Source organism: Streptomyces sp. NPDC032745, assembly GCF_055579465.1.
The window spans coordinates 177709-232776 of the sequence record NZ_JBVING010000003.1 but is presented as its reverse complement, the minus strand read 5'-3'; the positions used below and the strand labels follow the sequence as shown (position 1 = coordinate 232776).

At 72.1% G+C, this 55068-nt stretch carries 55 protein-coding genes (1 of these 55 only partly in view); 33 read left to right on the top strand and 22 right to left on the bottom strand.

What is annotated here, in order from left to right; genetic code table 11:
* A protein-coding gene (locus tag ACZ5WG_RS08880; RefSeq protein WP_468721735.1) for a mannosyltransferase family protein crosses the window boundary here: on the bottom strand, positions 1-3 show its 5' end (the start). The gene continues 1146 nt to the left of window position 1, outside the view; 3 of the gene's 1149 nt are visible here — the first part of the coding sequence; the start codon lies at positions 1-3; the stop codon falls past the left edge of the window.
* 156 nt (positions 4-159) lie between these two features.
* Positions 160-1350, bottom strand: coding sequence for a pyridoxal phosphate-dependent aminotransferase (locus ACZ5WG_RS08875; RefSeq protein ID WP_468721733.1), 1191 nt, complete (start codon positions 1348-1350; stop codon positions 160-162).
* A gap of 689 nt (positions 1351-2039) precedes the next feature.
* Here ACZ5WG_RS08875 and ACZ5WG_RS08870 point away from each other — a divergent pair.
* From ACZ5WG_RS08870 to fbaA, 6 genes are all read left to right on the top strand, one after another.
* Positions 2040-2582, top strand: coding sequence for a DUF2617 family protein (locus ACZ5WG_RS08870; RefSeq protein WP_468721732.1), 543 nt, complete (start codon positions 2040-2042; stop codon positions 2580-2582).
* A 139-nt stretch (positions 2583-2721) separates the two neighbouring features.
* Positions 2722-4362: a polyamine aminopropyltransferase gene (locus tag ACZ5WG_RS08865; RefSeq protein WP_468721731.1), complete on the top strand. Its 1641-nt coding sequence runs from the start codon at positions 2722-2724 to the stop codon at positions 4360-4362.
* Positions 4363-4409: 47 nt separating this feature from the next.
* Complete coding sequence (locus ACZ5WG_RS08860; protein ID WP_468721730.1) at positions 4410-5303, top strand: SRPBCC family protein; 894 nt, start codon at positions 4410-4412, stop codon at positions 5301-5303.
* 21 nt (positions 5304-5324) lie between these two features.
* The gene (locus ACZ5WG_RS08855; protein WP_468721729.1) at positions 5325-6113 is read left to right on the top strand and encodes an aldose epimerase family protein; all 789 of its coding nucleotides are present in this window, start codon (positions 5325-5327) and stop codon (positions 6111-6113) included.
* Positions 6114-6139: 26 nt separating this feature from the next.
* On the top strand, positions 6140-6679 hold the full coding sequence (pyrE, locus tag ACZ5WG_RS08850) for an orotate phosphoribosyltransferase (protein ID WP_468721727.1): 540 nt from the start codon (positions 6140-6142) through the stop codon (positions 6677-6679).
* 245 nt (positions 6680-6924) lie between these two features.
* Complete coding sequence (fbaA, locus tag ACZ5WG_RS08845) at positions 6925-7947, top strand: class II fructose-bisphosphate aldolase (RefSeq protein WP_389414333.1); 1023 nt, start codon at positions 6925-6927, stop codon at positions 7945-7947.
* A gap of 85 nt (positions 7948-8032) precedes the next feature.
* On the opposite strand, the gene ACZ5WG_RS08840 is transcribed toward fbaA, so the two are convergent.
* The gene (locus tag ACZ5WG_RS08840) at positions 8033-9265 is read right to left on the bottom strand and encodes an IS701 family transposase (RefSeq protein WP_468721725.1); all 1233 of its coding nucleotides are present in this window, start codon (positions 9263-9265) and stop codon (positions 8033-8035) included.
* Positions 9266-9464: 199 nt separating this feature from the next.
* Between ACZ5WG_RS08840 and ACZ5WG_RS08835 the strand changes: the two genes are divergently transcribed.
* The 4 genes from ACZ5WG_RS08835 (at position 9465) to ACZ5WG_RS08820 (ending at position 13284) form a co-directional block, all read left to right on the top strand.
* A complete protein-coding gene (locus ACZ5WG_RS08835) occupies positions 9465-9878 on the top strand; it encodes a DUF3151 domain-containing protein (RefSeq protein ID WP_468721724.1) in 414 nt (137 codons plus the stop codon).
* A gap of 202 nt (positions 9879-10080) precedes the next feature.
* On the top strand, positions 10081-10926 hold the full coding sequence (locus tag ACZ5WG_RS08830) for a tryptophan 2,3-dioxygenase family protein (RefSeq protein ID WP_468721722.1): 846 nt from the start codon (positions 10081-10083) through the stop codon (positions 10924-10926).
* Positions 10919-12232 carry a kynureninase gene (gene kynU / locus ACZ5WG_RS08825; RefSeq protein ID WP_468721720.1) on the top strand — a complete coding sequence of 438 codons (1314 nt, stop codon included), beginning with the start codon at positions 10919-10921 and terminating at the stop codon, positions 12230-12232. Before ACZ5WG_RS08830 ends, kynU begins: the two co-directional genes overlap by 8 nt.
* Positions 12233-12399: 167 nt before the next feature.
* Complete coding sequence (locus ACZ5WG_RS08820; protein WP_468721719.1) at positions 12400-13284, top strand: alpha/beta hydrolase family protein; 885 nt, start codon at positions 12400-12402, stop codon at positions 13282-13284.
* On the opposite strand, the gene ACZ5WG_RS08815 is transcribed toward ACZ5WG_RS08820, so the two are convergent.
* Positions 13209-13685 carry a hypothetical protein gene (locus ACZ5WG_RS08815; RefSeq protein WP_468721717.1) on the bottom strand — a complete coding sequence of 159 codons (477 nt, stop codon included), beginning with the start codon at positions 13683-13685 and terminating at the stop codon, positions 13209-13211. The two genes, ACZ5WG_RS08820 and ACZ5WG_RS08815, sit on opposite strands and share 76 nt — an antisense overlap.
* A 125-nt stretch (positions 13686-13810) precedes the next feature.
* Between ACZ5WG_RS08815 and ACZ5WG_RS08810 the strand changes: the two genes are divergently transcribed.
* The 3 genes from ACZ5WG_RS08810 to ACZ5WG_RS08800 all read left to right on the top strand — a co-directional run bounded on the left by ACZ5WG_RS08810 (position 13811) and on the right by ACZ5WG_RS08800 (position 16703).
* A complete protein-coding gene (locus ACZ5WG_RS08810; protein WP_468722269.1) occupies positions 13811-14662 on the top strand; it encodes a helix-turn-helix domain-containing protein in 852 nt (283 codons plus the stop codon).
* Entirely contained in the window at positions 14659-14901 is a 243-nt protein-coding gene (locus ACZ5WG_RS08805) for a DUF397 domain-containing protein (protein ID WP_468721715.1), read from the top strand. The genes ACZ5WG_RS08810 and ACZ5WG_RS08805 overlap by 4 nt, the downstream gene beginning before the upstream one ends.
* 149 nt (positions 14902-15050) lie before the next feature.
* On the top strand, positions 15051-16703 hold the full coding sequence (locus ACZ5WG_RS08800) for a PKD domain-containing protein (protein ID WP_468721713.1): 1653 nt from the start codon (positions 15051-15053) through the stop codon (positions 16701-16703).
* A gap of 109 nt (positions 16704-16812) precedes the next feature.
* Here ACZ5WG_RS08800 and wrbA read toward each other — a convergent pair whose 3' ends face one another.
* Positions 16813-17424 carry an NAD(P)H:quinone oxidoreductase gene (gene wrbA, locus ACZ5WG_RS08795; protein ID WP_468721712.1) on the bottom strand — a complete coding sequence of 204 codons (612 nt, stop codon included), beginning with the start codon at positions 17422-17424 and terminating at the stop codon, positions 16813-16815.
* Positions 17425-17525: 101 nt separating this feature from the next.
* Between wrbA and ACZ5WG_RS08790 the strand changes: the two genes are divergently transcribed.
* The 3 genes from ACZ5WG_RS08790 (at position 17526) to ACZ5WG_RS08780 (ending at position 21643) form a co-directional block, all read left to right on the top strand.
* The gene (locus tag ACZ5WG_RS08790; protein ID WP_468721711.1) at positions 17526-18140 is read left to right on the top strand and encodes a TetR/AcrR family transcriptional regulator; all 615 of its coding nucleotides are present in this window, start codon (positions 17526-17528) and stop codon (positions 18138-18140) included.
* 101 nt (positions 18141-18241) lie between these two features.
* A complete protein-coding gene (locus tag ACZ5WG_RS08785; RefSeq protein ID WP_468721710.1) occupies positions 18242-19891 on the top strand; it encodes a PKD domain-containing protein in 1650 nt (549 codons plus the stop codon).
* A gap of 84 nt (positions 19892-19975) precedes the next feature.
* The gene (locus tag ACZ5WG_RS08780) at positions 19976-21643 is read left to right on the top strand and encodes a PKD domain-containing protein (protein ID WP_468721708.1); all 1668 of its coding nucleotides are present in this window, start codon (positions 19976-19978) and stop codon (positions 21641-21643) included.
* Positions 21644-21704: 61 nt separating this feature from the next.
* Here the strand turns inward: ACZ5WG_RS08780 and ACZ5WG_RS08775 are convergent, their stop codons facing one another.
* Both ACZ5WG_RS08775 and ACZ5WG_RS08770 read right to left on the bottom strand, forming a co-directional pair.
* A complete protein-coding gene (locus ACZ5WG_RS08775; protein WP_468721707.1) occupies positions 21705-22205 on the bottom strand; it encodes a DUF4232 domain-containing protein in 501 nt (166 codons plus the stop codon).
* A gap of 251 nt (positions 22206-22456) precedes the next feature.
* Complete coding sequence (locus ACZ5WG_RS08770; protein WP_385181876.1) at positions 22457-23740, bottom strand: adenylosuccinate synthase; 1284 nt, start codon at positions 23738-23740, stop codon at positions 22457-22459.
* 184 nt (positions 23741-23924) lie between these two features.
* Here ACZ5WG_RS08770 and ACZ5WG_RS08765 point away from each other — a divergent pair, with 184 nt between their 5' ends.
* Positions 23925-24719 (top strand): diacylglycerol kinase family protein, encoded by a 795-nt coding sequence (locus ACZ5WG_RS08765; RefSeq protein ID WP_468722267.1) that lies wholly within the window; start codon positions 23925-23927, stop codon positions 24717-24719.
* 112 nt (positions 24720-24831) lie between these two features.
* On the opposite strand, the gene ACZ5WG_RS08760 is transcribed toward ACZ5WG_RS08765, so the two are convergent.
* Positions 24832-25338, bottom strand: a complete 507-nt coding sequence (locus tag ACZ5WG_RS08760; RefSeq protein WP_468721705.1) for a GbsR/MarR family transcriptional regulator — start codon at positions 25336-25338, stop codon at positions 24832-24834.
* 75 nt (positions 25339-25413) lie between these two features.
* On the opposite strand from ACZ5WG_RS08760, the gene ACZ5WG_RS08755 reads away from it, so the two are divergent.
* Positions 25414-26370: an ABC transporter ATP-binding protein gene (locus tag ACZ5WG_RS08755; RefSeq protein ID WP_468721703.1), complete on the top strand. Its 957-nt coding sequence runs from the start codon at positions 25414-25416 to the stop codon at positions 26368-26370.
* Positions 26367-27941 (top strand): ABC transporter permease, encoded by a 1575-nt coding sequence (locus ACZ5WG_RS08750; protein ID WP_468721702.1) that lies wholly within the window; start codon positions 26367-26369, stop codon positions 27939-27941. Before ACZ5WG_RS08755 ends, ACZ5WG_RS08750 begins: the two co-directional genes overlap by 4 nt.
* 6 nt (positions 27942-27947) lie before the next feature.
* On the opposite strand, the gene ACZ5WG_RS08745 is transcribed toward ACZ5WG_RS08750, so the two are convergent.
* From ACZ5WG_RS08745 to ACZ5WG_RS08715, 7 genes are all read right to left on the bottom strand, one after another.
* A complete protein-coding gene (locus ACZ5WG_RS08745) occupies positions 27948-29144 on the bottom strand; it encodes a cytochrome P450 (RefSeq protein ID WP_468721701.1) in 1197 nt (398 codons plus the stop codon).
* Positions 29145-29197: 53 nt separating this feature from the next.
* Positions 29198-29857: a response regulator gene (locus ACZ5WG_RS08740; RefSeq protein WP_468721699.1), complete on the bottom strand. Its 660-nt coding sequence runs from the start codon at positions 29855-29857 to the stop codon at positions 29198-29200.
* On the bottom strand, positions 29854-31203 hold the full coding sequence (locus tag ACZ5WG_RS08735) for a sensor histidine kinase (protein ID WP_468721697.1): 1350 nt from the start codon (positions 31201-31203) through the stop codon (positions 29854-29856). The genes ACZ5WG_RS08740 and ACZ5WG_RS08735 overlap by 4 nt, the downstream gene beginning before the upstream one ends.
* Positions 31204-31290: 87 nt before the next feature.
* A complete protein-coding gene (locus ACZ5WG_RS08730) occupies positions 31291-31971 on the bottom strand; it encodes a response regulator (RefSeq protein WP_468721696.1) in 681 nt (226 codons plus the stop codon).
* Positions 31968-33305: a sensor histidine kinase gene (locus tag ACZ5WG_RS08725; protein WP_468721695.1), complete on the bottom strand. Its 1338-nt coding sequence runs from the start codon at positions 33303-33305 to the stop codon at positions 31968-31970. The genes ACZ5WG_RS08730 and ACZ5WG_RS08725 overlap by 4 nt, the downstream gene beginning before the upstream one ends.
* A gap of 10 nt (positions 33306-33315) precedes the next feature.
* A complete protein-coding gene (locus ACZ5WG_RS08720) occupies positions 33316-34539 on the bottom strand; it encodes an acyltransferase family protein (RefSeq protein WP_468721694.1) in 1224 nt (407 codons plus the stop codon).
* Positions 34532-35560, bottom strand: coding sequence for an alpha/beta hydrolase (locus tag ACZ5WG_RS08715; RefSeq protein ID WP_468721693.1), 1029 nt, complete (start codon positions 35558-35560; stop codon positions 34532-34534). The genes ACZ5WG_RS08720 and ACZ5WG_RS08715 overlap by 8 nt, the downstream gene beginning before the upstream one ends.
* Before the next feature lie 231 nt (positions 35561-35791).
* Here ACZ5WG_RS08715 and ACZ5WG_RS08710 point away from each other — a divergent pair, with 231 nt between their 5' ends.
* A complete protein-coding gene (locus ACZ5WG_RS08710) occupies positions 35792-36307 on the top strand; it encodes an HIT family protein (protein ID WP_468721691.1) in 516 nt (171 codons plus the stop codon).
* A 46-nt stretch (positions 36308-36353) separates the two neighbouring features.
* Here ACZ5WG_RS08710 and ACZ5WG_RS08705 read toward each other — a convergent pair whose 3' ends face one another.
* The 4 genes from ACZ5WG_RS08705 to ACZ5WG_RS08690 all read right to left on the bottom strand — a co-directional run bounded on the left by ACZ5WG_RS08705 (position 36354) and on the right by ACZ5WG_RS08690 (position 38680).
* A complete protein-coding gene (locus tag ACZ5WG_RS08705; RefSeq protein ID WP_468721690.1) occupies positions 36354-36959 on the bottom strand; it encodes a LysE family translocator in 606 nt (201 codons plus the stop codon).
* 5 nt (positions 36960-36964) lie between these two features.
* Positions 36965-37366, bottom strand: coding sequence for a nuclear transport factor 2 family protein (locus tag ACZ5WG_RS08700; RefSeq protein WP_468721689.1), 402 nt, complete (start codon positions 37364-37366; stop codon positions 36965-36967).
* 137 nt (positions 37367-37503) lie between these two features.
* Entirely contained in the window at positions 37504-38046 is a 543-nt protein-coding gene (locus tag ACZ5WG_RS08695; protein WP_468721687.1) for a MarR family winged helix-turn-helix transcriptional regulator, read from the bottom strand.
* Positions 38039-38680, bottom strand: a complete 642-nt coding sequence (locus ACZ5WG_RS08690; RefSeq protein WP_468721685.1) for a DJ-1/PfpI family protein — start codon at positions 38678-38680, stop codon at positions 38039-38041. The genes ACZ5WG_RS08695 and ACZ5WG_RS08690 overlap by 8 nt, the downstream gene beginning before the upstream one ends.
* Before the next feature lie 188 nt (positions 38681-38868).
* Between ACZ5WG_RS08690 and ACZ5WG_RS08685 the strand changes: the two genes are divergently transcribed.
* The 4 genes from ACZ5WG_RS08685 to ACZ5WG_RS08670 all read left to right on the top strand — a co-directional run bounded on the left by ACZ5WG_RS08685 (position 38869) and on the right by ACZ5WG_RS08670 (position 44385).
* Entirely contained in the window at positions 38869-40251 is a 1383-nt protein-coding gene (locus ACZ5WG_RS08685; protein ID WP_468721684.1) for an aminotransferase class III-fold pyridoxal phosphate-dependent enzyme, read from the top strand.
* 163 nt (positions 40252-40414) lie between these two features.
* The gene (locus tag ACZ5WG_RS08680; RefSeq protein WP_266665442.1) at positions 40415-41095 is read left to right on the top strand and encodes a GntR family transcriptional regulator; all 681 of its coding nucleotides are present in this window, start codon (positions 40415-40417) and stop codon (positions 41093-41095) included.
* The gene (locus ACZ5WG_RS08675) at positions 41092-43581 is read left to right on the top strand and encodes a glycosyltransferase (RefSeq protein WP_468721683.1); all 2490 of its coding nucleotides are present in this window, start codon (positions 41092-41094) and stop codon (positions 43579-43581) included. Before ACZ5WG_RS08680 ends, ACZ5WG_RS08675 begins: the two co-directional genes overlap by 4 nt.
* Before the next feature lie 153 nt (positions 43582-43734).
* A complete protein-coding gene (locus ACZ5WG_RS08670) occupies positions 43735-44385 on the top strand; it encodes a hypothetical protein (RefSeq protein ID WP_468721682.1) in 651 nt (216 codons plus the stop codon).
* A gap of 132 nt (positions 44386-44517) precedes the next feature.
* On the opposite strand, the gene ACZ5WG_RS08665 is transcribed toward ACZ5WG_RS08670, so the two are convergent.
* On the bottom strand, positions 44518-45282 hold the full coding sequence (locus tag ACZ5WG_RS08665; protein WP_468721680.1) for an SLATT domain-containing protein: 765 nt from the start codon (positions 45280-45282) through the stop codon (positions 44518-44520).
* A 266-nt stretch (positions 45283-45548) separates the two neighbouring features.
* On the opposite strand from ACZ5WG_RS08665, the gene ACZ5WG_RS08660 reads away from it, so the two are divergent.
* The 7 genes from ACZ5WG_RS08660 to ACZ5WG_RS08630 all read left to right on the top strand — a co-directional run bounded on the left by ACZ5WG_RS08660 (position 45549) and on the right by ACZ5WG_RS08630 (position 51752).
* On the top strand, positions 45549-45914 hold the full coding sequence (locus tag ACZ5WG_RS08660) for a YbaB/EbfC family nucleoid-associated protein (RefSeq protein WP_468721679.1): 366 nt from the start codon (positions 45549-45551) through the stop codon (positions 45912-45914).
* A gap of 37 nt (positions 45915-45951) precedes the next feature.
* On the top strand, positions 45952-46551 hold the full coding sequence (gene recR, locus ACZ5WG_RS08655) for a recombination mediator RecR (RefSeq protein ID WP_030152816.1): 600 nt from the start codon (positions 45952-45954) through the stop codon (positions 46549-46551).
* Positions 46544-47200 carry a DUF5063 domain-containing protein gene (locus ACZ5WG_RS08650; RefSeq protein WP_468721678.1) on the top strand — a complete coding sequence of 219 codons (657 nt, stop codon included), beginning with the start codon at positions 46544-46546 and terminating at the stop codon, positions 47198-47200. Before recR ends, ACZ5WG_RS08650 begins: the two co-directional genes overlap by 8 nt.
* Positions 47201-47341: 141 nt before the next feature.
* Positions 47342-48616 carry an aspartate kinase gene (locus ACZ5WG_RS08645; protein WP_468721677.1) on the top strand — a complete coding sequence of 425 codons (1275 nt, stop codon included), beginning with the start codon at positions 47342-47344 and terminating at the stop codon, positions 48614-48616.
* On the top strand, positions 48613-49689 hold the full coding sequence (locus tag ACZ5WG_RS08640) for an aspartate-semialdehyde dehydrogenase (RefSeq protein ID WP_468721675.1): 1077 nt from the start codon (positions 48613-48615) through the stop codon (positions 49687-49689). Before ACZ5WG_RS08645 ends, ACZ5WG_RS08640 begins: the two co-directional genes overlap by 4 nt.
* Before the next feature lie 171 nt (positions 49690-49860).
* Complete coding sequence (locus ACZ5WG_RS08635) at positions 49861-50655, top strand: SigE family RNA polymerase sigma factor (RefSeq protein ID WP_468721674.1); 795 nt, start codon at positions 49861-49863, stop codon at positions 50653-50655.
* Positions 50652-51752: a hypothetical protein gene (locus ACZ5WG_RS08630; protein ID WP_468721673.1), complete on the top strand. Its 1101-nt coding sequence runs from the start codon at positions 50652-50654 to the stop codon at positions 51750-51752. The genes ACZ5WG_RS08635 and ACZ5WG_RS08630 overlap by 4 nt, the downstream gene beginning before the upstream one ends.
* Here ACZ5WG_RS08630 and ACZ5WG_RS08625 read toward each other — a convergent pair.
* Complete coding sequence (locus ACZ5WG_RS08625) at positions 51718-52536, bottom strand: SURF1 family protein (RefSeq protein ID WP_468721672.1); 819 nt, start codon at positions 52534-52536, stop codon at positions 51718-51720. The two genes, ACZ5WG_RS08630 and ACZ5WG_RS08625, sit on opposite strands and share 35 nt — an antisense overlap.
* Before the next feature lie 55 nt (positions 52537-52591).
* Entirely contained in the window at positions 52592-54385 is a 1794-nt protein-coding gene (locus ACZ5WG_RS08620; RefSeq protein ID WP_468721670.1) for a S9 family peptidase, read from the bottom strand.
* A 102-nt stretch (positions 54386-54487) separates the two neighbouring features.
* Here ACZ5WG_RS08620 and ACZ5WG_RS08615 point away from each other — a divergent pair, with 102 nt between their 5' ends.
* Together ACZ5WG_RS08615 and ACZ5WG_RS08610 are read left to right on the top strand one after the other, a co-directional pair.
* On the top strand, positions 54488-54652 hold the full coding sequence (locus ACZ5WG_RS08615; protein WP_159047224.1) for a hypothetical protein: 165 nt from the start codon (positions 54488-54490) through the stop codon (positions 54650-54652).
* A 90-nt stretch (positions 54653-54742) separates the two neighbouring features.
* On the top strand, positions 54743-54910 hold the full coding sequence (locus ACZ5WG_RS08610) for a hypothetical protein (RefSeq protein WP_468721668.1): 168 nt from the start codon (positions 54743-54745) through the stop codon (positions 54908-54910).
* The last annotated feature ends 158 nt before the right edge of the window (positions 54911-55068 follow it).

The window sequence follows — 55068 nt, the reverse complement described above, 5'->3', positions numbered from 1 at the left end:
CATGAACCCCGTCTTTCCCGCGCTGCGTGCGTACGCCCATCCCGACGAGGAGAGCCTCGGGCACCCTAAAGCTCACCACCTTCCCGGGGGCGTGAATGCCCCCGGAATCTCCGGTGAAATCAGCCCGCCCCGGAGGCGTCCGCCCGATGAGCGCCCGGGTCAGAGCCGGCGCAGGCGCGCGGCGGCCTCTTCGAGGACCTCGGTCTTCTTGCAGAAGGCCCAGCGGACCTGGGTGGCTCCTGCGGACCGGTGGTCGTAGAAGACCTGGTTGGGGATGGCGACGACGCCGCAGCGTTCCGGGAGGGCGCGGCAGAAGGCGAGGCCGTCCTTTTCGCCGAGCGGGGTGATGTCCGTGGTGATGAAGTACGTGCCCCGGGGGCGGAAGACCTCGAAGCCGGCCGCCGCGAGGCCGTCGGCGAGGATGTCGCGCTTGGCGGCCAGGTCGGCGCGGAAGTCCTCGTAATAGCCGTCGGGGAGGTCCAGGGCCTCGGCGATGGCGTACTGGAAGGGGCCCGAGGAGACGTACGTCAGGAACTGCTTCGCCGAGCGGACCGCCGAGACGAGCTCCGGCGGGGCGGTGATCCAGCCGACCTTCCAGCCCGTGAAGGAGAACGTCTTGCCGGCCGAGCTGATGGTGACCGTGCGCTCGCGCATGCCGGGCAGCGAGGCCAGCGGGACGTGGGCGCCCTCGAAGACCAGGTGTTCGTAGACCTCGTCCGTGACGACGAGGAGGTTGCGCTCCACCGCCAGTTCCGCGATCGCCGCGAGCTCGGCCGGGGCCAGGACGGTGCCCGTCGGGTTGTGCGGGGTGTTCAGCAGGAGCAGCCGGGTGCGCGGGGTGACCGCGGCGCGCAGTTCGTCGAGGTCGAGCGTGAAGGTACCGGCGTCCGGGCGCAGGGTCACCGGTACGCGGGTGGCGCCGGCCATCGCGATGCAGGCCGCGTACGAGTCGTAGTACGGCTCCAGGGCGATGACCTCGTCGCCCGGTTCGAGCAGGGCGAGCAGCGAGGCGGCGATGGCCTCCGTCGCGCCGGCGGTGACCAGGACCTCCGTGTCCGGGTCGTGGGCCAGGCCGTAGAACCGCTGCTGGTGCCGGGCGATCGCGGTGCGCAGCTCCGGGATGCCGGGGCCCGGCGGGTACTGGTTGCCCAGGCCCGAGAGCACGGCGCGGGAGGCGGCCTCGGCGATCTCGGCCGGGCCGTCCGTGTCGGGGAAGCCCTGGCCGAGGTTGATCGACCCGGTACGGGCGGCCAGGGCCGACATCTCCGCGAAGATCGTCGTACCGAAGGACGCCAGGCGGCGGTTCAGGAGGGGGCGGCTGCCGCCCACGGGTGCGCTCATGGGCGCCATCCTGCGGGGAACCTCTGGACTTGCTCAAGTGTGCTTTGGCCCGGGTGGCGTGCGGGCATCCCCCCTTCACACCCCGGGAGACCGGGGCGATGAACGGTGAACGGGGGTTGGGTTTCATGTCTGTCTTCGGTTTGGTGTTCGTGGCGCTGGTCGTCCTGGGCTTCGTGCTCCTGGTGCGGAAGGTGGTTCGCGCCTTCACCGGTGCCGATTCCGGCTCGGGCTCCCGCTCGTCGTGGTGGGCGAACGGTGGCGGCGGGTCTTCGGGCTCGTGCGGGAGCGGCTCCTCCTGCGGTTCCTCCTCGTCGTGCGGTGGAGGATCGTCCTCCTGCGGCGGCGGAGGTTGCGGTTCCAGCTGACACGGGGCAGCTGGCGCCGCGTGCGTCGGGGCGCCCGACGGTGCTAACTGCCGTCGGGCGCCCTCATGTTCCGGCTCCTCGGCCCGTCGCGGAGCGACGCGCGGGACGCCTGTGGTTGAACACGTGAACTGTGTAGCCCCCGGGGGGATGTAAACCCAATCAAGTTGGGTAAAAACGCTGTGAGTGCCGTGCCTTTCATGATTCCCTCGGTTGAGTAGACCAGTCCTCGGACCTCCCTGGACTTCCTGTGGACCCGTGCCGGTGTCCCCCCACCCGTTGACTACCGCTGGCGGGCCCCGGCCCATCTCCCTCGCGCGTTTGCGGAGCCGACTCATGCTCACGACCCTCCAGACCACCTATACCGACACGCGTGCCGCCGATCTCGCCTGGGCCCTGGGTCGGGACCGACTGCCCGCCCTGGCCGTACTGAACCTCGAACTGGCGGGAGCGAAGGTGGAGTTGCGCCTGCTCGGAGCCTCGCACCAGGTGCTCCTGGAGGAGGGCCGGGTGCTCTGCTCGGAGACGGTCGCCTGCATGCCCGGCAGCAGTACGCCGCTGCCGCTCGGCGTGGCCAAGCGGATGGGGGGCTGGGAGTACGAGTTCGCCGCGCGGGTCGAGACCCTGTCGCAGGGCTCCTTCGCGGGGCGTGCGCAGGAACTGCTGGCGCTGGTCGCGGATCACCCGAACGGATTGGCCGGAACCTTTCCCGGCAGCCCGCACGCCTTCACCGCCATGCTCGCGCAGCGCCACGAGGGTCAGGTGCGCTGGCGGACCTGGCACGCGTATCCGCAGGAAGGCCAGTTGGTGGCCACTCGTACGAGGGTCGGTGTGCGCACCGGCGCACCCGCGGGCGCCCTGGAGTCCGTCACGCGGTAGTGCGGGACTGGGCTGGGCGTTCCGGGGCGCAGACGTCGCGGGCGTCCCCATTCGGTTACGCCAACTGGCTGGAACCGTACGTCACTTGCACCCATGTGGGTGACGGGATGCGAGTGGGCGGTGACGTACCGTTCGCTTCATGATCGACCGTTCCGTCCCGCGCCGGGTGCTCCCGGCTCCGGAGCCGCGGGGCGTGGCGACCCTCCCGGCCGCCCTGCCTGTACGGCCCCGGACCGGCCGACTCCTCGTCCTGGCCACCGTGTTCGTCTGCGCCGCCTGCGGGCTCGTGTACGAACTGGAGCTGCTCGCCCTCGGCTCCTACCTCATCGGCGATTCCGTCACCCAGGCGTCCGTCGTGCTGTCCGTCATGGTCTTCGCGATGGGGGTCGGCTCCCTGCTGGCCAAACGGCTGCGCAGACGGCCCGCGTTCGGTTTCGCCGTGATCGAGGCGGGCCTCGCCCTGCTCGGCGGGCTCTCGGCGATGGCGCTGTATGCGAGCTTCGCGTGGCTGGGCGAGTCCCGGCCCGCCCTCGTGGCCTTCTCCTTCGCGATCGGCGTGCTCATCGGCGCCGAGATCCCGCTGCTGATGGTCCTCATCCAGCGGATCCGCAGGCAGGACGCGGGCGGCGCCGTCGCCGACCTGTTCGCCGCCGACTACGTGGGCGCCCTGGTCGGAGGGCTGGCGTTCCCGTTCCTGCTGCTGCCGGTGCTCGGCCAGCTCACCGGCGCCATGCTGACCGGCACCGTCAACGCGGTCGTCGGCGTGGGCCTCGTCCTGTGGCTGTTCCGCCGCGACCTGAGCCGGCGCTCCCGCTGGCTGCTCATCGCCGCGAACGTCACCGTGCTGGCCGTCCTCGCCTGCGCGACCGTCCTCGCCGACGACTTCGAGCGGGTCGCCCGGCGTGCCGTCTACGGCGGCGAGGTCCGGGTCGCGCAGCAGACCGACGTCCAGGAGCTCGTGCTGACCGGCCCCGCCACCGGCTCCCCGCGCTCCCTCGACCTGTTCCTCGACGGCCGGCTGCGGGTCAGCGGCTACGACGAGTACCGCTACCACGAGGCCCTCGTGCACCCCGCGATGACCGGCCCGCACGCCCGGGTGCTGGTCCTCGGCGGTGGCGACGGGCTCGCCGCGCGCGAGGTGCTGCGCTACCGCGACGTCGCCTCCGTCACCGTCGTCGAGCTCGACCCCGGCGTGGTCCGGCTCGCCCGCACCGACCCGATGCTGTCCGCGCTCAACGGCCGGGTGTACGAGGACCCGCGCCTCGGGGTCGTCACGCAGGACGCGTTCCGCTGGCTGCGTGGGCCGGCCGCGCGGGACCGGTACGACGTCATCCTCTCCGACCTCCCCGACCCGGGCATCACGCCCAGCACGAAGCTGTACTCGCAGGAGTTCTACGGGCTCGCCGCCCGGGCCCTGCGCCCCGGCGGGCGGCTCGCCGTGCACGCCGGACCGCTGGCCACGCGCCCGCGCACGTACTGGACGGTCGAGGCCACCCTGCGCGCGGCCGGCCTGCACACCGCTCCCTACAGCGCGGGCGGCCGGCTCTCGGGCTTCGCCGCCGGCCCCGACCGCAGCCTCGGCACGACCGACGCGCCGCCGCAGGACTGGGGCTTCGTACTGGCCGGCCGGGACCAGGTCCCCGAGCTGCGCGTGGGCCGCGACACGCCGGGGCTGCGCTCGCTGTCCACGCAGTCCCTGCGGGACGCCGCGCGCGACGCCGAGCGCACCCGGCTGGCGGGCCTGCCGCCCTCGACGCTCCCGCACCCGCGGTATTCATAAGCGCCGGACCGGGTGCGGGAGGGTCTCTCGTCGGTAGGCTCGACCACATGGAGCATCAGGTGTTCGTTCCGGTACCGGCAGACAGCCTCCGCGCCGTGCTGCGCGACCCCGCCCGGGTGGCCCGCTGCGTACCCGGGCTCCAGCAGGACGCCGACGCCGCGTCCGGGCCCGTCTCGGGGCGCCTCAAACTACGGGTCGGCGGGAACACCGTCACCTACCGCGGGGCCCTGTCCGTCACCGAACGGGATCCGTACGTGTTCACCGTGGCCGGTGAGGGCACGGAGATCCGCGGCAGCGGGACCGTCAAGCTGTCGCTGGCGTTGCTGCTGACCCCGGTGGACGACGGGACCCGGCTGGGGTTCACCGCCGAGGCCGCCGCCGACGGGCGGGCCGCCGCCTTCCCGCCGGAGGCCACCGCGACCGCCGTCCAGCGGCTCCTGGACCGGGCCGCCGAGCAGCTCGCGGCGCTGGCGGCCGAAGCGGCGGAGCCGGTGACCGACGTCATCGCCGAGGCCGAGGAGGCGGAGGGCGATGCACCCGACGGGGAGGACGGCGGCGTCACGGAGGTCACGGCCTCCGTCTTCGACACCGACGTGCCGCCCCCGTCCCTGGACCCCTTCATGGACGGCGACTTCGAGGGCCTCCCGGACTTCGGCCGGATCGGGGAGAGCGGCGAGACCGGGCAGACCGGGGAGACCGGGGAGATCGACGGGTTCGGCGCCGCCGTGCAGCCCCCCGCCGAGGCCGCCCACGCCCGCCGCACCATGATCGGGCGCAGCGCCGAGGAAGTGGACCACGCACCCCCGCGCGGCCGTTACGCCCCGGTACCGGCCCCCGCGACCTCCAGCGCCGGCGCGAACCTGCGCTGGATCGCCCCGGCCGCCGCCCTGGCGCTGGCCTCGGCGGTCGTGGTCGGCAGAGCCCTGCGCCGCCGCCGCTGACCCCTCGTTAGAGTCGGCTGCATGAGTACGCAACTGAGCGCAGGCGGCGCCGAGGTGACCGTCGACCAGGAGAACGGCTGCCGGATCAGCAGCCTGCGCATCGACGGCACGGAGCTGCTGCGCCAGGGCTCCCACTACGGATGCTTCCCGATGGTGCCGTGGTGCGGGCGCACGGCGAACGGACAGTTCCGGGACGGGGCCGCCGTCCACCAGCTGCCGGTCAACCATCCGCCGCACGCCATCCACGGCTTCGGCCGCGACGCGCCCTGGCGCCCGGCCCGCGTCACCGCCGCCGAGGCGGCGTTCACGTACGACCTCGCCGAGCCCTGGCCGTACCCGGGCCGGGTCACGCAGATCGTGGAGCTGGGCCCCGATTCGCTGACCCTCAGCCTGGGCGTGGAGACGTACGGGGACTCCTTCCCGGCCCAGGCGGGCTGGCACCCCTGGTTCCACCGCAACCTCGGCGCCGGCGGCGAGGACGTACGCCTCGACTTCGCACCCGCCTGGCAGGAGGAGCGCGGCGCCGATCACCTGCCCACCGGCAAGCGCATCGAGCCCCTGCCCGGCCCCTGGGACGACTGCTTCGGCATGCCGTACGGCGTCGAGGCCACCCTGACCTGGCCCGGCGCGCTCGAACTGAAGATCACCAGCCCGGCGGAATGGGTGGTCGTGTACGACGAGCAGCGCGAGGCCGTCTGCGTGGAGCCGCAGTCCGGCCCGCCGAACGGGCTGAACACCCTGCCGCGCCTGGTCAGCCCCGTGGACCCGCTGGAGATCTCCACGACGTGGACCTGGCGGCGGCTCTCGTAGCACCGGCACCCAATAAGCTCGGGGTCATGAGTGACGTACGCGATGCGCTTCTGCAGCAGATCAAGGACAAGGCCGTCGTGCACGGCAAGGTGACCCTCTCCTCCGGCAAGGAGGCCGACTACTACATCGACCTCCGCCGGATCACCCTGGACGGCGAGGCCGCCCCGATGGTCGGCCAGGTCATGCTCGACCTCACCGCCGACCTGGACTTCGACTGCGTCGGCGGTCTGACCCTGGGCGCCGACCCGGTCGCGACCTCGATGCTCCACGCCTCCGCCGCGCGCGGGGGACGCCTCGACGCCTTCGTCGTCCGCAAGGCACAGAAGGCCCACGGCATGCAGCGCCGTATCGAGGGCACCGACGTGAAGGGCAAGCGCTGCCTGGTCGTCGAGGACACCTCGACCACCGGCGGGTCCCCGCTGACCGCCGTCGAGGCCGTGCGCGAGGCCGGCGGCGAGGTCGTCGCCGTCGCCACGATCGTGGACCGCGGGGCCGCGGACGCCATCGCCGAGGCGGGCCTGCCGTACCTCACCGGCTACCTGCTCGCCGACCTCGATCTGGCGTGATCTCGCCTAATCTCGCCTGATCTCGCATTCTGGCCCCCCGGAGAACTGATGACTCAGGTCCCCGGGGCTCCAGGCACAGGTCCTGACCTGCTCTTTCCCGGCCGGGCCGAATGTTTCACGTGAAACGGTCCAGCCTGCACGGGTGGAGTGTCGCGCGGAGTCTGGAAAGATGAGCCCGACGGTTACGTCGCCCCCAGGTCAGGGCCAGCAATCGCACACTCCCCGCACATCCAAGGAGCGGACAGATGCCCATCGCAACCCCCGAGGTCTACAACGAGATGCTCGACCGGGCGAAGGCAGGCAAGTTTGCCTACCCGGCGATCAACGTGACCTCGACCCAGACCCTGCACGCTGCACTGCGCGGCTTCGCGGAGGCCGAGAGCGACGGCATCATCCAGATCTCCACCGGTGGTGCGGAGTTCCTGGGTGGCCAGTACAAGAAGGACATGGTCACGGGCGCGGTCGCCCTGGCCGAGTTCGCGCACATCGTGGCGGCGAAGTACGACGTCACCGTCGCGCTGCACACCGACCACTGCCCCAAGGACAAGCTGGACGGCTACGTCCGCCCGCTGCTCGAGGTGTCCGCCGAGCGCGTGGCCAAGGGTCTGAACCCGCTCTTCCAGTCGCACATGTGGGACGGCTCCGCCGAGACCCTGGCCGACAACCTGGCCATCGGCCAGGAGCTGCTCGCCAAGGCCGCCGCCGCGAAGATCATCCTCGAGGTCGAGATCACCCCGACCGGTGGCGAGGAGGACGGCGTCACCCACGAGATCAACGACGAGCTGTACACCACCGTCGACGACGCGATCCGCACCGCCGAGGCCCTGGGCCTGGGTGAGAAGGGCCGCTACCTGCTGGCAGCCTCCTTCGGCAACGTGCACGGCGTCTACAAGCCGGGCAACGTCGTCCTGCGTCCCGAGCTGCTGAAGGACCTGCAGCAGGGCGTCGGCGAGAAGTACGGCAAGACCAGCCCGTTCGACTTCGTCTTCCACGGCGGCTCCGGCTCCTCCGAGCAGGAGATCGCCACCGCGCTGGAGAACGGCGTCGTGAAGATGAACCTCGACACCGACACCCAGTACGCCTTCACCCGCCCGGTGGCGGACCACATGTTCCGCAACTACGACGGTGTCCTGAAGGTCGACGGCGAGGTCGGCAAGAAGTCCACCTACGACCCGCGCACCTGGGGCAAGCTCGCCGAGGCGAGCATGGCCAAGCGCGTCACCGAGGCGTGCGCGAACCTGCGCTCGACGGGCACGAAGCTGAAGTAGCACCCGCTCCACCCGCTGCACCCGTTCCACCTGCTGTGCCGAAGGGCCCGGCCCACCGTCCTGCGACGGAGGGCCGGGCCCTTCGTCAGCGCGTGGCCAGGGTCGGGTGGTGGGGGCGCGGGCGGCGGACCAGGCTGTGCCGCGCGGGAACCGGGGGCGCCGCCGGCTCCAGGCTGCGGGCCGCGTGGGCCACCGAAGCGAGGGTCACGTGCCGGTGCCAGCCCGGCAGGGAGCGGCCGGAGAAGTCCCGGAGCCCGATCTCCTGCACGCTGAGGCCGGCCGCCGCCGAGACCCGGTGCGCCGTCTTCGTCATCCGCACCAGCGCCCCCGGATCCGTCCGCACCATGTCCGTGACCCACAACTGCGTCGGCAGCCGCCGGGCCGACTCCCACTCGCCGAACAGCAGTACCTCGCGCCGCCGCCCCGGAGCCGGATCCGGCACCATCACCCGGACCGCCGCCACCAGCGAGGTCCGCCGCGCATTCGGGGCGTCGGGAGCCGCCCACTCCACCGGCATCCGCAGCCCCCTGACGTTCTGCAGGATGTCCCGTGCGGCGAGCGTCCCCGCGCCGAAGCCCGGCAGCCGCGGGTCCGTCACCAGCAGCCGCGCCTCGGGGCTGATCCGCCCCACCACCGGCACCCGCGCCTCGGCGAACCGGTTCAGGGTGGCCCGCGTCGCGATGTCCCGGATGTCCAGCACCACCGGCCGCGGCGCCAGGCCCGACTCCCGCAGGGTGTCGAGCACGCCCGTCACCGCGCACTCCTCGTAGCCCTCGTACGACTCGGTCTGCGCGGCCTCCGGCTCCTCGCCGAGGAACAGCCGCCATCCCACCGGCGTCACCACCCCCGGCGACGTGAACCACATCCCGAACGCCTGCTGCCCGCGGAACATCTGCCCCCGGTGCGGGTCGAAGCGGTGCCCCGCACCCACCGAGTGCTCCCCGCCCTTCGGGATCGCCATCGGCTGCGCGACCCACACGTTGAGCGGAGCCGCCTGCCCCAGGTACTGCGCCAGCGCCGCGCGGATCGGCTGCCAGTCCCACGTCGACGCGGCGATGAAGTGGTGCAGGCTCTGTTCCGCCGCCGTGGCGCCGGCCCCCGCCCCCAGCTGCTGCGCGATGTTGCGGATCGACTTGCGGCCCTCCGCGGCGAGCAGTCCGCGTACGTACTGGCGTCCCCGCTCCCGCTGGTCCTTGCGCCGCAAGGACGTGAACACCGCTGCGCACAGCTCCTCGACGGCCTCGTCCGCGAGCTTCCGTCGTCCCGCCCGGACACCCTGGTACGTACTGCTGCTCGCGCTGCTGATGGTGGTGTTCACGACTCCCCCTTCGTCGATGGCCCTCCTACCGTCCGCCCGCGGCCCCCTCGCCGGGGAGGTGTGCCGGGCACACGACTGGGCCGACTGGTGGTGGGGCGCCCACCACCCCTCACCCCCGGGAGCCGCAGCGGTGGTTGGACCACCGTCCGTACGCACCACCGCCGCACCGCGGAGGGGCCCGATACCCCAGACTTGGACCATGTCCATTCACCAGAACCTGCTCGGGGGCCCCGCCCCCACCCACCTCCCCGACGAGCCGGGCCGCGAGGCCCTGGCCGCGGGCACGCCCGCCGTCGAGGTGGCCGCCGCTCACCCGACCTCGTCCCTCGCCTGGGCGACCCTCGCCGACGAGGCGTTCGCCGCCGGCCGCACCGTCGAGTCGTACGCGTACGCCCGTACGGGCTACCACCGCGGCCTCGACGCGCTGCGTCGCGCGGGCTGGAAGGGCCACGGCCCGGTGCCGTGGGAGCACGAGCCGAACCGCGGCTTCCTGCGGGCCCTGTACGCCCTGTCGCGTGCGGCCGAGTCGATCGGCGAGAAGGAGGAGTACGAGCGCTGCTCGACCTTCCTGCGCGACTCGTCCGAGACTGCGGCGGACACCCTCGGCGCCTGAGCCGCGCGCGTACGCATGTGGTCGGGGCCCCGCACCGGGGCCCCGACCGGCCATAGTGTCCGAAAAGTGACCGTGACCCCGGTCACACCGCGCTGGAGGGAGTCCGGCAACCGGTCCTATGATGCGGGCAGGGGACCGGGGCTCCACTCACCCATCGGAAGGAGCGGACCGCTACCCGGAAGCACGTGTCGAGGAGACAGCGATGTCGAACACCCTTGATGCCTCCGGAGCCGGTTCGGACACCCCGAACCTCGACTTCGCCGGCACGACCCCGTACGAGGACTACGTCCAGGCGGACGTCCTCACCCACCTCCAGCACCTGCGCTCGGATGACCCGGGCGAGATGGTCTTCCTGGTGACGACCCAGGTCATGGAGCTGTGGTTCACGGTCATCGTCCACGAATGGGAGACGGCCGCGAAGGCCCTCCGCGAGGACCGCATCCCCGTCGCGATGGATGCGCTGAAACGATCCCTCCGAGAGCTCGAAGCCCTCAACGCCTCCTGGCGCCCGCTCGCCCAGCTCACCCCGGGCCAGTTCAACGCCTACCGCGCCGCCCTCGGCGAGGGCTCCGGTTTCCAGTCGGCGATGTACCGCAGGATGGAGTTCCTGCTCGGCGAGAAGTCGGCCTCCATGCTCGTCCCGCACCGCGGCGCCCCGCGCGTCCACGCGGAGCTGGAGAAGGCCCTCCAGGAGCCCAGCCTCTACGACGAGGTGCTGCGCCTGCTGGCCCGCCGCGGCCTGCCGGTCCCGCAGACGGTCCTGGACCGCGACCTCTCCCAGCGGTACGAGCCCTCGCCCGAGGTCGAGGCCGTCTGGACCGCCCTGTACGCGGACCCCGACGCCCAGCTCGACCTCCACCGCCTCGGCGAGGTCCTCACGGACGTCGCGGAGCTCGTCTGGCGCTGGCGCAACGACCACCTGGTCGCCACCCGCCGCGCGATGGGCGCCAAGACCGGCACGGGCGGCTCGGCCGGCGTGACCTGGCTCGAGAAGCGCGCCACGAAGAACGTCTTCCCCGAGCTCTGGACGGCGCGAAGCCATGTCTGACGCGAACCCTTCCGTGGACCAGGTGCCGGCCGGCTCCGTCGGCCCGTCCCTTCCGCAGCAGCCGCAGGCCGATCCGGCCCCGCGGGGATCCGGGGGCGCAGCCGCCGGCAGCGGCGCCGCACGGGACCTGGCCGCCCGCGCCGCAGAGCTGGACACCGCCGACGAGCTCGGCAAGCTCCGCGACCGCTTCTCCCTCCCAGACGGCGTCGTCTACCTGGACGGAAACTCCCTCGGCGCCCTCCCGACCGGCGTCGCGCAGCGCATCGCCCAGGTCATCACGCACGAGTGGGGCACCGAGCTCATCCAGTCCTGGAGCACCGGCACCTGGTGGACCGCCCCCGAGCGGATCGGCGACAAGCTGTCCCCGCTCATCGGCGCCGCCCCCGGCCAGACGGTCGTCGGCGACTCCACCAGCGTCAACCTGTTCAAGGCCCTGGTCGGCGCCGCCCGCCTGGCCCGCCCCGGCCGTACGCAGCTGCTGGTCGACGCGTCCACCTTCCCCACCGACGGCTACATCGCCGAGTCGGCCGCCCGGATGACCGGCCTCACCGTCGTCCCGGTCGACCCGTCCCACGCGGCCGAGGCGATGGGGGAGGACACCGCCGTCGTCCTCCTCAACCACGTCGACTACCGCACCGGCCGCCTCCACGACCTGCCGGCCCTCACCGCGGCGGCCCGTGCCGCCGGGGCCGTCACCGTCTGGGACCTCTGCCACTCGGCCGGCGCCCTCCCCGTCAACCTCGACGAGCACGGCGTCGACCTCGCGGTCGGCTGTACGTACAAGTACCTGAACGGCGGCCCCGGTTCCCCGGCGTACCTCTACATCGCCGCACGTCACCAGGGTGCCTTCGACTCCCCGCTGCCCGGCTGGAACGGCCACGCGGAGCCCTTCGCGATGACCCCGGACTACGCCCCGGCGGCCGGCGCGATACGCGGCCGGGTCGGCACTCCGGACATTCTGTCCATGCTGGCCCTGGAAGCCGCGCTCGATGCCTGGGACGGGGTCCCGGTGGAAGCCGTACGGGCCAAGTCCCTTGCCCTGACGGACTTCTTCCTGGAGTGCGTGGCGGCGTACGTCCCGGCCGGCAAGGTCGAATCGGTCACCCCGGCCGAGCATGACCGGCGCGGCAGCCAGGTCTCGCTGCGCACCGAGAACGCCCGTGAGGTCATGGACGACCTGATCTCCCGCGGTGTGATCGGGGACTTCCGTGCCCCGGACGTCCTGCGCTTCGGTTTCACTCCGCTCTACGTCGGTTTCGCCGATGCGGAGCGCGCCGCCCGGACACTGGGTCACATTTTCGGGTGATGTAGCGGCGAAACGTCACGGCAACCGGGCGGGCGGGGCTTCGGCCCCGTCCGCCCCCGCACATCCCGTCCGTATCCGCCGCCCACCACGGAAGGTCCTGTTCCGGCCTGATACGGTCCCGCTCTGCCGGAACACCAGTCCCCACGCGTTACCGAGAGGTTGAGCCGATGACGGACCCCGCAGTCGAACGGGACGCCGCCGAGGCCGCCTCGGCCTTCTCCCACCCGCCGGTCGCCCCCGACGCGACCGGGTCGTACGGGGACCACCCCGACCAGCTGATCGACTTCTACGTCCCGCGCGGCGACACCGCGGCGGGCGCGGCCCCGCTGGTCGTGGTCCTGCACGGCGGTGCGTGGCGGGCTCCGTACGACCGGCACCACATCACCCCGCTCGCGGACTTCCTGGCCCGCCGGGGTTTCGCCGTCGCCAACGTCGAGTACCGGCGCGGCAGTTCCCTGCCCCGCCAGAACGCCGAGGGCCACGTGGCCGGCCGCTGGCCGGAGACCTTCGACGACGTCGCCGCCGCGATGGACGCCCTCCCGGGCCTGGCCTCGGCCCACCTCCCGCAGGCCGACCCCCGCCGCACGGTCATCACCGGCCACTCGGCGGGCGGCCACCTCGCACTGTGGGCGGCAGCCCGGCACGTCCTGCCGCCCGAGTCCCCGGCCGCCTGGAGGCTGCCTTCCCCGCCGCTGCTGCGCGGCGTGGTGGCACTGGCCCCCATCGCGGACTTCGTGGCCGCGGAGGAGTTGGGTGTGTGCGGCGGCGCGTCCGCGCAGCTGCTGGGCGGCGCCGACCAGTGGGCGGAGCGCCTGCCGTTCGCGGACCCGGCGGCCCTGCTGCCGACCGGGATCGCGACGGCCGTCGTCCACGGCCGCGAGGACATCGTGGTTCCGCCGGAGGTCGCCGAGTCGTACGTGGCCGCCGCGGCCAAGGCCGGGGAGACCGTGGGTCTGACCCTGCTGGACGGCGTCGGTCACTTCCCGCTGATCGACCCCGCCGCGGACGCCTGCGCGGTGGTGGCCGAGGAGATCTCGCAGCTGGCCTGGTAGAGGCCGGCGGCCCGGTACAGCAGCAGGGCGTGCACGAACCGGTCCTCCCGCACGGGCGGACACCGCCAGGCCAGCGGCCAGGCGCCGTCCAGGGCCGGGACGGGGATGTACGTGGTCCTGCGCGGCCCTGACGCGAGCCGCGTGAAGCCCGGTGGCCAGATCCGGTACGCGGCACTCCCGACCGGGATCAGGAAGTACACGGGCCGCCTCCCGTTGGCCTGCACGACGATCGGCCCGGGGTCACCGCCAGTGAGCGTGACGAGGAGATCGGCCAGGTCCCGTCCCATGTCACCGTCCACGCGTACGGCGTCAAACAGCACTCCTGCCTTGCGGATTCCGATACCGGCGGCCGGAATCCAGCTGGGTGTACGGGAGTTGGGCGCGTGACTTTCAGTGTTCATGGACCAAGCGTGAGGGCTCAGGTCTACCGTTTTCTACGTCTCGGACTTGATGGATAAGAAGTCTGGGGTGGGTGCGGTGTGTCGTGGAGACCGTTTGAGACCGTTTGATTTCGGGGGTGTTCGCAATGCCGAGGGCTGACGCCAACAACGACAGGGAAAGGGACGATGAGCGACCGACGACGTCGTACGTCGCCGAGATCGCCCGCATCCTCCGGCTGGAGAAGAAGCTGACGCAGGTGGCGGTGGGGGAGATGATCGGCTACACCGGCTCGGCGATCAGCGCCATGGAAACGGGCGCACAGCCGGTGAGCGACAACATGCTGGTGGGCCTGGAGGTGGCGATCGGTGACCGACGCGGCTTCTTCGAGAGCGCGCGGAAGTACGTCCTGATGGAGAAGTACCCGGTCCGCTTCCGGAAGTTCTCACAGGTGGAAGCCGAGGCCCTCATGCTCTCCTCGTACCAGACGATGGTGATGGACGGCCTCTTCCAGACGGAGTCGTACGCCCGGGCGGTATTCAAGGGCAGCTATCCGCCGGTGTCGGACGCCCGGGCGGAAGAGCTCGTCGAGGCCCGGATGGCGCGTAAGGCGCTGTTCGACCGCAACCCGATGGCGATGGTCGAACTGATCGTCGAAGAAGGGGTTCTCGAGCGTCCATACGGGAGCTGGGACGTCCAACGAGGGCAGCTTCGTTCGCTTGCGGAGGATGCCCAGCGCGACAACGTATCGGTGCAGGTCCTGTCCAAGCATCGAGGCTTGAAAGGCTCCCATGCGGGCGAGCGCGGCCCGATGAAAGTGGTGGAAACCGGGGATCACCATCACGTCGTCTACATGGAAATCAACGACGAGGGGCTCCTCATCAGCAACCCGGCAAAGGTGTCCCAACTGGCGCAGCGCTATGCGAAGATCCGCTCACAGGCGCTGAGCCCCGATGAATCTCTGGAACTCATCCAGCGGTTGGCAGGAGAACGCAAATGAGCACCAACACCCTGCAGTGGTTCAAGTCCAGTTACAGCGACGGTGGTGGCGGGGACTGCGTAGAGGTCGCCTACAACTGGCACAAGTCGAGCTACAGCGACGGCGGTGGCGGGGACTGCGTCGAGGTGGCCACGTGCCCGCACGCCGTGCACGTGCGGGACTCCAAGAACCCCGCCGGCCCGACCCTGGTCGTGGCCCCCACGGCCTGGGCCGACTTCGCCGGCTGGGCGGCTACGTAACCGGAGGTTCGCGGGCCTGGCCGGAACCCCCCCCAGGAGCGATGTCCGGATCGCTGTGTACGCTGATCGCGTTTCGCTCTGATCGCGTTCAAAAACGAAAAAATGGGGGGCCGGTGCGCAATCGCCGACTCGTAATGTCCGCTGCCCTGATGGCGGCGGGTCTTGGGCTCATCCCGGGCATGGCCTCGGCGGCGGACGGCCCGTCCGCGACCGCCGCGCCCGTCCGGGCGGAACCCGGGAAGACGGCACTGAAGACGTATCACAGCCCTGCCGACCGTACCGTCCGCACGACGCTGCCCGCAGGGGGGAACAAGGCTGCCGCCGCGCAGGCGCAGTCCGCTGCCGGCAACCCGCAGCTGGCCCTGGACATCTCCGGATCCACCCACACCGCGCTCGGCCTTGAGATCAAGTCCACGATCACGAGCGCGGACGTGCCGCTCGACGTGACCGTCGACTGGGGCGACGGCAAGACGGACAAGGTGACCACCAAGGGTTCCGGCGACCGGTGGGACGCGCACACGTACACCGAGGTCGGCGAGTACCGGGTGAAGGTGACGGTGATCGACGCCGCGAACGGGGTCCAGGCCGTCAACGAGCTCATGCACCTCACGCAGGGCACCGAGTTCAACCCGTACGCCCCGACCCGGCTGCTGGACACCCGCAACGGCACCGGCACGACGGCGGGCAAGGTCGCCGGTCGCGGCAAGACCCGCGTGAAGGTGACCGGCATCGGCGGTATTCCCGCCGGCGGTTCCGGCGTGCCCACCGGCGTGGAGGCGGTCGCCCTCAACGTCACGGTCACGAACACGGCAGAGCCAGGCCACATCACGGTGTGGGCGGGGGACGACACCGGGATCCCCAAGACGTCGAACCTCAACTACGCGGCCGGCCAGTCCGTCTCGAACCAGGTCATCGTGATGGTCGGCGCCGACGGCTACGTCGACCTCTTCAATGGCGGATGGGGCCCGGTGGACCTGGTCGTCGACATCACGGGCTACTTCACCCACACCCCGGCCAGCGGCTACACCACGATGGCCCCGACGCGGTTCGTCGACACCCGCGACGGGCTCGGTACGCCCAAGGGCCAGCTCGCCGGCCGCAAGTCCTTCGGCACGCAGATCGGCGGCGTGAAGGGGGTTCCCAAGGGGGTCACGGCGGTGGCGCTCAACGTGACGGCGACCAACCCCAAGGACGCCGGTCACCTCTCCCTGTACCCGGGCGGCGGCACGGTCCCGACCGCGTCCAGCCTGAACTTCGCGGCCGGTGAGACGGTGGCCAACTCGGTGATCGTGCCGGTCGGCCCGGACGGGTCGATCAACGTGTTCAACGGCTCGTGGTCCCCCGCCGACGTGGTGGTCGACGTCGTGGGCTACTACAGCAAGGACGGCAAGGCGGCCTATTCGCCGACGGGCAACTACCGGTACCTCGACACCCGTGTGCCCGGCGACTGGTACCCGGGCGGGAAGTTCCCGGCCCGCGGGTACATCGCGAAGGGGTTCGCGGTCATCGACGACCCGGCGGGCGACGAGGCCTACGTCATGAACACGACCGTCACCAACACGACGGACGCGGGGTTCCTCTCGGTGGCCCCGAGCCCGTTCCCGTGGTTGGTGAACGATCAGCCCGGCGCACCCGTCCCGCCGCGTCCGGTGTCCTCCAACCTGAACTGGACCGCGGGCAAGACCGTCGCGAACCTGGCACAGGCGAGCGACGGTGAGCACGGCGTGATCCACTTCTGGAACCAGGGCTGGCAGGACGCCGACCTCATCGTCGACGTCTACGGCGTCTATCAGACCAGGTGATCCCCCGGGCGCGCAGGCGCCCGGAACAGCACTGAGGGGCCCGTCCGATCGGCAGATCGGACGGGCCCCTCCCCGTTGCCGGGCGATGTCCTGCGTACCGCACTCGGTGTCAGGCGAGGTCGGCCGTGGCCGCCAGGCGGGTGGCGAACTTCGCCAGGCGCTCGCCCTGGTAGCGGGCCGCGGTCAGGGTCTCCTCGCTGACGGCGCCGCTGCTGGCCGGGTGCGAGGTGCCGTACGGGTTGCCGCCGGCGCTGAAGATCGCCGGGTTGGTGAAGCCGGGGGCGACGATGACCGAGCCCCAGTGGTGGAAGGTGTTGTAGAGGGCGAGCAGCGTGGACTCGTTGCCGCCGTGCGCATTGTGCGCGCTGGTGAAGCCGGTGGCCGGCTTGTCGGCGAGAGCACCCTGCTGCCAGAGGCCGCCCGTGGTGTCGAGGAACTGCTTCAGCTGGCCCGCGATGTTGCCGTACCGGGTCGGCGAGCCGATCGCGTACGCGTTGGCCCACACGAGGTCGTCCAGGGTGGCGACCTCGACGTCCTCGGTGTCCTCGACGTGCTTGCGCCAGGCCGGGTTGGAGTCGATGGCCGCGTCGGGGGCGAGCTCGGGCACCCGGCGCAGGCGGACCTCGGCGCCCGCCTTCTCGGCGCCTTCGGCCACGGCCTTCGCGAGCTCGTGGACGTTTCCGGTGGAGGAGTAGTAGACGACCGCGACCTTGGCGCTCATGGTGAGGACCCCATCTATAAGTGGATTGCTATCCGGTTCGATGGGTGAGAGTAAAGCGGATAGTCATCCGTTTGGCAAGGGGTGTCCGGTAGCCTCTGGGTATGAGCCGCATCGAACTCCCGGTCACGGGGCAGGCCCCGCCCGAGCGCGCGGACGCCGCCAGGAACAGGCGGAAGATCCTGGACGCGGCGGCGCGGCTGGTCGCCGAGCAGGGGCCGGACGCCGTGACCATGAACGCCGTCGCCCATGCCGCGGGCATGGGGGTCGGGACGGTCTACCGCCGCTTCGGCGACGTGAGCAGCCTGCTGTTCGCGCTGCTCGACGATGACGAGCGGCGCTTCCAGGAGGCCTTCATGAGCGGGCCGGCCCCGCTCGGCCCCGACGCGCCGCCCGCCGTCCGGCTGCGCGCCTTCCTGCACACCCTGGCCGAACGGCTCGTCGAACAGCGTGCGGTGATGGCCGTGGCGGAGGCCGCGTCGCCGGGCGCCCGGTACGGCAGCGGTGCGTACCTGACCATGCACACGCACGTCGCGATGCTGGTGCGCCAGACGCGCCCGCAGGTGGATGCGGCGGTGCTGGCGCACCTGCTGCTCGCCCCGTTCGTGCCGAGCCTGTTCGAGCACCTCACGGCGCGGGACGTACCGATCGGGCAGATCAAGGACGGCATCGACGCCCTGCTCGGCACGGGGCGGGAACCCGGTGGATCAAGCCACTGACGGGTCTGTACGCTGAGCAGGATTTCGAACCTGTTCAAGGTTCGCACCAGACCTAGGGGGGAACGGTGCTCCGTCGCCGTCTCATGTTTTCCGCTGCCCTCGTGGCGGCGGGTGTAGGCCTCGTATCCGGAACGGCCCACGCGGCCGACCCGGTCGCGCCCGCCGCCCGCGCGGCGTCCGCTCCGCAGTCGGACCTGGCCAAGGCCAAGGCGGCCAACGTCCAGACCTTCGACAGCCCGGCCGGCCGTACGGTCCGCAATGCGCTGCCCGCCGCCCAGGGGAAGGCGGCCGCGGCTCCGCAGACACAGGCTCCGGCGCAGGCCGCCGCGGGCAACCCGGACCTGAAGATCGGCCTCGGCGCCGTGAGCCACACCGCGCGCGGGCTCGAGCTCAAGACCACCATCACCAGCGCCGCCACCCCGCTCTCCGTCACCATCGCCTGGGGTGACGGGACCACGGACTCGGCGCAGGCCTCCGGCAGCACCGTTCTGACGAACTCCCACGTCTACAAGAAGACCGGCGACTACACGATCACGGTCACCGTGAGCGACGCCGCAAACAACGTCCAGGCGGAGAACCAGCTCTCGATCCGCACGCCGGGATCCGACTTCACCCCGCACGCCCCGACCCGGCTGCTGGACACCCGGGACGGCACCGGCACGGCGAAGGCCAAGGTCCCCGGGAAGGGCACTGTCCGCGTGAAGATCGCCGGCAACGCCCAGATCCCGGCCAACGTCACTGCCGTGGTCCTCAACGTCACCGTCACCGACACCACCGAAGCCGGTCACGTCACGGTGTTCCCCGGCAGCGGGTACAAGCAGCCGAACACCTCGAACCTCAACTACGAAGCCGGCCAGTCGGTTCCGAACCAGGTGATCGTGCAGGTCGGCAACGACGGGTACGTGGAGCTGGTCAACGGCGGCTGGGCGCCGGTGGACCTGATCGCGGACGTGACCGGGTACTTCACCCGTACGTCGTCCAGCGGTTACACCTCGCTGGCACCTTCCCGGTTCGTCGACACCCGTGAGGGTCTCGGCACCTCGAAGGGCCAGGTCCCGGGCTACGGGTCCTTCGGGGTCCAGATCGCCGAGCGCGGATCCGTCCCGAAGGGGGTCACCGCCGTCGCGCTGAACGTGACCGTGACCGACCCGCAGGCGGCCGGCCACCTGACCGTGTTCCCGAGCGGGCAGGCGGCTCCGGCCACGTCCAGCGTGAACTTCGGCGCCGGTCAGACCATCGCCAACTCGGTGATCGTGCCGGTCGGTGCGGACGGCAAGATCAGCATCCGCAACGGCAGCTGGAAGGGCGCCGACGTCGTCGTCGACGTCGTCGGCTACTACAGCCCCGACAGCAAGTCGGCGTTCCTGCCGATCAGCCCCTCCCGGTGGCTCGACACGCGCCAGAGCGGCTACGGCGGCCCGGCGCCCGCCCGCGGCTACCTGCACATGTTCATCAGCCCCGAGGAGCAGGGCGTCGAGGGCTACGTGCTGAACGCGACCGTCACCAACGCGATCAGCGCGGGCTTCCTGTCCGTTGCCCCGGACCCGAACACCTGGGACGACTACATCAAGGGCACCCAGGGCCGGCCGGAGCGCCCCGTGTCCTCCACGCTGAACTGGACGGCGTACAAGACGGTCCCCAACCTGGTTCAGGCGAGCGCCGGTGACCACGGCATCGTCGACTTCTGGAACCAGAGCGACCACAACGTGGACCTCATCGTGGACCTCTTCGGGTACTACGAGTCCAAGTAGCCCGCAGCCACTTCGACTCGACACTCTTCACAGAAAAATGGGGGGCCGGTGCGCAATCGCCGACTCGTAGCTTCCGCTGCCCTCGTGGCCGCCGGTGTTGTTCTCGTTCCCACGGCGGCGGCTCATGCGGCGGGTCCCGTCGCGCCCGCCGCCCACGGGGCGGCCGCGAGGCCCGGTGCGAACCCGGGCAAGGGCGGGACGCTGCCCGGGGGCAAGACCTTCTCCAGCCCTGCCGGCCGTACGGTCCGCACACCGCTGCCCGGATCCGGGGCCGGGTCGGGCACTGCGCGGGCCCAGGACGCGTCGCGTGACGCCTACCTCGCGATCGACCTGGAAGCCACCGCGCCCACCGCGCACTCGATCGACCTGCGGACCCTCGTCACGGGCGAGCCCGCCGAACTCGACATCACCATCGCCTGGGGCGACGGGACCACGGACCGGCTCACCGCCTCCAGCTCGGGCTCCGACTGGCGGAACACCGAGCACAAGTACGCCAAGGTCGGCGCGTACGCCGTCACGGTCACGGTGAAGGACACCACGAACGGCGTCCAGGCCGTGAACCGGCTCGACTTCGTCACCTCGGGCAGCGAGTACACCCCGCACGCGCCCACCCGGCTGCTGGACACCCGCGCGGGCCTCGGCGCCGCGCAGGCCAAGGTCGCGGGGCGGGGCTCGGTGGTCTTGAAGGTCGGGGGCGCCGCGAAGGTCCCCGCCGGGGTCCGCGCAGTGGTCCTCAACGTCACCGCCACCAACGCCACGGGATCCGGCTACGTCGTGGCCCAGCCCCGCGACTACGGCTTCGACGAGGGGTCGAACCTGAACTACGTCGCGGGGCAGACGGTTGCGAACCAGGTCATCGTGCCGGTCGGCGAGGACGGCTCCGTGCACCTGATCAACGGCGGCTGGGAGTCGGTCGACCTGCTCGCGGACGTCACCGGCTACTTCACGGCGTCGGCCGCCGGCGGCTACACCACGCTGGACCCGGTCCGCGCCGTCGACACCCGCGAGGGTCTCGGTACGGCGAAGGGCCAGGTCCCCGGCTACGGCACCTTCGGGGTCGACATCGCCGGGCGCGGGGGCGTACCGAAGGGCGCCACCGCCGTGGCGCTCAACCTGACGGCCACCAACCCCCGGGCGGCAGGGCACCTGACCGCGTACCCGGGCGGGCAGGCGGCGCCGGCCACATCGAGCCTGAACTTCACCGCCGGTCAGACGGTCGCCAACTCGGTGATCGTGCCGATCGGCCCCGACGGGAGGATCACCGTCCGCAACGGCAGCTGGGACCGGGCCGACGTGGTGGCCGACGTCGTCGGCTACTACAGCACCGACAGCAGGTCCGCCCTCGTGTCCATCGGGGGGCCGTACCGGATCATGGACACGCGCAAGGACAGCTGGGGCGGCCGGAAGGCCGGGCCGATCCCGGCCCGCACCCACCTCCCCGTGCGGCTCGACGGCGATACGACGAACTCGGACATCGACGGCTGGGTGCTGAACACCACGGTCACCAACACCACCGGGACGGGCTTCCTTTCGGTCGCCGCCGACCCGAATACGTGGCCCGACTACCTGAAGGGGACCGCCGTCACACCGCAGCGGCCCGTCTCCTCGTCCCTGAACTGGACGGCGGGCGCGACGGTCTCGAACCTGGTGCAGACCTCCGGGGGCAAGGGGGGCATGGTCGACTTCTGGAACCAGGGCTGGCAGGACATCGACCTGGTCTTCGACCTGCTCGGCTGGTACCAGACCGTCTAGCAGGTGTGCCGAAGGGGCGGTGCGTCCCCCACCGCCCCTTCGGCACACCCACTGTCGGCGCTCATTCCCCGGCTTGGACCGGGCTGATCTCGAACATCCCGCACACCCGCAGGGGGTAGGAGATCTCCTCGGCCACGCCGCTGTTCGGCGGGTAGACCTTGACGTAGGCCGACTTTGGCCGGCAGTTCGGCGCCACGGACCGGCTGTTGGTGCGCATGACGGCGGTCACGGTTTCGTCGGGGGCGACGAGCACCGTGCTGATCGGCTCGCCGGTGCGGATCGCGGAGGTGCCGATCTGGCGGTGCCGGGCATCCGTGACGCTGACGCCCGGGTATCCGCGCAACGCGCAGTTGTGGCCCGTGGTGTTGGTGAACAGGATGGGGTAGTCGATCGCCCCTCCGGCGCGTTCCGGCCCGCCGACGGCCAGCTCGAGGTCGGCCACACGGCAGGTCGGGGGGGCCATCGGCAGAGCCGATGACTGGGTGGCGCCCACCAAAACGCCGGTGGTTGCCAGGAGGGCAGCGGCAGCAAGGGCCGCCGCCCGGGGCAGGACGTTGCTCATGGCAAACTCCTGTGCCAGCTAAGGGAGTTGCCCGCTACCGGCGCGACGTGGTGCGCATGCCTTATGAGGGAGAAGTACTCGCACCCTCGCGGAGGTCCGACCGAGCGGTGCGCTCCCGCGGCTGAACAGCGCGGGCCTGATGGCACCAGTTTACCGGCCGGGGGCTCCCGCGGCCTTTCGGCGGCGGACGCGCCGGAGGGGCGGTGCGCCACACGGCCCACCGCCCCTCCGCGGTCCTGCTAGCGGTCCTGTTACAGGAACGAGTTGATCTCGATCGTCTCGGTACGGCCGGGGCCGACGCCGATCGCGGAGATCGGGGCGCCCGACATCTCCTCGAGGGCCTTCACGTACGCCTGGGCGTTCTTCGGGAGGTCCGAGAACGTCTTGGCCTTGGTGATGTCCTCGGACCAGCCGGGGAGGTTTTCGTAGATCGGCTTCGCGTGGTGGAAGTCCGTCTGCGAGTACGGGAGCTCCTCGACGCGCTTGCCGTCGATCTCGTACGCGACGCAGACCGGGATCTGCTCCCAGCCGGTCAGCACGTCCAGCTTGGTGAGGAAGAAGTCCGTCAGGCCGTTCACGCGGGTGGCGTAACGGGCGATCGGCGCGTCGAACCAGCCGCAGCGGCGGTCGCGGCCGGTGGTCACGCCGCGCTCGCCGCCGATGCGGCGCAGGTCCTCGCCGTCCTGGTCGAACAGCTCGGTCGGGAACGGGCCGGCGCCGACGCGGGTCGTGTAGGCCTTGAGGATGCCGATGACGCGGCTGATCTTCGTCGGGCCCACGCCGGTGCCGGTGCAGGCGCCGCCGGCGGTCGGGTTCGAGGACGTGACGAAGGGGTACGTGCCGTGGTCGACGTCGAGCAGGGTGCCCTGGCCGCCCTCGAACAGCACGACCTTGTCCTCGTCGAGCGCGTTGTTGAGGATCAGCGTGGTGTCGGCGACGTACGGCTTGATCTGCTCCGCGTACTGGAGCATCTCCTCCACGATCGCGGCGGCCTCGATGGCGCGGCGGTTGTAGAGCTTCGCGAGGAGCTGGTTCTTGCCCTCGAGCGCCGCTTCGACCTTCTGGATGAGGATCGACTCGTCGTACAGGTCCTGGACGCGGATGCCGATGCGGTTGATCTTGTCCGCGTACGTCGGGCCGATGCCGCGGCCGGTCGTACCGATCTTGCGCTTGCCGAGGAAGCGCTCGCCGACCTTGTCGAGGGTGACGTTGTACGGCGTGATCAGGTGCGCGTTACCGCTGATCAGCAGCTTGGAGGTGTCGATGCCGCGCTCGTTCAGGCCGCGCAGCTCGGAGAGCAGGACGGCCGGGTCGACGACGACGCCGTTGCCGATGACAGGGGTGCATCCGGGGGAGAGGATGCCGGAAGGGAGAAGGTGCAGCGCGTACTTCTGGTCGCCTACGACGACCGTGTGGCCGGCGTTGTTGCCGCCCTGGTAGCGCACTACATAATCAACGGATCCACCGAGCAGGTCGGTGGCCTTTCCCTTGCCCTCGTCACCCCACTGAGCTCCGAGCAGCACAAGAGCGGGCACAGGCGTACACCTCTTCCGGATGGGGCATGTCCAAGGTCAGGGGGTGTACGACGATGTACACCGCAGGCTGAGCCGTCGGACCGGTGCCCCGGAATAGACGAAGGCCCTGGCGCAATAGCGCAAGGGCCTCTTGCACAAAGATGCTACCCGAGGAAGGACCGAGGTGTCGGCTCCAGAGCCCACCATGAGCCATGCGGGCGCGCCGGTAGGCGGCCTGCTCGTGCTCGTCGACCCGGTCGCCCGCCGTCTTGACGGCGAGTCCGTGCGGATCGCGAAGGATGTTCTGTCAGCGGGCGCGGCAGCGAAAATCTGCCTCCCGGACTCGCAGGAGGAGTTTGCGCGGGCACTTGCCCGCCGGGGTCATCGGCAGCCGGTGATCGTGGGCGACGACCGGGCGCTGGTACGGGCCGTGGGGCTGCTGTACCGGGAGCGGGGGCTGGGCGAGGGCGCTCTGTCGCTGGTCCCGGTCGGGCCCGCGGGCTCGCTGGGGCTGGCCCGGTCCCTGGGCGTGCCGCTGTCGGCGGTGGCGGCGGCACGGTCGGTGCTGGACGGGTCCGTCCGTACGCGCGACCTGCTGGTGGACGACAGCGACGGGGTGGTGCTGGGGGATCTGCGGATTCCACCCGTCCGGGCGGTAGCGAGGCCGTCCGTCTGGAGTGCGTACCGCTCGCTGGTGCGGACGCTGGTCCCGTCGGGGGCTCCGGCGGGCCACCGGCTGCGGGTGGAGGTGGACGGGCGGGTCCTGGTGGACGTGGACCGGGTGGTGGAGGACCTCCGGGTGGTGCCGGTGTCGGCCGACGGCGTGGCGGAGGTGACGGTCCGGGTGGCCGGCGGGCCTTCGCTGCGGGCGAGGGCGGGTTCGGTGACGGTGTCGGGTTCCGACTTCCGCTACCGGGCGGACGCACTGGTGGCGGGCCCGGTCCGCCGCCGCACCTGGACACTCCGTCCGGCGGCCTGGTCCCTGACGGTTCCCCGCTGACCTGCTGCCCGCTGACCTGCTGACCCGCTGACCTCTGGCGGGCCCTGCCCGCCGGGCACGTCCAGCCCCGCCGGCGTTCGCCGCGCGGGGGTACGGGGCCCCGCGCGGCGGGCTACGGGAGGTTCGGGGTGGCCCGGTGGGCCCGCCAGCGGTCCATCATCCCGGCCATCTCACCCTGCAGGAACTCGAAGAACTCCGCGGTCTCCGCCATCCGCACCCCCGCCGGGCTGTCCGCGCCGAGTCCGGCGACACCATCGCGCAGCGTCTTCTCGAAGAGGGTCAGCACCTGGTCCCGCCGGGTGAACGTCTCGTACCAGAGCTCGTTGTGCAGCACGTACCGGTCCCGCCGTGAGCCCGGCTCCCGCTCCCGGCTGACCATGGTCACCTGCGTCAGGTACGCCACCGCCCCCGACACCGCCGCCGGACTGATCTGCAGCGCCTCGCTCAGCTCCGCCGACGTCATCGCCCCGCTGTCGCTCGCGAGCAGCTGGGCGAAGACCCGTGAGGCCATCCGCTGCATCCCCGCCTCGGTGAGCTGCGCGGCGAACCGCTCCACGAAGCGGGAGACCGCTTCCTCGCTCCGTACGTCCTGCGCCTGCGCCTGCGCCTGTACATCCATGTCGTCCGCCACCTTCTCGACTTTATACGTTTTCCGAGCTTCACAAGTTTGTGAAAGTAGCGTACGTTCGGAATCATGACGAAGGCAATCAGCGTCGCCGGACTGCACAAGGCGTTCGGCCGCACCCACGCACTGGACGGACTCGACCTCTCCGTCGCCACCGGCGAGGTCCACGGCTTCCTCGGCCCCAACGGCGCCGGGAAGTCCACCACCATCCGGGTCCTGCTGGGCCTGCTGCGCGCCGACTCCGGAACCGCCGAGCTGCTCGGCGGCGACCCCTGGGCCGACGCCGTGGAACTGCACCGCCGCATCGCCTACGTCCCCGGCGACGTCACCCTGTGGCGCAACCTCTCCGGCGGCGAGGTCATCGACCTCTACGGGCGGCTCCGCGGGGGCCTGGACCGGGCCCGGCGCGCCGAGCTGATCGAGCGGTTCGAGCTGGACCCCACCAAGAAGGGGCGCACGTACTCCAAGGGCAACCGGCAGAAGGTCGCGCTCGTCGCCGCCTTCGCCTCCGAGGCCGAGCTGCTCATCCTCGACGAGCCCACCTCCGGGCTGGACCCGCTGATGGAGGAGGTCTTCCAGGGCTGTGTCGCCGAGGCGCGCGCCGCCGGCCGGACCGTCCTGCTCAGCTCGCACATCCTCAGCGAGGTCGAGACCCTCTGCGACCGGGTCAGCATCATCCGCAAGGGCCGCACGGTGGAGACCGGCACGCTGGCCGATCTGCGGCACCTGACCCGTACGTCGATCAGCGCCGAGCTCGCCGGCCCGCCGAACGGCATCGCGCACCTGCCGGGCGTGTACGACGTGGAGGTGCAGGGGCTGAAGGTCCGCTTCCAGGCCGACACGGACAAGCTGGACGCCGTACTGCGCTCGCTCACCGAGTCCGGTGTGCGGTCGCTGACCTCGACGCCGCCCACGCTCGAGGAGCTCTTCCTGCGGCACTACGCGGACGACGCGGACGACGTGAACGTGACCGGGGACGTGACCGGGGACCGGAACGGGAACGCGAAGGCGGGCGTGTCGCGATGAAGAACCAACTGGCCGGCACCGGGACGCTGCTGAGGCTCGCGCTCCGCCGCGACCGCGTGATGATGCCGGTCTGGATCATGGTCGTGGCGATGACGGTGCTCAGCCTGCCCGCCTCGCTCGAGTCGGTGTACGGGACGGCCGCCGAACGGGCCCGCCTGCTCGGCACGATGAACACCAACGGCTCGCTGCGCGCCCTGTACGGGCCGGTCTTCGGCGACTCGATCGGCGCCCTGACCGCATGGCGCGGCGGGATCTTCGCCGGGGTGCTCGCCGGGATCATGAGTCTTGTCGTCGTGGTCCGGCACACCCGCGAGGAGGAGGAGACGGGTCGTCAGGAGCTGCTCTCCGCCGCGATGGTGGGGCGCCGGGCGCCGCTGACTGCCGCGCTGCTGGCGGCCCTGACGGCCAACGCGCTGGCCGCGCTCCTGGTGACGGGCGGACTCGCCGGGCGCGGTGCGGGTGGTGCGCTCGCGCTCGGGCTGGGCATCGGCGCGACCGGGATGCTGTTCGCGGCCCTGGCCGCCATCGCCGCGCAGTTCACCGAGAGTGCGCGGCTCGCGAAGGGGCTCACGGGCGCACTGATCGGCGCGGCGTTCGTACTGCGCGCCGCCGGGGACGCGGGGAGCGCCGCGGGTTCGAGCGCGCTGACCTGGGTGTCGCCGCTGGGCTGGCTGGAGCACGTACGGGCCTTCGCAACCGAACGCTGGTGGGTGCTCGGCCTGTTCGCGGCAGCCGTGGCGGTGCAGGTGGCGGCGGCGTACGCGCTGGCCGGCCGCCGTGACCTCGGCATGAGCTTCCTGCCGGCCCGGCCGGGCCCAGCGGAGGGCCGGCTGGGCAGCGCGGGGGCGCTGGCGTGGCGGCTCCAGCGGGGCAGCCTGATCGGCTGGAGCCTCGGGTTCCTGCTGGCGGGGGTGGTCTTCGGCGGGATGACGGACGGGGCGACGCAGCTGGTCGGCGACAACGAACGGACCCGCGAGATCATCGAGCGGATGGGCGGGCAGAGCGGTGTCGCCGATGCCTTCCTCGCGACGATGGCCGGGATGCTCGGCATGGTCGCCGCCCTGTACATCGTCTCGGCGGTGCTGCGGCTGAGCGGTGAGGAGTCGGGGCAACGCGCCGAACCGCTGCTCGCGAACGCGGTCGGCCGGCTGCGGTGGGCCGGCGGCCACCTGGCCGTGGCCTTCGGCGGCTCGGCGCTGATCCTGCTGCTGGCGGGGCTGGGGCTCGGCATCGGGCACGGCCGGGGCGTCGGTGCGGCGGTGGGCGCGACGATCGCCCAACTCCCGGCGGTGTGGGTGATCGGCGCCCTCGCGGCCCTCCTGCACGGCGCCGCCCCGAAGTACGCGGTGGCCGCTTGGGCGGTGGCCGGGAGCGCGCTGACGCTGGGCTGGATCGGCCCGGCGCTGAACCTTCCGCAGGCCGTCCTGAACCTCTCGCCGTTCGCCCACCTGCCCAAGCTGCCGGGCGCGGAGGCCCTGGCCTGGGCCCCGTTGCTGGTGCTGACCGCGCTGGCGGCGGCCCTGCTGACGGCCGGCCTGACGGCACTGCGCCGCCGCGACCTGGCCGCCTAGGGCTCCTCAGAACTCCACGAGGAGTTCTTCCAGACCGCGGATGACGTAGCCGTCCCGCCACCGGGGCTCCCGTACGAGCTTCAGGGGCGGGACGCCGTCTGCCAGCAGGGCTCCGAACGAGGCGGTCAGCTCGCGCCGCGCGAGCGGAGCGCCCAGGCAGTAGTGGATCCCGGCCCCGAAGCTCAGATGCGGATTGTCGGCCCGTACGAGGTCCAGGGCGTCGGGGTCGTCGAACCGAGCGGGATCCCGGTTCGCGGACCCGAAGAGCAGCGCGACCTCGGCTCCGCGCGGGACGACCGTGTCGCCGATCCGGATGTCGTCCAGCACCCAGCGCTCGAACATCTGCAGGGGAGTGTCGTAGCGCATCAGTTCATCCACAGCTGTGGACAACTTTTCGGAATCGAGCGAGGCGCGCTGCTCGGGGTGCCGGAAAAGGGTCCACCAGCCGTTGACCGTGGTGTTCACGGTGGCCTCGTGGCCGGCATTCAGCAGGAGCACGCAGGTGGAGATCATCTCCTGCTCGCTGAGCCTGCCCTCCTCATCGTGGGCGGCGATCAGACCGGAGATCAAATCCTCGCCGGGCTCCTTGCGCCGCTCCGCGATCAGCTCGCGCAGATAGGCGCTGAACTCCACGCTCGCCCGTACCGCCCGCTGCGCGGTCTCCTCGTCCGGCCGGAGCTCGTACATCCCGCAGATGTCCGCCGACCACGGCCGCAGCAGCGCCCGGTCCGCCTCGGGTACCCCGAGCAGCTCGGCGATCACCGCCACGGGCAGGGGCTCGGCCACGACGGTGAGCAGGTCCCCGCCCCCGTCGGCGAGGAGCTGCCCGACCAGCTCCCGGGCGAGCCGGTCCACGGCAGGGGCGAGCTGCTCCACGGTCCGCGGCGTGAACGCCTTGGACACCAGCCGCCGCACGCGTGCGTGCGCGGGATCCTCCAGGTCCAACAGGCCGTTCCCGTTGAGGACGTGGAAGGGCTCGTGCGACGGGGGCGGGGCCTCGCGCCCGAACTCCTCGTGCGAGAACCGGTGCAGGTAGGTCCGGCCCAGCCGGCGGTCGCGCAGCAGCGCGCTCACATCGGCGTGGTGCGGCACCAGCCACTGCCCGGTGGGCTCGAACCACAGGGCACGGCCCTGCTCGCGCAGCTCCCGGTAGGCGGGGTACGGATCGGCGACGAATGCGGCGTCCCACGGATCAAAGCCCATCCCCGCAGCCTAAGGGCTGTCCCCGCACGAGGTGTGACTCGTCGTCATCCGGCTCAGGCCGGAGTCACCAGACGGGTCTCGTAGGCGAAGACCGCGGCCTGGGTGCGGTCGCGCAGGCCCAGTTTCACCAGGATCCGGCTCACGTGCGTCTTGATCGTGGACTCCGCGACGATGAGCCGGTCCGCTATCTCCGCGTTGGACAGCCCCTGCGCGATCAGCACCAGCACCTCCGTCTCCCGCTCCGTCAGCTCCCCGACCCCCGCCGGATCCGCGAGCTTCGGCGGGGTCGAGAGCTTCGAGAACTCCAGGATCAGCCGCTTGGTGACGGTGGGCGCCAGCAGCGCCTCACCGGACGCCACCACCCGCACCCCGTCGGCCAGCTGCCGGGCCGAGGCGTCCTTGAGCAGGAACCCGGAGGCCCCGGCCCGCAGGGCCTGGTACACGTACTCGTCGAGGTCGAAGGTCGTCAGGACCAGCACCTTCGCGTCCGTGTCCGAGGCGACGATCTCCCGTGTCGCCTCCAGCCCGTTCATCACCGGCATCCGGATGTCCATCAGCACCACGTCGGGCCGCAGCGCCGCCACCTGGGCGATGGCCTCGCGGCCGTCCACCGCCTCGCCGACCACCTCGATGCCGTCCATCGCGTTCAGCAGGACGGAGAAGCCCTCCCGGACCATCATCTGGTCGTCGACGATCAGAACCCTGATCGTCATGCCGACTTCCCCGATTCCTGCACCGACTCCTGCACCCCGTCCTGCCGTCCGCGCACCGGTATGAACACCGCCACCTCGTACCCGCCCGCCGCGGTCTCCCCGGCCGTCATCTCCCCCTCCAGCATGGCCACCCGCTCCTGCATCCCCGTGAGCCCGTGCCCGGCGCCCGGAGAGGGCCGCACGTCCCCGGTCGCCGCCGCATTGACGACCCGTATGCCCAGCCCGCCCAGCACGTACGAGACCTCGACCGAGGCGGCTGCCCCCGGCGCATGGCGCAGGGTGTTGCTCAGTGCCTCCTGGATGATGCGGTACGCCGACAGCTCGACGCCCGGCGGCAGCTCCCGCACCGCACCCGTGACCGTCTTCTCCACGCTCAGCCCGGCCTCGCGCACATTGGCCAGCAGCCCGTCCAGCGAGGCCAGCGTCGGCTGCGGGGCGTCCGGCGCCTCGTAGTCCGCGGAGCGCACCACACCCAGCACCCGGCGCAGTTCCGTCAGCGCCGCCACCGCGTTCTCCCGGATGGTGACGAACGCCGCCTCCAGCTCCGGCGGCGGATTCTTCACCCGGTACGGCGCGGCCTCCGCCTGGATCGCCACCACCGACATGTGGTGGGCCACCACGTCGTGCAGCTCCCGCGCGATCGTCGTCCGCTCCTCCAGCAGCGTCCGCCGGTCCCGCTCGACGGCCGTCACCTCCTGCTGCGCGCTGACCTCCTGCTCCGCCTCCCGGCGGATGTTGCGGACCGTGACCACCAGCAGGGAGACCGCCAGGAGGAAGGCCATGGGCATGATCTCGACGGGCTCCCCCCGGCCGAGCACCACCGGTATCGCGATCCCGATCCCCAGAGTGATCACCCACATCCAGCCGGCGGCCCGGGGCCTGGTCCGCATCGCCGCGATGGTCACCGTGACGAAGTAGGAGGCGAAGGCACCCGGCGACCAGGGCCACACGTCGTTGTTGGAGCCGACCACCGCGAGCACCCCGGTGGCGGCCCCGGCCGCCCAGAACGCCCCCACGGGCCGCACCAGGGTCATCAGCACCGGCGTGGCTGCGATCAGCCCCATCACGAGCGAGCTGCTCGGTGCGACGAACTCGCCGGTGCCGGTGGACGTGAGCATCACCACGAAGAACGCCAGGAAACCCACGACCGCATGCGGCAGATGGGCCAACGACGGCCGTATCCGCTCCGGCAGCCGCCGCGTCACCGGCCCGTCGGTGCGCATCGGCGACAGCGGCCGGTACGCGAAGGCGTCCGTGATCAGATCCTGGCGCAGGCTCTGGAGCAGGCCGGAAGCCATCCGGAACTCGGGTGTCCGGGGGGTCGCCCGGGAGGTCGTCTCGGTCATACACACACCGTAGGTCGGCCGCCCCCTCGTCCGCGTCGCCGCTGAAGGGGATATCCCGGCCTCCCTCTCAGGTACTACCCGGACTCCTCAGTACCCCGCCGGACGGACCAGACCCGTCTCGTACGCGAACACCGCGGCCTGGGTGCGGTCCCGCAGGCCCAGCTTCACCAGGATCCGCCCCACATGGGTCTTCACGGTCTGCTCGGCCACGACCAGGTGCCCGGCGATCTCCGCGTTGGACAGGCCCTGGGCGATCAGTGACAGCACCTCGGTCTCCCGCTCGGTCAGCTCGTCGATCCTCGCCTTCGAGGGCGCCCGCGGCGCCCCCATCCGGGAGAACTCCGTGATCAGCCGCTTGGTGATGTTCGGCGAGAGCAGCGCCTCGCCGGCCGCCACCACCCGGACCGCCTCCGCGAGCTGGTCGGCCGACGCGTCCTTCAGGAGGAACCCGGAAGCCCCGGCGCGCAGCGCCTCGTACACGTACTCGTCGAGGTCGAAGGTGGTCAGCACCAGCACCTTGACGGTGGCGTCCGGGGCGGCCGTGATGACGGAGGTGGCCTCGATGCCGCCCATCCCGGGCATGCGGATGTCCATCAGGACCACGTCCGGGCCGAGTTCGCCGACCTTCGCCACCGCGTCGGCGCCGTCCACGGCCTGGCCGACGACCTCGATGTCGGGCTGGGCGTTGAGGAGGACGGTGAAGCCCTGCCGGACCATCATCTGGTCGTCGGCGATCATCACCCTGATCGGGTCGGCCGGAGTGCTCATGCTGCCTCTTCGTCCATCTTCGTCTCGGGATCCATGGGGAGCACGGCGCTCACCTCGTACCCGCCGCCGGGGCGCGGACCGGCGGCGAGTTCGCCCCCCAGCATGCCCGCCCGCTCCCGCATCCCCAGCAGCCCGTGCCCGGCACCGTGCGAGGGCGGGGCCGGCCGGGTCGGCGCGCTGTTGGCGATGCACAGGTGCAGTTCGCGCGGCCCGTACGCGATGCCGACCTCCACCCGCGAACCGGGCGCATGACGCAGACAGTTGCTCAGCGCCTCCTGCACGATCCGGTACGCAGTGAGCTCGACGCCGGGGGCGAGCGGGCGCCGGATGCCCGCGATCTCGGTGGTGACGGCCAGTCCCGCGCTGCGCACGTTGTCCACGAGGCCGTCCAGTTCGGCGAGGGTGGGCTGCGGATGGTGCGGGTTCGCCGGATCGTCCGGCTGCTCGGAGCGCAGCACGCCCAGCACCCGGCGCAGTTCCGTCAGGGCCTCCAGGGCGTTCTCCCGGATGCCGGCCAGGTTCTCCTTGAGCTCCTCGGAGGGGTTCTCCACCAGGTGCGGGGCGACCTGCGCCTGGATGGAGATCACCGACATGTGGTGGGCGACGACGTCGTGCAGCTCGCGGGCGATCCGGGTGCGCTCCTCCAGCAGGGTGCGCTGAGCGCGCTCCTCCTCGGTGAGCGTCTCCTGCTCGACGAGCTTGCCGCGGGCCAGGCGCGTGGCCCGCAGGGCGTACCCGAGCAGTCCGACGAAGCCGAAGAGGAGAAGCGCGACCAGGACGCTGCTCTGGCTGTGCTCCGGTTTGAACAGCACCTCGGCCAGACCGGTCAGAGCGATGGGGACGGAGACCGCGGCGACGGTCACCCGGGGCGGCACCCGCAGGGCCACCAGCAGCAGGACGGGTGCGAACGCGAAGATCCCGGAGGGCATCCAGGGCCAGGTCTGGCCGGGGCCGACGTTGTCATGGATCGACCAGGCGGCCACTCCTGCGGCCAGCAGGCCGAGCCACCATCCGCCGATCGGTCGGAACATCGCGAGGACGATGGCCGCGCCGGTCAGGATCCCCGCCAGCAGCGGGATGCCGCCGTAGTCGTCGTAGTGCTCGCCCATCTGCTGCGCGGTGAGCAATCCGAAGAAGACCGCGGCGTAGATGACGACCGCGTGCGGCAGCCGGGCCAGCCAGCGCGGCCGGGACATCCTCGGCAGCGGGTCCCGCTCGATGGTGAGCAGGTCGTGGGCCAGGGTCCGCAGGAGCCGGGCCCGCGGCGCGGTGGTCCTGCCGGAGTCCGCTTGCGTTTTCGCTTCCACGGCCGGGGGCTCGCTCTGCTCGTTCACGCCGTCCAGCCTAGGCATGGTGGATCACCTCGTCGGACGCCCGCAGGGTGCGGGCCGCGGTCCCGGAGCCGGTGACCGTCCGGGAGGCGGTCCGGGAGGACATGCTCCGCTTCGGCCGCCTGGTCTGCTCGTACGTACGGAACGCGGCCCAGCAGACGCCGAGCGCGGCGGCGAACACCGGCAGCCACAGCAGCCGGGCGGCTATCCACTGCGCGGAGTCGGGCACGGTGTGCAGTCCGGGCAGATCGGCGGGGGCCAGCAGTCCCAGGGAGGTGACGGCCATCATCGCGGTCTGGTGCCACAGGAAGATCGTCATCGCGGACAGGTTCAGCAGGGCCACCTTCGCCCAGGCCCGGGGCCGCCGCATGGCCCGGTCCAGCGGCCCGCGGAGCAGCAGGGCCAGCCCGCACTGGGCCAGGCCGAACGCGACGGCGGCCAGCGTCGGCGGGTTCAGGTTCGATATGGGGGCCCCGGGGACACCGACCATGGACGCCGGATACCCGCCCCACAGCACCAGCGCGGCGGTGGCGGCCGCGCCCCCGCCCACCAGCAGCGCGGCCGGAGCGCGCCGGGCGAACGTCCCGCGGGACCAGGCGGCGCCCAGGGTGTAGGGGACGAGCCAGCCGGCGGCCACATTGACCCAGCCGATCCACTCGGGCCCGCCGAGGCCGAACCGCCACACGTCCACCCCCGCCACCACCGCCAGCGGCCACAGTGGATTGAGGCGGGCCACGAGCGGGGTCGCGGCTGTGAGCACGGCGAAGACGAGGAGGAACCAGAGGGGGGAGAGGACGAGCTTGACCAGGGTCTGGACGCTGCCTGGTTCGGCCCCGCCGAGCAGCATCCCGCCCGCCGTGACGGCCCAGAGGACGAGCACCGCGGCGACCGGCCGGAACAGCCGGGACAGCCGCTGCCCGACCCACGCCCCGTACGGGACCCCGCGCTCCCGCGCCGAGGCGTGGCTGCGGGCGGCGACGTGGCCGCCGACCAGGAAGAACACGGCCAGCGTCTGGAACAGCCAGGACACCGGCGCCAGCCAGGGCAGGTGGGCCAGCGGACTCGTGGTGCTCAGGCCGCCGTCGGCGGTGGTCAGGGCGGTCACCAGCCAGTGGCCCAGCACCACGCCGAGGATGGCGAAGGCCCGCAGCGCGTCCACGGTCCGGTCCCGGTCGGGCGGTGTGCCGGCGTCGATGCGGTCCGCGAGGACGGACCAGCGGGCGCGGAGCTTACGCACGGGGTACCTCCGGGGTGGTCGGGGCGGCGTTGGCCAGGGCGATGCGGGTCAGGCTGTCGAGGGACGCGGTGCCGGGCTTGAGGTAGTCGCTGTGCCCGCCGGGGCCGGCGTCGAACGGCCGCGCTCCGAAGGCGGGGTCGACGGGGTCGGTGCCGAAGCCGATCCCGCCCAGGCGGACATGGGGGACATGGCCGATCCAGTCGGCGCCGCCCCGCCCGGCCCAGACCCGGGCGCCGGTCGGCAGTTCGGAGGCGGATCCGGCGCCCGTGCCCGGACTGCCGAACAGGGCGATGTCGGTGACCCGGGGGCCGGTGCCGGTCCGGGCGCAGACCACGGAGCCGTACGAGTGGCACAGCAGCGACAGCCGGGCCCCGGGTGCGGCGGCCCGCCCCAAGCGATCGAGGAAGGGACCCAGTTCGGCGGCCGCCGCGTCCGCCCGGTCCGCGGTCAGGACGGTCGCGCTGACCGTGCCGGGGGTGTCGTACCCGAGCCAGGCGACCACGGCGGAGTGCGGGTGCTCGGCCTGGAGGCGCTGCTGCAGGGCGACCGCGCCGGCACGGAACCTCTGGTAGGTGTCCAGCGTGGTGTCGGAACCGGGCACCAGGACGGCGACCCGGTCGGCGGTCTCCAGATCGCCGATCACCTCGACGGCCCGCCCCTTGCCGCGGCCGTCGAAGGTGAGGAACCGGGCCGTCCCGCCGGCCTCCATGGCGCGCAGCTTCGCGGCCCGGCCGGTGCGGCCGGCGTCCTGCGCCATGCGGGCCGCCTCGGCGAGGTTGGCGCCGTTGCCGGCGTACCGGTCCGGGAGCGCGGTGTGTTCGGCGAAGGCGACGGGCGCGGGTGCGGGGACATCGGGAGAGGCGGCGGCGGACACGGGGAGTACGACGGCCGCCGAGACGAGGCCGGCCAGCAGGGTGCGACGCAGACGGCCGCTGGGGCGTCCGGCCCGACCGCCTTCGGGGCGACCGCCGTCGGGGCGACCTGCTGTGCGTCCTGCGAGGCGTCCTGCGGGGCGGGTCATGGCGGGTCCCTGTTCCTTCGCTCGATCCAGAGGGGCTGAACTCACGAGGGGCTGACCCCGCGTCTTCTCTGGTTCCGACGTTAGGAATTGAGGGGCATCATCGGCGTCCCGCTGGGGAGCGGCTTCTGCGGATAGCTCTCAGGTATGACAGGGGAAACCTGAGAGCCACGGGGCGCAGCGGGCGGTCATCCCCCGGCAGGCATCCCCCAGGCGGTCGACTAGGGTCCCGGGATGACCAACGGCAACAACGGGAACCACAACGCCAGTCACTCCGCCGCCTGGCGCAACGACCGCATAGGCAGCGCGCATCGGGGCGAGAACCCGACCCTCCTGCGCCGCCTCGACCAGGGATTCGCCGTGATCGGCGACCGGCAGTTCCTCCCCGGGTACGCGGTGCTGCTGACCGACGACCCGTCGGTGACCCGGCTCTCGGACCTGCCCCGGGCGCGCAGGACGGCGTACCTCGCCGACATGGACCGGCTCGCCGAGGCCGTCGAACGGGCCTGCCGCCGGCTCGACCCCGCCTTCCGCCGGGTGAACATCGAGATCCTCGGCAACACCGACCCGTACCTCCACGCCCACATCTGGCCGCGCTACGAGTGGGAGCCCGCCGACATGGTCCGGATGCCGGTGTGGCGGTACCAGCAGGAGGAGTACTGGAGGGGGAGCCGGTACGAGCTGGCGGACCGGCACGACACGCTGCGCGTCGCCATCGGCGAGGAGCTGGACCGGCTGGCCGAGGGCTGAGCCCCGGACCGTACGTACGCCGCGAGTACTGCGGCCACCACGGTGATCACGGCGTCGTCGCCACGCGGATGCCGAAGCCGATCAGGACCACGCCCGTCGCCCGGTCCAGGACGCGGCGCACGCGCGGCCGGGCGAAGAAGCGCCGGGCGCGCGAGAGGACGTACACGTACGTGCCGAGCCAGGCCACCGTCAGGACGAGGTGGATCAGGACGAGCAGTGCCATGCCGGTGGCCGGGCGGAGGCCGGACGGCACGAGGGCGGGCAGCAGGCCGGTGTAGAAGACGGCGATCTTGGGGTTGAGGGCGTTGCCGACCAGGCCCGTCCGCCAGGCGCTGCCCGCCGCGGAGCCGCGTACGGCGGCCGGCTCCACGCCGGGCCGGCGCAGGGACTGGACGCCGAGGAAGCAGAGGTACGCGGCGCCCGCGAGCTTCACCGCCAGGTACACCTCGGCCGAGGCGGCGAGCAGCGCGGCGAGGCCGGCGACGGTGAGGGCGCCCCACAGGAGGAGCCCGGCGGTGATCCCGGCGACGGTGCGGAGCCCGTCGGCGCGGCCGCGGGAGACCGCGCGCTTCGTCACGACGGCCATGTCGGGGCCGGGGACGAGGGTGAGCAGTGCCAGGACGCCGGTCGCGGTCAGGAGTTGCGTGAGCACGCGGCTCAGTCTGCCACCAGGGGCTCCGCGAGCGGTTCGACGAGGGCCGCGCGCCAGCGGGGGGCCGGGTCCTGGCCGGGGCTGGTCCAGTACTCCCGGGCGCCGACGATCTCTCCGTCCTGGACGGTCCACAGGGACACGGCGCGGTAGACGACGTGTTCCTGGGGGATCTCCACCTCGGTGACGACGAGGTCGCCGTCCGCGAGGATGCGCAGGAGTTTGACGGACCTCTCGTCGGTGTAGGCCTCGTCGCTGTTCACGGCGATGAAGTTGTCCCTGCCGACGATGCGTTCGCCGCTGACGGGCCATTCGATGACTGCGTCTTCGGCGATGAGGCGGGATACGGCGGGCCAGTCGCGGGCGCCGATTCCCTCCCACAGTTGAGTTATTACGGTCAGCGGCTCCATGGGGGGCAGTGTGCGGTGGGGGTGACGGGGGCAACAAGCTTTGCCTGCAGGATTATTGACCTCGACATAATCCGGTGCCGTGTCGTTTCCGGGGGCCAGCCCCGCCCCGGGCGCCCCTGCCCCCGGGGCCCCGCGCCTCAAGCGCCCGCGGTGTCGGCGGTGCCCGCGGTGCCGGTTTCGGTCGCGTCGGCCAGCAGCGTGTCCACGGCCTTCGTGAGGCGGTCCAGGACCCGGACCGTTTCCGCGAAGGCGGCCTCGCCCAGTTCATCGGCCAGGCGGGCGGCCAGGGCGGCGTGGGCCGGGGTGATGCGGGCGACCGCGGCGCGGCCCTCCTCTGTCGGGCAAAGCAGTTTCGCGCGGCGGTGGGCCGGGTTCGGGACGTACTCCGCGAGACCCTTGGCCGCGAGCAGGTCCGCGATGCGCTGGACGCTCTGCCGGGTGATGCCCATGACCCGGGCGATGCCCGCCACCGGCAGGGGCTCCTGGAGCACCGCGCCCAGCACCTGCCACCAGGCCGCGGTCAGCCCGGCCGGCCGGGCCAGTTCCTCGGAGAGCGCGAGGAACCGGCCGTTCAGCCCGAACACCCCGAGCGCGGTGCGGCTCAGCAGATCCTGCCGGGCCCGTACCGACAGGGGTTCCGGCAGGGGTTCCAGCAGGGGTTCCGGCGGGGAGTCAGGCATCGCCGCGCTCCGCAGCCGCCATCAGGACCGGGAACGCGCTGGCGTCCGAGTCGTGGAACAGGCGGTACCAGGCGTTCAGGACGTCCGGCTTGTAGACGTCCAGCCGGGCGAAGACCTCCCGGGCGAAGGCCACCGGTTCCGTCGGGCCCGCCGTGATCAGGTCGCCGTCCGTCATCGCGTCGGCCTCGACGTACCGCTCGGCGCCCGCGTAGCCCGGCTGCTGCGCCAGGTAGAAGGAGGCCGCGCTGGTGTGGGCGCGGTCGTCGAGCAGGCCCTCCCGGGCGAGACCTGCCGTGGCCCCGCAGATCGCCGCGACCGGGACCCCGGCCGCCAGGAACTCGCGGGCCTTCGCCGCGAAGGGGGCCAGGTCGTCGCCGGAGTCCCACAGCGAGGCGCCGGTCAGGATCAGGAGGGAGGAGTCCTCGGGGGAGAGGTCCGCGAGGGCCAGGTCGGGCTGGATGCGGACACCGCCCATGGTGGTGACCGGCGCTCCGGCGGCGGGGCCGACCGTACGGATCTGGTGGCCGCGCTGGGCCAGGTGTGCCGTCGTGTGCCCGGTCTCCCAGTCGGCGTACGTGTCGTAGACCGCCAAGTGGACCGGCCTGGCGGTGGGAGCGGTGGTGGGAATGGTCATCTCGTCGCCTCCTCCATCTGCACTTCGTGGGGTATGACAGCAGGCTGTCAGATAGGCAGCATGCTGTCAATCAATGCCTTCAGCACACACAGGCACAGACACATGCAGACAGACTGCCGAGACCCGGCCCCCACCCGCAGACAGTCCGCCGATATCCCTTCCCACCTGCGCACTTTTAGCGTGGCCGCATGACCCCTCACGTCGCCTCCGACGCCCCCGGCGCCTCCCGCGCCGACGGCGCGGCCGTCAAGGCCGCCGACCGCGCCCACGTCTTCCACTCCTGGTCCGCCCAGGCCCTGATCGACCCGCTCGCCGTCGCCGGGGCCGAGGGGTCGTACTTCTGGGACTACGACGGCAACCGCTTCCTCGACTTCTCCTCCCAGCTGGTGAACACCAACATCGGCCACCAGCACCCCAAGGTCGTCGCAGCGATCCAGGAGCAGGCCGCCCGGCTGTGCACCCTCGCGCCCGGCTTCGCCGTCGACGTCCGCTCCGAGGCCGCACGCCTCATCGCCGAGCGGACCCCGGGCGACCTGGACAAGGTCTTCTTCACCAACGGCGGCGCCGAGGCCGTCGAGAACGCCGTACGGATGGCCCGGCTGCACACCGGCCGTCAGAAGGTGCTCTCGACCTACCGCTCCTACCACGGGGCCACCGCCGCCGCGATCAACCTGACCGGCGACCCGCGCCGCTGGCCGTCCGACACGGCCGCCGCCGGGGTCGTGCACTTCTGGGGCCCGTTCCTCTACCGCTCGGCGTTCCACGCCACCACCGAGGCCGAGGAGTGCGAGCGCGCCCTCGCGCACCTCGCCGACACCATCGCGTTCGAGGGGCCGGCGACCATCGCCGCGATCATCCTGGAGAGCGTGCCCGGCACCGCCGGGATCATGACCCCGCCGGCCGGCTACCTCGCGGGCGTACGCGAGCTCTGCGACCGCCACGGCATCGTCTTCATCCTCGACGAGGTCATGTCCGGCTTCGGGCGGACCGGCAAGTGGTTCGCCGCCGAGAACTGGGGCGTCACCCCCGACCTGATCACCTTCGCCAAGGGCGTGAACAGCGGCTACGTGCCGCTCGGCGGCGTGGCCATCTCGGCCGCCATCGCCGAGACCTTCGCCACCCGGCCCTACCCTGGCGGCCTGACGTACTCCGGCCACCCCCTGGCCTGCGCCGCCGCCGTGGCGACGATCAACGCCATGGAGGAGGAGGGCGTCGTCGAGCACGCCGCCCACCTCGGCGAGAACGTGATCGGCCCGGCGCTCGCCGAGATCGCCGAACGGCACCCGTCGGTCGGCGAGGTCCGCGGCCTGGGCGCCTTCTGGGCCCTGGAACTCGTACGGGACAAGGAGACGCGCGAGCCGCTCGTCCCCTACAACGCGGCCGGTGCCGACAACGCACCGATGGCCGAATTCGCGGCGGCCTGCAAGGCCTCCGGCCTGTGGCCCTTCGTGAACATGAACCGGACGCATGTCGTCCCGCCGTGCACCATCACGGAGGCGGAGGCCAAGGAGGGCCTGGCCCTGCTGGACGAGGCGCTGACGGTCGCGGACCGGCACACCACGTCGGCCTGACCGGCGACGGTCCGGCACCGCCCGACGACGGCCCGACGACGGCCCGACGACGGCCCGACGACGGCCCGGCTACGGCCCGACCGGAAACCATCCGCGTTCGATCGGTTTCAGCCGCGCTGCCTGGCCTAAGGTGTCCGAAGTTCACTTAAGGAGACGGACCCTTATGTCAGGCAGCGGCGCTGTCACCCGCAACACACTTCGCCAGCAGATCGCGGACGCGCTGCGTGACGAGGTGCTCGCGGGACGCCTGCCACCGGGCACCGAGTTCACGGTCAAGCAGATCGCCGAGCAGTACGAGGTCTCCGCGACCCCCGTACGCGAGGCACTGGTCGACCTCGCGGCCCAGGGGCTGCTGGAATCGGTCCAGCACCGGGGCTTCCGCGTGCGTGTCTACACCGTGGACGACTACCGGGGCATGATCGAGGCCCGTACGCTCATCGTGGACGGGATCTTCCGGCGGCTCGTCGAGCGCGGCACCGCGCCCGGCTCCGGCGAAATGCTGGTGTCGGTGCGCCGTCGTGCCGAGGAGGCGTGCCGGGCCGCGCAGAGCGGCTCGCTCGAAGTGCTGATCGGCTACGACCTGCGCTTCTGGAGGGAGCTGAGCGGGCTGGTCGGCAACACGTACATCTCGGAGTTCCTGCACCGGATCCGGGTGCAGTGCTGGGTCTTCGCCGTACCGCACCTGAAGGCGGCGCCGGATCTCCACACCGGACTGTGGTCCGGGCACAACGAACTGGTCGACGCAGTGACCCGCGCCGACGCCGACGAGGTGCGCAGCCTCGTGTACGCGTACAACCAGCACGGGCTGGACTGGGCCGCGGGCCTGAAGGCGGTCGGCGCATGACCGACACCGCAGCGACCGGTGAGACCTGCGTGACCGGCGAGACCTGCGTGACCGGTACCGATGCCGCCCCGGCCTGGCTGGGCGCCGTCGGGCTCTCCGTCGTCATCCCCGTCCACGACGACGAGCACCGGATCGGCGCGAGCCTCGAGGCCGTCCGCGAGCACCTCGACGCCCGCCTCGGCACCGGACCCGGCGACTGGGAGCTCCTCGTCGTCGACGACGGCTCCGCCGACGGCACGGCCGCCGTCGTCGAGGCCGCGGCCGCCGAAGAGCCCCGGATCCGACTGGTCCGCTCCGAGCACCACCGCGGCAGGGGCGCCGCGCTGCGCGCCGGAGTACTGGTCTGCGCCGGGGAGCGGGTGCTGCTGACCGACGCCGGGCTCAGGACGCCCCTGGCCGAGCTGGACCGGCTGGAGCAGGCCCTGGGCCGGGAGAGCCAGGAGAGCCGGGAGAGCCAGGAGAACCGGAGCGGCGGCGAGCCCGCGGCCGCCGCCCTCGGCCGGACGGGAAACCGCCTGGTCCGAGCTCTGGGCATTCCCGGGGTACCCGGTTTCCGCTCCGATACCTGCGGCTTCGCGCTCTTCGACGGGGACCGGGTGCGCGCCGCCTTCGGCGCCTCCGTCCTCGACGGCCCGGCCGTCGACGCCGAGGTGCTGCGCTGGATCCGCCGCCAGGGCTGGCCCGTGGCCGAGGTACCGGTGCGCCGCGCTGCGCAGCCGGCGCCGGGGCCCCGCCGGACCGCCGGCGACCGGCGCCGCGCGCTCGCGGAGCTGTTCCGGCTGAACGCCGGCGGCCTCGCCGTCGCCGCCGTCTTCCTCGTGCTCTCCGGTTACGTTTTCCACGGCCTGTGGGCGGACCTCGACGGCCGCTACCTGAAGGACGCGCTCCAGGACCAGAACCAGTGGGAGTGGTTCGTCGGGGTCGCCACCGACAACATCACCCACCTGCGCAATCCGCTCTTCACCACCGCCCAGGGCATGCCCGACGGCGTGAACCTGATGGCCAACGCGACCATGCTCGGCCTGACCGTCCCGCTGATCCCGGTCACGCTCCTGTTCGGGGAGACCGTCACCTTCGCGCTGGTCCTCACGCTCGGCATGGCCGCCAGTGCGTGGACCTGGTACTGGCTGATCCGCCGCCGCTTCGTGCACAGCCGCTGGGCCGCCGCCGCGGGCGGTGCGCTCGCCGCGTTCGCGCCGCCGATGGTCTCGCACGCCAACGGCCACCCGAACTTCGTCGTCCTCTTCATGATCCCGCTGATCATCGACCGGGCCCTGCGCCTGTGCGAGGGCCGCAACGTGGTCCGGGACGGTGTCCTGCTCGGCTTGTTCGCGACGTACCAGATCTTCCTGGGCGAGGAGCCGCTGCTCATCGCCGCGCTCGGCATGCTGGTCTTCTCGCTGGCGTACCTGCTGGTCGACCGCCGGCGCGCCCTCGAGGCCGCGCGGCCGCTGGGTCTCGGCCTGGTCATCGCCGCCGGGGTCTGCGTGCCGCTGCTGGTCTTCCCGCTGTACTGGCAGTTCTTCGGCCCGCAGAGCTACCACTCGGTCCTGCACGGGGACAACGCCGGGAACAGCCCGCGCGCCCTGGTCGAGTACGCCGCCCGCTCCCTCTTCGGCGACGCCGAGACGGCGGGCCGGCTCTCGCTGAACACCACCGAGCAGAACGCCTTCTACGGGTGGCCCCTGCTGGCCTTGGGCGTGGCCGTGTGCGTGTGGATGTGGCGGCGTACGGTCGTCCGCGCGCTCGCGATCACCGGCGCCGTGGCGCTGCTGCTGTCCCTGGGGCCGTGGGTGCCCGTGCCGCGGACGGACGTCGTGCTGCCGGGGCCCTGGCGGCTGATGGTGAAGCTGCCGCTGTTCGAGTCGGTGATCGAGGGGCGCGTGGCGATGGTGTGCGCCCCCGTACTGGGCGTGCTGCTCGCGCTCGCGCTGGACCGGATCGTACGGACGCGCACGCGCGAGCTGCGCACGCTCGGTCTGCTCGCGGTGGCGGCGGCGCTGATTCCGGTGCTGCCGCTGCCACTGGCCGTACGGGAGCGGGCGCCGGTGCCGGCGTTCATCACCTCGGGCGCGTGGAAGGGCTACGTCAAGGACGGCGAAGCGCTCGTTCCGGTGCCGCTGCCGGACCCGGGCCAGGCGGACGCGCTGCACTGGCAGGTCGAGGCGGACTTCGGCTTCCGGCTGGCCGGCGGCTACTTCAACGGCCCGTGGGGGCCCGACCGGATCGGCATCTACGGGGCCACCCCGAGGCACCTCTCGAACCTCCTGCGGGACGTCCGGTACGGGGCGCAGCCGCCGGAGATCACCCCGCAGTGGCGGGAGCAGGCCCGGCTGGACCTGGAGTTCTGGAAGGCGGGCGCGGTCGTCCTGCCGTTCCAGGACCGGGAGGCCGAGCTGCGGGGCATGATCAGCGAGCTGCTGGGGCGGCAGCCGGAGAAGGTGCAGGACGCATGGGTCTGGAGGGTGGGTCCGGGGCAGGTGTAGCGGGCGGCTCCGGAGCGGGTTCTGCCTGGTTGTGGCCCAGGTTCCGCCGCAGGTTCGCCAAGGGTTCCGCCACAGGTTCTGCGCAGCCCTTCGCGGAGGGTGTTCGGCGCACTACGCTGACCGAATCGGCGACAACGACTGATCGGAGCCCGCGTGGCCTGTGACCTGTGGCTGGTCCCCCTTGTCGACGTGCTGTGCCACAGCCCCGACAACCCCTTCGCGGAAGAGATCGCCTCGTACGACAAGGCGCTGGGCGAGGCGGGGCTGCCGTCCGTGCCCGTGTTCGCGTACATGCCGGGCCTGAGCGGGGACGTGGCCCCCGTCGCCGGCTTCGACTACGACGCCCTGCACTTCCTGCGGCGGGCGTACCTGCTGCAGGTCTGCGGGCTGCCGGTGACTCCGGTGGACGAGCTGGGCGGGGACTACGAGCAGCTGCTGGAGATGTTCGAGCCGACGGCGCAGCAGTCGCATCTGGTGTGGCACTACGACCATGCCGGGGCGTACGTGCCGGTGGACTTCGCGGCTCCGCTGGCCAACGAGGAGCTGTTGGCCGGGGGCGGGCCGCTGGGGTCGGCGCAGGGGTTGCTGCGGGAGCTGATGGTGGTGGCGCCGGCGATCGGGATCGACCCGGGGAATCCGCCGGTGGCGCCGGTGGCGCCGGGGCGGGCCACGTCGTTGGAGGAGCCTGCGGGGCCGATTCCCTATGACGAGAACCCGTTCGCGCGGGAGCGGCACGTCTGGCTGGGGCTGCATGCGGCTGCGACGCGGAGCCTGGGCCAAGGATCGATGATCATCTTCAGCTGAGCGCTGCATTCGCCGGGGCGGGGGTGCCGGGTTCCGCTGCGGAGCCTTCTCCCCGCCCCGCCCTTTCTCCGTATCCCGGGGCACGGCCCCGGACCCCGGACGCGGTGCCGGATCTGCCGGGGCCGGCACGGGTCAGCGGGGTTGTTCCGGGGGGCGCTGGCGGGGCATGTTCGGGCGGGTGCCCGGGGGGAGGGGGAAGCGGGTCGGGGGGAGGCCTGCATCGGCCCGGGACGACGGGGCGCCGAGCGACTGCATCACCAGCGGCGCCGGGCCCGAGGAGAACTCCACCATCCACTCCGCGGTCTCGGACCGCACCAGCTCCGTCACGTCCTCCGAGAAGCGCCGCAGGACGGTGAGGCAGCGCTCCGCCGCCTCGCTCGCCGTGCCCTCCGTGGGGCCCAGGACCTCCCGTACGTTCTCCGAAGCCCAGTCGAACTGGAGCGTCTGGAGGCGGCGCTGCACCGCCTGCGCCGTCGCCACGTCCCGCATCCAGCCCGAGGTCAGGCCGAAGAAGCGGTCGCAGGCCAGGCAGGCCGCGGCCAGCAACAGCGACAGGTAGCCGTACGGCATCGCACCGGTGGCGGACCCCGTGAGCCCCACCAGCGGAATCGAGGCGCCGGCGACCGCCCCCACCGCCGCACCGACCCGCAGGACCCGCGCGCCCCGGCGCTTCCACGCCCGGTCGGACAGATACCACTCCGCGGTGCGCAGCGCATCGGCCTCGACCCGCCGGTAGAGCTCGTCCAGCCGCTCGGCCGGCTCGCCCCAGTCCCCGAGGGGGAACGGTCCGCCGGTCAGATCGCCCGCCGCCATCGGTCCGCTGCCCTCCTCCCGGGAGTCCCGGGGTTCCCGGGGATCCCGGGGTGGCCCCTCGGGCTGCATCTCCGGCTGGCTCACCCGGCACTCCCTCTGCCTGCGCTGACGTGTGGTGGTGCGCGTGTGCGCAATGATGCGCATGCCCTTCCTACCTTCGAATGGCGGCCGATGGGCGGCGAATCCGTGGTTTTCCGCCCGCAGGGAGGTCTCCATCAGGTACGCGCACGCCCCGTCCATCACTCGAAAGAGTTGGTCCTCACGGCGTAGGGCGCGCCGCGCGGTGAGCACGTAGGCTCGGATTGACCAAGCTGCTCCAGGCTTGGACGACGCTACGGAGTGAGTGACCTGTGATTCCCGGTGGTGGCCAGCCCAACATGCAGCAGCTGCTCCAGCAGGCCCAGAAGATGCAGCAGGACCTTGCCGCGGCGCAGGAAGCCCTTGCGCAGGCCGAGGTCGAGGGTCAGGCCGGCGGCGGCCTGGTGAAGGCGACCGTCACAGGTTCCGGTGAACTGCGTGCACTGGTGATCGACCCGAAGGCCGTGGACCCGGCGACCGCCGATTCCCTCCAGGAGCTTGGCGAAACCCTCGCCGACCTGGTCGTCGCGGCGGTCCAGGCGGCCAACGAGAACGCCCAGGCGCTGCAGCAGGAGAAGCTGGGCCCGCTGGCCCAGGGCCTGGGCGGCGGCAGCGGCATCCCCGGTCTCCCGTTCTAATCCCTCTACCCCCACCCATACCGAAAGAAGGCAGTCCGTGTACGAAGGCGTGGTCCAGGACCTGATCGACGAACTGGGCAGGCTGCCCGGCGTCGGGCCCAAGAGCGCGCAGCGGATCGCCTTCCACATCCTGCAGGCGGAGCCAACCGACGTCCGGCGCCTCGCGCACGCGCTGCTCGAGGTCAAGGACAAGGTCCGGTTCTGCGCCGTGTGCGGGAACGTGGCGCAGGAGGAGCGGTGCAACATCTGCCGCGACCCGCGCCGCGACACCACGGTCATCTGCGTGGTCGAGGAGCCGAAGGACGTCGTCGCGATCGAGCGGACCCGCGAGTTCCGGGGCAGGTACCACGTCCTCGGCGGCGCGATCAGCCCGATCGAGGGCGTCGGCCCGGACGACCTGCGCATCCGCGAGCTGCTGGCGCGCCTCGCGGACGGGGAGGTGACCGAGCTGATCCTCGCCACCGACCCGAACCTGGAGGGCGAGGCGACCGCCACGTACCTCGCCCGCATGATCAAGCCCATGGGCCTGAAGGTCACCCGCCTGGCCAGCGGGCTCCCCGTCGGGGGAGATCTGGAGTACGCGGACGAGGTCACGCTCGGGCGGGCCTTTGAAGGAAGGCGACTTCTCGATGTCTGACGCAACGCTGCACGCCCTGGGCCAGGATCCGGACGACTTCGCCGTCCAGATCGCGGACCAGATCGAGTCCTTCATCGTCGCGGTCACCGAGGTGGCCAAGGGCGAGGACCCGGACAGCGCGGTGCCCTTCCTCCTCCTGGAGGTGTCCCAGCTGCTGCTGGCGGGCGGCCGGCTGGGTGCGTACCAGGACGTCCTGCCCGACGAGCGCTACGAGCCCGACCTCGGCCCGGAGCCGGACGTGGACGAGCTGCGCGAGCGGTTCGCCTACATGCTGGACCCGGTCGACGTGTACTCCGAGGTCTTCGACCCCTACGAGCCGCGCAAGGCGCCCGTCGCGCACCGGATCTCCGACGACCTGGCCGACGTGGTGGCGGACCTGCGGCACGGCCTGGCGCACTACCGGGCGGGCCGGACGACCGAGGCGCTGTGGTGGTGGCAGTTCTCGTACTTCTCCAACTGGGGCCAGACGGCCTCGGCCACGCTGCGCGCCCTGCAGTCGCTGGTCGCCCACGTACGGCTGGACCAGCCGTTGGAGGCCCTGGACGGCCTGGACACCGACGAGGACCTGGCCGAGGACGACCTCGCCGAGCAGGCCGGACGGGTGATGGCCGAGGAGATCGGCACCCGGCTGGGTGTGCACGGGAAGTAGGCCGGCCACGGGAGGTGGGGAACCCGTCGGACGGGAACCCCGGCTTTGATCTGTTCGTCTCATGATGCGGTACGAAGCGGTCGGATCGCGGCCGCTCGTTACACTGCACCAGCAATGAGACGGACTGAGCGAGGAGCGCACGTGGGCCTTGTCGTGCAGAAGTACGGAGGCTCCTCCGTAGCCGATGCCGAAGGCATCAAGCGCGTCGCCAAGAGGATCGTGGACGCCAAGAAGAACGGCCACCAGGTGGTCGTCGTGGTTTCCGCGATGGGCGACACGACGGACGAGCTGATCGATCTCGCCGAGCAGGTATCCCCGATGCCTGCCGGGCGCGAATTCGACATGCTGCTGACCGCCGGAGAGCGTATCTCCATGGCCCTGCTGGCCATGGCGATCAAAAACCTGGGCCACGAGGCCCAGTCGTTCACCGGTAGCCAGGCAGGCGTCATCACCGACTCGGTCCACAACAAAGCGCGCATCATCGATGTCACGCCGGGCCGGATCCGCACTGCGCTGGACGAGGGCAACATCGCCATCGTCGCCGGCTTCCAGGGCGTGTCGGCGGACAGCAAGGACATCACCACCCTCGGCCGGGGCGGCTCGGACACGACCGCCGTCGCGCTCGCCGCGGCGCTGGACGCCGAGGTCTGCGAGATCTACACCGACGTCGACGGCGTCTTCACCGCGGACCCCCGCGTCGTGAAGAAGGCCCGGAAGATCGACTGGATCTCCTCCGAGGACATGCTGGAGCTCGCGGCCTCCGGCTCCAAGGTGCTGCTGCACCGCTGCGTCGAGTACGCGCGCCGCTACAACATCCCGATCCACGTCCGCTCGTCCTTCTCGGGACTGCCGGGCACCTGGGTCAGCAACGAGAATCCGCAAGGGGACGCGCAGGTGGAGCACGCCATCATCTCCGGAGTCGCGCACGACGTCTCCGAAGCCAAGATCACGGTCGTCGGCGTCCCGGACAAGCCGGGCGAGGCCGCGGCGATCTTCCGCGCCATCGCGGACGCCGAGATCAACATCGACATGATCGTGCAGAACGTGTCCGCCGCGTCCACGGGCCTGACGGACATCTCCTTCACCCTCCCCAAGACCGAGGGCCACAAGGCCATCGAGGCCCTGGAGAAGGCGAAGGGCAAGATCGGCTTCGACTCCCTGCGCTACGACGACCAGATCGGCAAGATCTCCCTGGTCGGCGCGGGCATGAAGACGAACCCGGGCGTCACCGCCTCGTTCTTCCAGGCGCTGTCCGACGCGGGCGTGAACATCGAGCTGATCTCGACCTCCGAGATCCGCATCTCGGTCGTGACCCGCCAGGACGACGTCAACGAGGCCGTCCGCGCCGTGCACACGGCCTTCGGCCTCGACTCCGACAGCGACGAGGCCGTCGTCTACGGAGGCACCGGACGATGACCGCGACCCGGTCGACCCCGGCTCCGGCGCTGGCCGTGGTCGGGGCGACCGGAGCAGTCGGCTCCGTGGTGCTCCAGATCCTGTCCCAGCGGGCGGACATCTGGGGCGACATACGCCTGATCGCCTCCCCGCGCTCGGCCGGCCGCATGCTGGCCGTGCGCGGTGAGGAGAGCGAGGTGCTCGCCCTCACCGAGGACGCCTTCGACGGCTTCGGGCAGGGCGACGTGGTGCTGTTCCTGACCCCGGCCGAGGTCTCGGCCCGCTGGGCCCCCGTCGTCGTCACGCGCGGAGCCGTCGCCGTCGACCAGTCCGCGGCCTTCCGGGAGGACCCCGAGGTGCCGCTGGTGGTGCCCGAGGTCAACGCGCAGGCCGTACGGACGCGGCCGCGCGGGATCGTCGCGAGCCCGGACTGCGTCACCGCCTCGATGATCGCGGCCCTGGGCGCGCTGCACGCCGAGTACGCGCTGGCCGACCTGACCGTGTCCTCGTACCAGGCCGCGAGCGCGGCCGGCCGGGCAGGCTCCGAGGCGCTGCGCCGCCAGCTGTCGCTGGTCGCCGAGACCTCCCTGGGGGAGCAGACCGGGGACGTGCGGCGCGCCGTGGGCGAGGACGCCGGCCCCTTCGCGGCCCCGCTCGCCCTGAACGTGGTCCCGTGGTCCGGTGAGCTGCGGGACGGCGGATGGTCCTCGCACGAGCTGGCCGTACGGGCGCAGACCCGCCGTGTCCTGCACCTGGACGCGCTGCCGGTGGCGGTGACCTGCGTACAGGTGCCGGTGCTCACCGGGCATTCGCTGAGCGTACGGGCGCGGTTCGAGGCCGAGGTGGACGCCTCGCACGCCCGGGAGATCCTGGAGGCCGCGCCCGGCGTGGTCGTCGTGGACGACCCGGCGGCGGGGGAGTTCCCGACCCCGGTGGACGCGGCCGGGACGGATCCGGCCTGGGTGGGGCGGCTGCGGGCCTCGCTCGACGATCCGCGCTCCCTCGAGTTCTTCGTGTGCGCCGACAATCTCCGCAACGGAGCCGCCCTGAACGCCACTCAGATCGCGGAACTGATCGCTGGTGAATTCGCGTAATTCACTTTGTAGGATCAGTGCTGATCCCTTGATCAAGGTGATGGCCTGACTGCCGCCTGGGGACGGGCGGGGCAATCAGGAAGAGCGGGTGCGCATGAGGGCAATAGGGACTTTGCTGGTGAGGCTGCCTCGCGCGTACAACCCTGGTGGGGGGACGCGTGTCCAACTGGCGTGGCAGAGGCACTTCTCGACTTCGCCGTCGTACCGGTGCGCAGCGCAATCAGTGCGCCGCGCCGGCTTTCCCGTGTGCCCGCGTCCGGCGGCTACCCGGTGATCGTTCCCGTCCCGCCGGCCGTGCCGTCGGCTGCGCCGGCCGCGGCACCCGTGGTGACGCCGGTCGCCGCGCCCTCCGCCGTACCGACCCGGGGCGGCCGCGTGCCCGCGCCCCGCGATAGCGCGGAGGCCGCGGGGAGCGGGGAGGAGGCGTCCGCCGCAGGCGAGCCGGTCGCCGCCGAGCGCGCCGTCGTCGCCGGCACCACGGTCGACCACCTCACCGAGACCTACCAGGCCCACTACCGCTCGCTGCTCGGCCTGGCCGCGCTGCTCCTCGACGACACCGCCTCCTGCGAGGACGTCGTCCAGGAGGCGTTCATCCGCGTCCACTCGGCCCGCAACAGGGTTCGCGATCGGGACAAGACACTGGCGTATCTGCGCCAGACCGTCGTCAACCTCTCGCGCTCCGCGCTGCGCCGCCGCATCCTCGGCCTCAAGCTGCTCTCGAAGCCGATGCCGGACATGGCCAGTGCCGAAGAGGGCGCGTACGACCAGCTGGAACGGGACGATCTCATCAAGGCGATGCGCGGACTCCAGCGGCGTCAGCGCGAGGTGCTGGTGCTGCGGTACTTCGCGGACATGACGGAGGTCCAGGTCGCCGAGACGCTCGGCGTCTCGCTCGGCTCGGTCAAGGCGTACGGATCGCGGGGCATTGCCGCGCTGCGGGTGGCGATGGAGGCTGCGCAGTCATGATGGACGACCACACTCCGCCGGGCGGCGCGGTCGAGGAGCAGGCGCTGCGGAGCCTGCTGCGCGGAGCCGTCGAGGGCCTGGAGCCCTCCGAGGGCGCGCTCGAGCGGCTGCGGTACGCCGTCCCCGTACGCAGGACCCGCAAGCGGCAGGCCCTCGTCGCGGCGGCGGCGGCCGTGCTGCTGGCCGGGACGGCGATCCCGGCGGCGCTGCACCTGCACATCACCGGCGGCGAGGGCGGCGCGCCCGACCACTCCGCCATGGCCGGGCACGGCGAGGAGCCGGGCGCCACGGCGGGCGGCAGCACCTCCGACCCGCACCAGAACGGCTCGGGCTCCCCGTCCCAGTCCGCCGAGGCAGCCGGCAAGGGCGCGGAGAGCGGCGGCGTGCACCCGGAACCGGAGTACGGCGGATCCCCGACCGGCGGCGGTACGGCCGGCCCGCCCACCGGGGGAGCCTCGGCGGGCGCCTCGGCCGGCACCGGCCCGATGCCCCCGGCGGCGGCGTCCGGACTGCCCGGGTGCAGCGCGGCGCAGCTCGGCGTGCAGGGCACTGCCAAGGCCCCGGAGGCCGACGGCAAGGTGTACGGCAGTTTCAAGGTCACCAACGTCTCGGCGCGCGGCTGCACCGTCATCGGCCCGGACACCGTGACCGCGGCCTCGGTGACGGCCTCGGCGCCCGGCCAGGGCTCGGGGGTCACCGTGGTCGGCCACACGGCGGGGGACCCGGCGGCCGGGCTGCCCGACCCGACGGCGGAGACGCCGCTGCTGCTGCTCCAGCCGCAAACGGCGTACGAGGTCCGCTTCGCGTGGGTGCCCTCGGCGCAGCCCTGCCCGGCGGCCTCGCCCGACCCGGGGCCCAAGCCCCCTGTGGACGGTGCCCAGGACACCGGGCAGCGCGCGTCGGGCGCCGCAGCGGCGGGCCCGGAGCCGGACACGGGCAGTCCAGCCCCGGACAACACCGGGGTGGCGGTGACCCACACGCCGAACACGGCGCTGCCGGGGGCGCCGACCACGCAGACGACGATCCCCGCGGCGTGCGGGGGGACGGTCTACCGGACGGGCGTCATTCCGCTGGACGCGCCGAAGCCGAAGCCGTAGCCGCGGCGCCGGCCGGCTCCTGCACGGCAGGCTCCGGCAGCAGCCCCGCCTCCGCGTCGCGCAGGGTCTCCACCTCGCGGCGGTAGAGCCGGAACCACATGAACAGCACGAAGGCGGCGAAGACGAACCACTCGCCGGTGTAGCCGAGGTTCTGGAAGGCCTTCAGGTCGAGCCCGGTGTTGCTCGGCGCCTGCGCGGGGACCGGGGTCAGTCCGTCCGCCGGGGTCTGCACCGTCAGCCAGGCGTCGTACAGCCCGTACGGCACGAGGTTGACCAGCGAGGCCGCCCCGATCACCCCGAGCTGCCCGGCCGGGAGCCCGCCCGAGGCGTACACGCCCTTGCTGCCGGCGCTCTCCGACGCCTGGAGCGCGCCGGTCACCTCGACCCGCCCGGCCGGTGCGGCCGGAGCCCGGGCCGCGTCCGCCGCGCCCGGCAGCCAGCCCCGGACCACCGGGACGGCCTTGCCGGTGTCGGTGCGCAGCAGGGTCAGCACGTAGAAGCCGGACTTCCCGTCGAGCCGCCGCTCGGGGACGAGCAGCTGGTCGGCGTACTCGCCGGAGACGGAGGCGAGGCGTCCGGAGGTCTTCTTGTCCACCGGGAGCAGCGAGTCCAGCGGTGCGGCCACCTGGTCGGCGGGGCGTGCGCCGGCCGCCTCCTTGTGGCTGTCGACGCGGTCCTCGAACCGGCCGAGCTGCCAGGTCCCCATGAACAGGCAGACGGGAACGGCGAGCGCGACGAAGACGTTGATCCCCCACCAGCGCGGGGTCAGGAGAAACCGGTGCACCCCACCACCGTACGGGGGGTGCACCGGATCACCGGGGCCGGGGCCGCCGCCGGGGCTACTGCGGCAGGTGCTTCTGCACGAACTCGAGCTCCATCCGGACCTGCTTGATCCGCTCCTCCACGACGAGCGAGCCGTGCCCGGCGTCGTACCGGTACACCTCGTGCACCGCCCCGCGCGCCGCCAGCCGGTCCACGTAGTTCTCGATCTGCCGGATCGGGCAGCGCGGGTCGTTGACGCCCGCCGCGATGTGGACGGGGGCCTTCACGGCGTCGACGTACGTGAGGGGAGAGGACGCCTCGAACCGCTCCGGGACCTCCTCCGGCGTGCCGCCGAAGAGGGTGCGGTCCAGGGACTTCAGCGCCTCCATCTCGTCGTGGTACGCCGTGACGTAGTCGGCGACCGGTACGGCGGCCAGGCCGACGGCCCAGGCCTCGGGCTGCCTGCCCAGGCCCAGCAGGGTCAGGTAGCCGCCCCAGGAGCCGCCGGAGAGCACGAGGCGCGCCGGGTCGGCGAGGCCGGAGGCCACCGCCCACTCGCGGACGGCCTCGATGTCCTCGAGCTCGATCAGGCCGACGCGGTGCTTGAGGGCGTCGGTCCACTCGCGGCCGTACCCCGACGAGCCCCGGTAGTTGACCCGGACGACCGCGAAGCCGTGGTCCAGCCAGGCCGCCGGGGTCGCCGCGAACGCGTCGCTGTCGTGCCAGGTCGGGCCGCCGTGCACCTCGAAGACGGTCGGGAAGGGGCCGTCGCCGTGGCCCTCGGGCCGCTGCGCCAGCGCGTGGATCCGCCCGCCGGGGCCGTCCACCCACACGTCCTCCACCGGCACCGAGCCGGGCGGCCGGAACCCCGGGGGATCCAGGACGATCCCGCCCGCGGTGGACCGTACGGAAGAGGGCTCGGCCGCCGAGGACCACTGGTACTCGACCGTGCCGTCGGGCCGGGCCGTCGCGCCCGAGACCGTGCCGGGCGGGGTGTCCACCCTGGCGAGCTCCTGCGCTGCCAGGTCGTAGCGCCAGAGCTCGCTGCGCGCCTCGAAGCTGTGCGCGATCAGCAGTGCGGAGCCGTCCGGGTACCACTCGGCGCTCACATCGCCCGGCAGCTCGATCGCCAGGTCCTGCTCGGCGCCGGTGGCCACGTCCCACACCATCGGCTCCCAGCGGCCGCGCCGCTGGTGGCCGACCAGCAGCCGGGTGTCGCCGGCGACCGGCGCGAAGCCGAGGACCTCAAGGCCCAGCTCCACCGTGCCGCCGCGGGAGTCGTCGAGCTCGGCGACCGTGGCGCCGTCGAGGGTGACCACGCGCAGGGCCGAGTGCATGGCGTCCCCGTACTCGGTGTGCTCGATCGCGATCAGGGTGCCGTCGTGGGAGAGGTCGCCGACGCCGGCCGACTCGCGGTGCCGGTAGATCACCACGGGCTCGGTGCCGTCGGGCCGCACCACGTGGACGGTCGAGCCGTCCTCGTCGGTGGAGCGGCCGACGACCGAGGTCCCGTCGCGGCCGATGGCGAGCCCGCCGGGGTACGAGGGCTCCAGCCCGGGGGTGGCCGGCTCGTCGGGGCCGCCCGCGAAGGGCTGGCGCACCCAGGTGCCGAACTCGTCGCCGTCGGTGTCGGAGAACCACCAGATCCACTCGCCGTCGGGGGAGAGGGTTCCGTCGGTGGTCCCGTTGGGGCGGTCGGTCGCCTGCCGCTGCGTGCCGGTCGCGCGGTCCCAGGCGTAGAGCTCGTAGGTACCGGTCGCGTTCGAGACGAAGAGCGAGCGGTCCGGGGCGTCCTCGGCCCAGTCGGGCAGCCCGACGCGCGGTGCCCGGAAGCGCTTCTCCCAGTCCGGCATGGCCGTGTTGTCAGTCATACCCCCCATGTAACCCGATTGGCGCTGCCGGATGGTCGTGAAGGGCGGGAGGGGGCAGCGTGGGCGGGGTCCCACCCAGCCGTTTTCCAGTGAGGAGCGATCATGGCGAAGAAGCGCAAGGAGTCGACTCAGGAGAACCTCCGGTCGTCGGAGTCCGGGACTCCGCAGAAGCCGGCGCAGCTGATCGAGGACGTCCGACAGGCCCAGACGGAGGCCATGAAGGAAGACCGGATGCGCGAGCAGCGCCGCAAGGGCGGGCGCGGCTGACCCTGGCGCCTCTCCCCGGATGCCGCCTCCTCCGAACGGAGGGACAGTGGAGGGCGTAGGCCCTCCGGCGTGTCCCGAGGAGGAGTGATCATGGCCAGGAAGGCTCGTACCGGCACGGCGCAGACCGCGGAGCGCGCGCACGAGCGGGCGAAGAACACGGCGGCCGAGGCGCGCGCCAAGGCCGCGGTCAGAGACGTGCAGTCCGTCTCGGCGAAGACGAGGGGCATGCAGCAGAAGGCCCAGGCCAAGCGTGGCTGAGCCGCCGCCCTTGCCGATTCACCGGTCGTGGGGGGGGGGGGGGGGGGGGGGGGGGGGGGGGAGGGGGGGGGGGGGGGGGGGGGGGGGGGGGGGGGGGGGGGGGGGGGGGGGGGGAGGGAGGGGGGGGGAGGGGGAGGGGGGAACGGAAGAAGAGAGGG

Excerpts from the sequence above, each read along its gene's own strand:
- ACZ5WG_RS08810 (WP_468722269.1), top strand. The coding sequence starts at position 13,811 with ATGCCGAGGGCTGACGCCAACAACGACAGGGAAAGGGACGATGAGCGA.
- ACZ5WG_RS08640 (WP_468721675.1), top strand. The coding sequence starts at position 48,613 with ATGACCGCGACCCGGTCGACCCCGGCTCCGGCGCTGGCCGTGGTCGGG.
- ACZ5WG_RS08870 (WP_468721732.1), top strand. The coding sequence starts at position 2,040 with ATGCTCACGACCCTCCAGACCACCTATACCGACACGCGTGCCGCCGAT.
- ACZ5WG_RS08675 (WP_468721683.1), top strand. The coding sequence starts at position 41,092 with ATGACCGACACCGCAGCGACCGGTGAGACCTGCGTGACCGGCGAGACC.
- ACZ5WG_RS08835 (WP_468721724.1), top strand. The coding sequence starts at position 9,465 with ATGTCCATTCACCAGAACCTGCTCGGGGGCCCCGCCCCCACCCACCTC.
- fbaA (WP_389414333.1), top strand. The coding sequence starts at position 6,925 with ATGCCCATCGCAACCCCCGAGGTCTACAACGAGATGCTCGACCGGGCG.
- ACZ5WG_RS08710 (WP_468721691.1), top strand. The coding sequence starts at position 35,792 with ATGACCAACGGCAACAACGGGAACCACAACGCCAGTCACTCCGCCGCC.
- ACZ5WG_RS08765 (WP_468722267.1), top strand. The coding sequence starts at position 23,925 with ATGAGCCATGCGGGCGCGCCGGTAGGCGGCCTGCTCGTGCTCGTCGAC.
- kynU (WP_468721720.1), top strand. The coding sequence starts at position 10,919 with ATGTCTGACGCGAACCCTTCCGTGGACCAGGTGCCGGCCGGCTCCGTC.
- ACZ5WG_RS08775 (WP_468721707.1), bottom strand. The coding sequence starts at position 22,205 with ATGAGCAACGTCCTGCCCCGGGCGGCGGCCCTTGCTGCCGCTGCCCTC.
- ACZ5WG_RS08610 (WP_468721668.1), top strand. The coding sequence starts at position 54,743 with ATGGCCAGGAAGGCTCGTACCGGCACGGCGCAGACCGCGGAGCGCGCG.
- ACZ5WG_RS08685 (WP_468721684.1), top strand. The coding sequence starts at position 38,869 with ATGACCCCTCACGTCGCCTCCGACGCCCCCGGCGCCTCCCGCGCCGAC.
- ACZ5WG_RS08650 (WP_468721678.1), top strand. The coding sequence starts at position 46,544 with ATGTCTGACGCAACGCTGCACGCCCTGGGCCAGGATCCGGACGACTTC.
- ACZ5WG_RS08760 (WP_468721705.1), bottom strand. The coding sequence starts at position 25,338 with ATGGATGTACAGGCGCAGGCGCAGGCGCAGGACGTACGGAGCGAGGAA.
- ACZ5WG_RS08630 (WP_468721673.1), top strand. The coding sequence starts at position 50,652 with ATGATGGACGACCACACTCCGCCGGGCGGCGCGGTCGAGGAGCAGGCG.
- ACZ5WG_RS08615 (WP_159047224.1), top strand. The coding sequence starts at position 54,488 with ATGGCGAAGAAGCGCAAGGAGTCGACTCAGGAGAACCTCCGGTCGTCG.
- ACZ5WG_RS08735 (WP_468721697.1), bottom strand. The coding sequence starts at position 31,203 with ATGACCGAGACGACCTCCCGGGCGACCCCCCGGACACCCGAGTTCCGG.
- ACZ5WG_RS08830 (WP_468721722.1), top strand. The coding sequence starts at position 10,081 with ATGTCGAACACCCTTGATGCCTCCGGAGCCGGTTCGGACACCCCGAAC.
- ACZ5WG_RS08620 (WP_468721670.1), bottom strand. The coding sequence starts at position 54,385 with ATGACTGACAACACGGCCATGCCGGACTGGGAGAAGCGCTTCCGGGCA.
- ACZ5WG_RS08805 (WP_468721715.1), top strand. The coding sequence starts at position 14,659 with ATGAGCACCAACACCCTGCAGTGGTTCAAGTCCAGTTACAGCGACGGT.
- pyrE (WP_468721727.1), top strand. The coding sequence starts at position 6,140 with ATGAGTGACGTACGCGATGCGCTTCTGCAGCAGATCAAGGACAAGGCC.
- ACZ5WG_RS08730 (WP_468721696.1), bottom strand. The coding sequence starts at position 31,971 with ATGAGCACTCCGGCCGACCCGATCAGGGTGATGATCGCCGACGACCAG.
- ACZ5WG_RS08695 (WP_468721687.1), bottom strand. The coding sequence starts at position 38,046 with ATGCCTGACTCCCCGCCGGAACCCCTGCTGGAACCCCTGCCGGAACCC.
- ACZ5WG_RS08690 (WP_468721685.1), bottom strand. The coding sequence starts at position 38,680 with ATGACCATTCCCACCACCGCTCCCACCGCCAGGCCGGTCCACTTGGCG.
- ACZ5WG_RS08860 (WP_468721730.1), top strand. The coding sequence starts at position 4,410 with ATGGAGCATCAGGTGTTCGTTCCGGTACCGGCAGACAGCCTCCGCGCC.
- ACZ5WG_RS08680 (WP_266665442.1), top strand. The coding sequence starts at position 40,415 with ATGTCAGGCAGCGGCGCTGTCACCCGCAACACACTTCGCCAGCAGATC.
- ACZ5WG_RS08790 (WP_468721711.1), top strand. The coding sequence starts at position 17,526 with ATGAGCCGCATCGAACTCCCGGTCACGGGGCAGGCCCCGCCCGAGCGC.
- ACZ5WG_RS08815 (WP_468721717.1), bottom strand. The coding sequence starts at position 13,685 with ATGAACACTGAAAGTCACGCGCCCAACTCCCGTACACCCAGCTGGATT.
- ACZ5WG_RS08715 (WP_468721693.1), bottom strand. The coding sequence starts at position 35,560 with ATGACCCGCCCCGCAGGACGCCTCGCAGGACGCACAGCAGGTCGCCCC.
- wrbA (WP_468721712.1), bottom strand. The coding sequence starts at position 17,424 with ATGAGCGCCAAGGTCGCGGTCGTCTACTACTCCTCCACCGGAAACGTC.
- ACZ5WG_RS08800 (WP_468721713.1), top strand. The coding sequence starts at position 15,051 with ATGGCGGCGGGTCTTGGGCTCATCCCGGGCATGGCCTCGGCGGCGGAC.
- ACZ5WG_RS08745 (WP_468721701.1), bottom strand. The coding sequence starts at position 29,144 with ATGGGCTTTGATCCGTGGGACGCCGCATTCGTCGCCGATCCGTACCCC.
- ACZ5WG_RS08855 (WP_468721729.1), top strand. The coding sequence starts at position 5,325 with ATGAGTACGCAACTGAGCGCAGGCGGCGCCGAGGTGACCGTCGACCAG.
- ACZ5WG_RS08700 (WP_468721689.1), bottom strand. The coding sequence starts at position 37,366 with ATGGAGCCGCTGACCGTAATAACTCAACTGTGGGAGGGAATCGGCGCC.
- ACZ5WG_RS08865 (WP_468721731.1), top strand. The coding sequence starts at position 2,722 with ATGATCGACCGTTCCGTCCCGCGCCGGGTGCTCCCGGCTCCGGAGCCG.
- ACZ5WG_RS08755 (WP_468721703.1), top strand. The coding sequence starts at position 25,414 with ATGACGAAGGCAATCAGCGTCGCCGGACTGCACAAGGCGTTCGGCCGC.
- ACZ5WG_RS08740 (WP_468721699.1), bottom strand. The coding sequence starts at position 29,857 with ATGACGATCAGGGTTCTGATCGTCGACGACCAGATGATGGTCCGGGAG.
- ACZ5WG_RS08820 (WP_468721719.1), top strand. The coding sequence starts at position 12,400 with ATGACGGACCCCGCAGTCGAACGGGACGCCGCCGAGGCCGCCTCGGCC.
- ACZ5WG_RS08875 (WP_468721733.1), bottom strand. The coding sequence starts at position 1,350 with ATGGCGCCCATGAGCGCACCCGTGGGCGGCAGCCGCCCCCTCCTGAAC.
- ACZ5WG_RS08750 (WP_468721702.1), top strand. The coding sequence starts at position 26,367 with ATGAAGAACCAACTGGCCGGCACCGGGACGCTGCTGAGGCTCGCGCTC.